The 50,011-nt window shown below is 68.6% G+C and carries 35 protein-coding genes and 1 pseudogene; 23 read left to right on the top strand and 13 right to left on the bottom strand.

From position 1 onward, the window contains the following. On the bottom strand, nt 1–663 hold a 663-nt coding region (locus A5694_RS15365), incomplete at its 3' end, for a septum formation family protein (RefSeq protein ID WP_165605201.1). A 73-nt stretch (nt 664–736) separates the two neighbouring features. Between A5694_RS15365 and serS the strand changes: the two genes are divergently transcribed. Further along, entirely contained in the window at nt 737–1,990 is a 1,254-nt protein-coding gene (gene serS / locus A5694_RS15360) for a serine--tRNA ligase (protein ID WP_064922687.1), read from the top strand. A gap of 9 nt (nt 1,991–1,999) precedes the next feature. On the opposite strand, the gene A5694_RS15355 is transcribed toward serS, so the two are convergent. Beyond that, nucleotides 2,000–2,557, bottom strand: a complete 558-nt coding sequence (locus tag A5694_RS15355) for a TetR/AcrR family transcriptional regulator (protein ID WP_064922685.1) — start codon at nt 2,555–2,557, stop codon at nt 2,000–2,002. A gap of 240 nt (nt 2,558–2,797) precedes the next feature. Between A5694_RS15355 and A5694_RS15350 the strand changes: the two genes are divergently transcribed. After that, the gene (locus A5694_RS15350) at nt 2,798–3,223 is read left to right on the top strand and encodes an MmpS family transport accessory protein (RefSeq protein ID WP_064922683.1); all 426 of its coding nucleotides are present in this window, start codon (nt 2,798–2,800) and stop codon (nt 3,221–3,223) included. After that, nucleotides 3,220–6,117, top strand: a complete 2,898-nt coding sequence (locus A5694_RS15345; RefSeq protein ID WP_064922681.1) for an RND family transporter — start codon at nt 3,220–3,222, stop codon at nt 6,115–6,117. The genes A5694_RS15350 and A5694_RS15345 overlap by 4 nt, the downstream gene beginning before the upstream one ends. Before the next feature lie 7 nt (nt 6,118–6,124). On the opposite strand, the gene A5694_RS15340 is transcribed toward A5694_RS15345, so the two are convergent. Together A5694_RS15340 and A5694_RS15335 are read right to left on the bottom strand one after the other, a co-directional pair. Then, nucleotides 6,125–6,685, bottom strand: coding sequence for a TetR/AcrR family transcriptional regulator (locus A5694_RS15340; protein WP_064922680.1), 561 nt, complete (start codon nt 6,683–6,685; stop codon nt 6,125–6,127). Nucleotides 6,686–6,741: 56 nt separating this feature from the next. Beyond that, nucleotides 6,742–7,236 (bottom strand): DUF2834 domain-containing protein, encoded by a 495-nt coding sequence (locus A5694_RS15335; RefSeq protein WP_064922677.1) that lies wholly within the window; start codon nt 7,234–7,236, stop codon nt 6,742–6,744. A gap of 83 nt (nt 7,237–7,319) precedes the next feature. On the opposite strand from A5694_RS15335, the gene A5694_RS15330 reads away from it, so the two are divergent. Together A5694_RS15330 and A5694_RS15325 are read left to right on the top strand one after the other, a co-directional pair. Continuing rightward, complete coding sequence (locus A5694_RS15330; RefSeq protein ID WP_064922675.1) at nt 7,320–7,961, top strand: TetR/AcrR family transcriptional regulator; 642 nt, start codon at nt 7,320–7,322, stop codon at nt 7,959–7,961. Nucleotides 7,962–8,028: 67 nt separating this feature from the next. Then, nucleotides 8,029–9,603: a phytoene desaturase family protein gene (locus A5694_RS15325; protein WP_064922674.1), complete on the top strand. Its 1,575-nt coding sequence runs from the start codon at nt 8,029–8,031 to the stop codon at nt 9,601–9,603. A gap of 1 nt (nt 9,604) precedes the next feature. On the opposite strand, the gene A5694_RS15320 is transcribed toward A5694_RS15325, so the two are convergent. The 4 genes from A5694_RS15320 to A5694_RS15305 all read right to left on the bottom strand — a co-directional run bounded on the left by A5694_RS15320 (nt 9,605) and on the right by A5694_RS15305 (nt 14,075). After that, on the bottom strand, nt 9,605–10,069 hold the full coding sequence (locus tag A5694_RS15320) for a hypothetical protein (RefSeq protein ID WP_064922673.1): 465 nt from the start codon (nt 10,067–10,069) through the stop codon (nt 9,605–9,607). Nucleotides 10,070–10,130: 61 nt separating this feature from the next. Continuing rightward, nucleotides 10,131–12,110, bottom strand: coding sequence for an alpha/beta hydrolase (locus tag A5694_RS15315; RefSeq protein ID WP_064922672.1), 1,980 nt, complete (start codon nt 12,108–12,110; stop codon nt 10,131–10,133). A 70-nt stretch (nt 12,111–12,180) separates the two neighbouring features. Beyond that, a complete protein-coding gene (locus A5694_RS15310) occupies nt 12,181–12,507 on the bottom strand; it encodes a hypothetical protein (RefSeq protein ID WP_064922671.1) in 327 nt (108 codons plus the stop codon). Beyond that, nucleotides 12,504–14,075, bottom strand: a complete 1,572-nt coding sequence (locus A5694_RS15305) for an MBL fold metallo-hydrolase (protein WP_064922670.1) — start codon at nt 14,073–14,075, stop codon at nt 12,504–12,506. Before A5694_RS15305 ends, A5694_RS15310 begins: the two co-directional genes overlap by 4 nt. 81 nt (nt 14,076–14,156) lie before the next feature. Here A5694_RS15305 and A5694_RS15300 point away from each other — a divergent pair, with 81 nt between their 5' ends. The 4 genes from A5694_RS15300 to A5694_RS15285 are packed head-to-tail and all read left to right on the top strand — an operon-like array spanning nt 14,157 to nt 17,343. Continuing rightward, a complete protein-coding gene (locus A5694_RS15300) occupies nt 14,157–14,945 on the top strand; it encodes a lysophospholipid acyltransferase family protein (protein ID WP_064922669.1) in 789 nt (262 codons plus the stop codon). 6 nt (nt 14,946–14,951) lie between these two features. Then, nucleotides 14,952–15,725, top strand: a complete 774-nt coding sequence (locus A5694_RS15295) for a lysophospholipid acyltransferase family protein (protein ID WP_064922668.1) — start codon at nt 14,952–14,954, stop codon at nt 15,723–15,725. A gap of 2 nt (nt 15,726–15,727) precedes the next feature. Beyond that, on the top strand, nt 15,728–16,522 hold the full coding sequence (locus A5694_RS15290; RefSeq protein ID WP_064922667.1) for a lysophospholipid acyltransferase family protein: 795 nt from the start codon (nt 15,728–15,730) through the stop codon (nt 16,520–16,522). Continuing rightward, complete coding sequence (locus A5694_RS15285) at nt 16,522–17,343, top strand: Cof-type HAD-IIB family hydrolase (RefSeq protein WP_064922666.1); 822 nt, start codon at nt 16,522–16,524, stop codon at nt 17,341–17,343. The genes A5694_RS15290 and A5694_RS15285 overlap by 1 nt, the downstream gene beginning before the upstream one ends. A gap of 60 nt (nt 17,344–17,403) precedes the next feature. Here the strand turns inward: A5694_RS15285 and A5694_RS15280 are convergent, their stop codons facing one another. Both A5694_RS15280 and A5694_RS15275 read right to left on the bottom strand, forming a co-directional pair. Further along, nucleotides 17,404–19,095 (bottom strand): N-acetylmuramoyl-L-alanine amidase, encoded by a 1,692-nt coding sequence (locus A5694_RS15280; protein ID WP_064922665.1) that lies wholly within the window; start codon nt 19,093–19,095, stop codon nt 17,404–17,406. 153 nt (nt 19,096–19,248) lie between these two features. Beyond that, entirely contained in the window at nt 19,249–20,121 is an 873-nt protein-coding gene (locus tag A5694_RS15275) for a hypothetical protein (RefSeq protein WP_064922664.1), read from the bottom strand. A gap of 338 nt (nt 20,122–20,459) precedes the next feature. Between A5694_RS15275 and glf the strand changes: the two genes are divergently transcribed. The 13 genes from glf to A5694_RS15210 all read left to right on the top strand — a co-directional run bounded on the left by glf (nt 20,460) and on the right by A5694_RS15210 (nt 42,855). Then, nucleotides 20,460–21,662 carry a UDP-galactopyranose mutase gene (glf, locus tag A5694_RS15270; protein ID WP_064922663.1) on the top strand — a complete coding sequence of 401 codons (1,203 nt, stop codon included), beginning with the start codon at nt 20,460–20,462 and terminating at the stop codon, nt 21,660–21,662. Beyond that, nucleotides 21,659–23,542: a glycosyltransferase gene (locus tag A5694_RS15265; RefSeq protein ID WP_064922662.1), complete on the top strand. Its 1,884-nt coding sequence runs from the start codon at nt 21,659–21,661 to the stop codon at nt 23,540–23,542. Before glf ends, A5694_RS15265 begins: the two co-directional genes overlap by 4 nt. Continuing rightward, nucleotides 23,535–24,071, top strand: coding sequence for a phosphatase PAP2 family protein (locus A5694_RS15260; RefSeq protein WP_064922661.1), 537 nt, complete (start codon nt 23,535–23,537; stop codon nt 24,069–24,071). The genes A5694_RS15265 and A5694_RS15260 overlap by 8 nt, the downstream gene beginning before the upstream one ends. Continuing rightward, a complete protein-coding gene (locus tag A5694_RS15255) occupies nt 24,064–24,975 on the top strand; it encodes a decaprenyl-phosphate phosphoribosyltransferase (protein ID WP_064922660.1) in 912 nt (303 codons plus the stop codon). The genes A5694_RS15260 and A5694_RS15255 overlap by 8 nt, the downstream gene beginning before the upstream one ends. After that, a complete protein-coding gene (gene zomB, locus A5694_RS15250) occupies nt 24,953–26,962 on the top strand; it encodes a flagellar motor control protein ZomB (RefSeq protein ID WP_064922659.1) in 2,010 nt (669 codons plus the stop codon). Before A5694_RS15255 ends, zomB begins: the two co-directional genes overlap by 23 nt. A gap of 300 nt (nt 26,963–27,262) precedes the next feature. Continuing rightward, the gene (locus tag A5694_RS15245; RefSeq protein WP_064922658.1) at nt 27,263–28,246 is read left to right on the top strand and encodes an esterase family protein; all 984 of its coding nucleotides are present in this window, start codon (nt 27,263–27,265) and stop codon (nt 28,244–28,246) included. Nucleotides 28,247–28,410: 164 nt separating this feature from the next. Then, a complete protein-coding gene (locus tag A5694_RS15240; protein ID WP_064922689.1) occupies nt 28,411–29,304 on the top strand; it encodes an esterase family protein in 894 nt (297 codons plus the stop codon). Nucleotides 29,305–29,497: 193 nt separating this feature from the next. Next, a complete protein-coding gene (locus A5694_RS15235; RefSeq protein WP_419179727.1) occupies nt 29,498–30,487 on the top strand; it encodes a cutinase family protein in 990 nt (329 codons plus the stop codon). A 314-nt stretch (nt 30,488–30,801) separates the two neighbouring features. Continuing rightward, the gene (gene fadD32 / locus A5694_RS15230; protein ID WP_064922656.1) at nt 30,802–32,715 is read left to right on the top strand and encodes a long-chain-fatty-acid--AMP ligase FadD32; all 1,914 of its coding nucleotides are present in this window, start codon (nt 30,802–30,804) and stop codon (nt 32,713–32,715) included. A 5-nt stretch (nt 32,716–32,720) separates the two neighbouring features. Further along, nucleotides 32,721–38,069 (top strand): polyketide synthase Pks13, encoded by a 5,349-nt coding sequence (gene pks13, locus A5694_RS15225; RefSeq protein WP_064922655.1) that lies wholly within the window; start codon nt 32,721–32,723, stop codon nt 38,067–38,069. Then, nucleotides 38,066–39,619 (top strand): acyl-CoA carboxylase subunit beta, encoded by a 1,554-nt coding sequence (locus A5694_RS15220; RefSeq protein WP_064922654.1) that lies wholly within the window; start codon nt 38,066–38,068, stop codon nt 39,617–39,619. Before pks13 ends, A5694_RS15220 begins: the two co-directional genes overlap by 4 nt. Before the next feature lie 210 nt (nt 39,620–39,829). Beyond that, complete coding sequence (locus A5694_RS15215) at nt 39,830–41,071, top strand: PE-PPE domain-containing protein (RefSeq protein ID WP_064922653.1); 1,242 nt, start codon at nt 39,830–39,832, stop codon at nt 41,069–41,071. Between the two features lie 245 nt (nt 41,072–41,316). Continuing rightward, complete coding sequence (locus A5694_RS15210; RefSeq protein ID WP_064922652.1) at nt 41,317–42,855, top strand: MFS transporter; 1,539 nt, start codon at nt 41,317–41,319, stop codon at nt 42,853–42,855. Here A5694_RS15210 and A5694_RS15205 read toward each other — a convergent pair. Beyond that, nucleotides 42,845–43,060 (bottom strand): annotated as a pseudogene (locus tag A5694_RS15205) (TetR/AcrR family transcriptional regulator); the annotation flags it as partial. The gene A5694_RS15210 and the pseudogene A5694_RS15205 sit on opposite strands and share 11 nt — an antisense overlap. On the opposite strand from A5694_RS15205, the gene A5694_RS15200 reads away from it, so the two are divergent. Continuing rightward, the gene (locus A5694_RS15200) at nt 42,969–43,313 is read left to right on the top strand and encodes a cytochrome C oxidase subunit IV family protein (RefSeq protein ID WP_428844279.1); all 345 of its coding nucleotides are present in this window, start codon (nt 42,969–42,971) and stop codon (nt 43,311–43,313) included. The pseudogene A5694_RS15205 and the gene A5694_RS15200 sit on opposite strands and share 92 nt — an antisense overlap. A gap of 101 nt (nt 43,314–43,414) precedes the next feature. On the opposite strand, the gene A5694_RS15195 is transcribed toward A5694_RS15200, so the two are convergent. Both A5694_RS15195 and A5694_RS15190 read right to left on the bottom strand, forming a co-directional pair. Next, nucleotides 43,415–46,573: an arabinosyltransferase domain-containing protein gene (locus A5694_RS15195; protein WP_064922651.1), complete on the bottom strand. Its 3,159-nt coding sequence runs from the start codon at nt 46,571–46,573 to the stop codon at nt 43,415–43,417. Continuing rightward, nucleotides 46,570–49,836, bottom strand: coding sequence for an arabinosyltransferase domain-containing protein (locus tag A5694_RS15190; RefSeq protein ID WP_064922650.1), 3,267 nt, complete (start codon nt 49,834–49,836; stop codon nt 46,570–46,572). Before A5694_RS15190 ends, A5694_RS15195 begins: the two co-directional genes overlap by 4 nt. Between the last annotated feature and the right edge of the window lie 175 nt (nt 49,837–50,011).

The following is a 50,011-nucleotide window of genomic DNA, read 5'->3' as shown; positions in this document are numbered from 1 at the left end:
CTGGTCGATATCGGCGACTTTGCCGGTGAAGGCAATCTGCTGGCCGCCCACGCCGGGCAGCTGCAGACCGCACAGCATCCGGCGCTCGCCGTGCTGGCGCCAGGCTCGCTCGCCGGCCCACAGCATGCTGGCGACGAACTTGCTGTGCGGGTCGAACTTGACCCCGAGGTAGCGGCGCACCGACGACTCGCACTGTTCCTGGGTGATTTGCTCGATGCGGGCGGTCGTCGGCGGCGGGGCGTCGGGGCCGTACTCGGCGCCGGGGAACATCTTCATGTCCACCGGCCCGGCGACCTCGAACTTGTGCTCGTCGGCGCAGCTGACCACCGTCGCGCCGTCCAGATCGTTCTCCGGCCAGTTCAGGCAGTCGCCGGCGACCGCGCGGTCGATCGCCTCGTTGCCCTTGCCGATCCCCAGGCCCAGCCCGGGACCGGCGCCCTTGCCGCCCGGGCCGGCGGCCGGCTCGGTGTTCAGGTGTCCCAGCAGCCCGCCGTGCCCGTCGCCGAGCACCGGAACCACCGTGACCAGCCCGGCGATGAGCAGCCCGCCCAGGGCGGTCAGCAGCAGGGTGCGGCGGGTGGCGGCCGCCTGCAGCGTGCGCAGCCAAGACACCCGCTGGGCGGGTGGATTTTCCTGGTCGGCTGCCTCTGACATCGGATCCATTCTGACAGGCAGCCACTGATGCGTGACAAATGATGCGAAAGTGATGCCACCGGCAGGGTTGTAGGGTTGCGCCGTGATCGACCTGAACCTGCTGCGTGAAGACCCCGACCGTGTCCGCCGCTCCCAGGTGGGTCGCGGCGAGGACCCGGGCCTGGTGGATGCCCTGCTGGCCGCCGACACCGCCCGGCGCGCCGCGATCGCGGCGGCCGACAACCTGCGCGCCGAACAGAAGGCGGCCAGCCGGTCCGTCGGCGCCGCGTCGCCCGAGGAGCGCCCCGTGCTGCTGGCGCGGGCCAAGGAACTGGCCGAGCAGGTCAAGGCCGCCGAAGCCGCCCAGGCCGACGCCGAGGCGACGTTTGCCCGCGCGCACATGGCCATCCCGAACGTCGTCCTCGACGGGGTGCCGGCCGGCGGGGTGGACGACTACACGGTGCTCGATGTGGTCGGTGAGCCGCCGGCGATGGCGAACCCGCGCGACCACCTGGAGCTCGGGGAGTCGCTGGGCCTGATCGACATGGGCCGGGGCGCCAAGGTCTCCGGCTCGCGGTTCTACTTCCTGACCGGCCGCGGTGCGCTGCTGCAGCTCGGGTTGCTGCAACTGGCGCTGCGGGTGGCGGTCGACAACGGGTTCACACCGATGATCACCCCCGCGTTGGTACGGCCGGAGATCATGTCCGGCACCGGGTTCCTCGGTGCGCACGCCGAGGAGGTGTACCGGCTCGAAGCCGACGACCTCTATCTGGTCGGCACCTCCGAGGTGCCGCTGGCCGGCTACCACTCCGACGAGATCCTGGATCTGTCGGGCGGGCCGCTGCGCTACGCCGGGTGGTCGTCGTGTTTCCGCCGGGAGGCCGGCAGCTACGGCAAGGACACCCGCGGCATCATCCGGGTGCACCAGTTCGACAAGGTGGAGGGCTTCGTCTACTGCCGGCCCGCCGAGGCCGAGGCCGAGCACGAACGGCTGCTCGGCTGGCAGCGCGACATGCTGGCCCGCATCGAGGTGCCCTACCGGGTGATCGACGTCGCCGCCGGCGATCTGGGTTCGTCGGCGGCGCGCAAATTCGACTGCGAGGCCTGGGTGCCGTCGCAGGGCACCTATCGGGAGCTGACCTCGACATCGAACTGCACCACCTTCCAGGCGCGCCGGCTGGCCACCCGCTACCGCGACGAGAACGGCAAGCCGCAGACCGCCGCGACGCTCAACGGCACGCTGGCCACCACCCGCTGGCTGGTGGCGATCCTGGAGAACCACCAGCAGTCCGACGGCAGCGTGACCGTGCCGCAGGCGCTGGTGCCGTATGTCGGCGCCGAGGTGCTCGAACCCTAGGCTCCGGCGTCAGGCCGCGAACAGCCGGCGCGAGCAGTCCAGCAGCATCCGGTGCAGCTCCTCGTTGGGGATGTCGGCGACGGCGGGATCGGCTGCCGCGCCGAAGATCCCCGACACCAGCACCGCGACCGCCGTGCGCGCAGTCGGGTCGGGCTCCGGGCCGGCCAGGATGGCCTGCAGCCGGCGGACGGCGTCCCGGAACTCCGCGACCGCCTCGATCACCACGGCGACGGCGGGATCGGCGTAGACCAGTGCGGTGGTACGACGGTGCCGGACGGCCAGCTCGATCATGCCGCTGATGGTGGCCTCCCGCCGGACCTGCGGCGACGGGATCACTTCGGCGATCTTGACCACTCGGGCGATGTCCTCGAACGCCGGACGGAACACCGCGGCGACGATGTCGTCCTTGCAATGGAATTGGTAGTACACCGCCGACTTGTTGACGCCCAGTCGGTCGGCGATCATCTGCAACGACGTGCCGCTCACCCCGTGTTGCGTGAACAGCTCCTGTGCTGCCTCCAGCACCCGGTCCCGCGCGAATCCACGCGGTGCCACCGCCCTTGCCACCGCCTACCTCCCGGCCCTTCAGGCCTCACGCGCGCTGAGCCACAGTGAGCTACACCGCAGAGTTGAACTGACTAATCGCTTGATTCTACTTTACTAGTCGTATAACTTCGCCTTTTGTCACGCGCAACCACAACCGCGGGGGAAGGGAGCGTCGCCGATGCCGGACGCCTGGGTGCACAACCTTGCTGAGCCGTCGCAGCTGCCGGGAGTGCCCGGCCCCAGCGTCGCGGAACTCCGGTGATGACAGCGCTCAAACGCGGGTGGCTGCCGCTGCTGATCATCGTGGTGGTGCTGCTCGGCACGGCGACCGTGCTGCGGCTACGGACCTACTTCGGCGGCGAGAACTCCAACCTGGTCAGCACCAAGGTCGACGACACCAAGCCCTATGACCCCAAAGTCGTCACCTACGAGGTCTTCGGTGAGCCCGGCGCCACCGCCGATATCAGCTACCTCGACCTCGACAGCAGGCCGCAGCGCGTCGACGCCGCACCGCTGCCCTGGACGCTGACCTTGAGCACCACGTTGTCGGCGGTGTCGCCCAACCTCTACGCCCAGGGCAAGGGCTCCATGCTCGGGTGTCGCATCAGCATCGACAACGAGCTCAAAGACGAACGAACCGCCACCGGCGTCAGCGCCCTGACCTTTTGTCTGGTGAAATCCGCATGAGCACGCACAGCTCCACCGGCGCCGAGCGCGGCACCATCGCCAAATGGATTCGGCGCCTGGCGATCCCGATCATGCTGGGCTGGATCGCGATCATCGTTCTGGCGAACACGACCGTTCCCCAGCTGGAGAAGGTCGCCGAGATGCGCGCCGTGCAGATGACCCCGGACGAGGCGCCGTCGATGATCGCGGTCAAACGCCAGGGCCAGCTGTTCGAAGAGTTCAGCTCCAACAGCTCGGTGATGCTGGTGCTCGAGGGCGAGCAGCCGCTGGGCGCCGACGCTCACCACTACTACGACGCGATCATCGCCAAACTCAAGACCGACACCACCCACGTCGAACACATCCAGGACTTCTGGGGCGATCGGCTGACCGCCGCGGGAGCCCAGAGCCCCGACGGCAAGTGCGCCTACGTGCAGATCTACACCGCCGGCAACCAGGGCGAGGCGCTGGCCAACGAATCGGTCAAGGCGGTCCAGGACGCCGTCGACAGCGTCACCGCCCCGCCCGGCGTCAAGGCCTACGTGACCGGCGGCGCGGCGCTGGCCGCCGATCAAGACAAGGCCGGCACCCGCAGCATGCACGTCATCGAATCGCTGACGTTCGTCGTCATCATCACGATGATGCTGCTGGTCTACCGATCGATCACCACCGTGCTGCTGGCGCTGGCGATGGTGGTGACCGGCCTGATGTCCGCCCGCAGCATCGTTGCCCTGCTCGGCTATCACAACCTGATCGGGCTCTCGCCGTTCGCGACCAGCCTGCTGGTGACCCTGGCGATCGCCGCCGCGACCGACTACGCCATCTTCTTGATCGGCAGATACCAGGAGGCGCGCAGCGCCGGCGAGGACCGGGAAAGCGCCTACTACACCATGTTTCGCAGCACCGCTCATGTGGTGCTCGGTTCGGGGATGACGATCGCGGGCGCCACGCTGTGCCTGCACTTCACCCGATTGCCCTACTTCCAGTCCCTGGGTATTCCACTGGGTATCGGGATGACGGTCGTCGTCATCACCTCGCTGACGATGGGGGCGGCGGTCATCTCGGTGGCCGGGCGGTTCGGCAGCCTGCTGGAACCCAAGCGGGCCAACCGGGGCCGGGGCTGGCGCAAAATCGGTGCGGCGGTAAGCCGTTGGCCTGGACCGATCCTGATCGCCGCCACCGCGACCGCTATGATCGGCATCCTTGCCCTGCCCGGCTACCGGCCCGGCTACAACGACCGCGCCTACATGCCGGCCGACCTGCCCGCCAACCAGGGCTTCTTGGCCTCCGACCGGCATTTCCCCTCTGCGCGGATGAACCCCGAGATGCTGATGATCGAAACCGACCACGACGTGCGCAACTCGGCGGACTTCCTGGTCATCGAGCGAATCGCCAAGCGGGTCACCGCAGTACCCGGCATCTCCCGGGTCATGTCCATCACCCGGCCGCAGGGCATCCCGATGGAGCACTCCACCTTCGGCTACCTGCTCGGCATGCAGGCGGTCAGCCAGGAAATGACCCGCAAATTCAACGACGACCGCACCGCGGAGATGCTGGCCCAGGCCGAGGAGATGCAGGTCAACATCGACACGATGACGAAGATGATCGAGCTCATGGAGGATATGAACGCCACCATGGGCCGCATGGTCGGCAAGATGCACCTGATGGTCTCCGACATCGAGGACCTGCGCGACAAGATCGCCAATTTCGACGACTTCTTCCGGCCGATGCGTAGCTACTTCTACTGGGAGCCGCACTGTTACGACATCCCGATCTGCCATGCGCTGCGGTCGGTCTTCGACGCCATGGACGGTGTCGACACGATGACCGACAGCTTCAAGCAGATCGTTCCGGACATGGACGCGATGGCCGCGCAACTGCCGCAGATGCTCACCTTGATGCCGCCGATGATCCAGATGATGAAGAACACCAAGGCCATGATGCTGACCACCTATGCCACCCAGAGCGGGCTGGCCAAGCAGGCTCAGGAAGCCCAGGGGGATCCCGCGGCGATGGGCGAGGCCTTCGACAAGGCCCGCAACGACGACTCCTTCTACCTGCCGCCGGAGATCTTCGACAACGCCGAATTCCAGCGCGGCATGAAGATGTTCATCTCCCCGAACGGGCACGGGGTGCGGTTCGTCATCACCCACGAGGGCGATCCGCTGAGCGCCGACGGCATCGAGCACATCGACGCGATCAAGCTCGCGGCCAAGGAGGCCATCAAGACCACCCCCTGGGAGGGTTCCAAGATCTACGTCGGCGGTACTGCGGCGATGTTCAAGGACATGCAGGAGGGCTCCAACTTCGACCTGATGATCGCCGGCGTCGCGGCGCTGTGCCTGATCTTCATCATCATGCTGCTGATCACCCGCGCCGTGGTGGCCGCGCTGGTGATCGTGGGCACCGTGGTGGTGTCACTTGGCAGCGCCTTTGGCCTCTCGGTGTTGTTGTGGCAGAACATCATCGGCCTGCCGGTGCACTGGATGGTGCTGGCCATGGCGGTGATCATCTTGCTGGCCGTGGGCGCCGATTACAACCTGCTACTGGTGTCGCGGCTGCGCGAGGAGATCCACGCCGGACTGCATACCGGCATGATCCGCGCCATGGGCGGCAGCGGGTCGGTGGTGACCGCGGCGGGACTGGTGTTCGCCTTCACCATGATGACGATGGCGGTCAGCGAACTGCGGGTGATCGGCCAGGTCGGCACCACCATCGGTTTGGGACTGCTGCTCGACACCCTGATCATCCGGTCGTTCATGACGCCGTCGATCGCGACCCTGCTCGGCAAATGGTTCTGGTGGCCGCAGGTGCCGCGCCTGCGGCCGGAGCCGGCGCCGTGGCCCGCGCCGCTGCAGCGGAATCCGGGCGAGGCTCTGGTCGGATCCGGTGGCGGATCCCACCGACGGTGGTGAGGGCCGCTCAGGTCAGCGGCTCCATCACCCGGCGCGCAGTGTCGAGCAGGATGCGATGCAGGTCTTCATCGGCGATGTCGTCGAGTTCGGGATCGGCCGCGGCGGTGAAGGTTCCCGCCATCAGGGCGGTGGTGATGACGCGGGCCGTCGCATCCGGCTCGGACCCCTGCAGGATCGCTGCGGCCTCCTGGCCGGCGGCCATGAAATCCTCCCGGGACCGCACGGCGTGCTCCACGGCGCGGTCATAGAACAAGAAGGTGAGCCGGCGGTATCGCACGGCGAGCTCGACCACTCCGCTGACCGCCACATCGCGCTTGCCCTGCTGGGTGGGCATCGCCTCAGCGATCTTGATGACCCGCACGATGTCGTCGAACATCGGTTCCACCAGGGCGATGACGATGTCGTCCCGGGACCGGAATTGGTAGTACACGGCCGGTTTGCTCACGCCCAACCGGTCGGCGATCATCTGCATGGACGTGCCGCCCACGCTGTGCTCCATGAACAGGGCCAATGCCGCCTGCAGCACCCGATCGCGCGCAGACCCGCGCGGCGCCACCGGCTTGGCCACGACATCCCTCCCGTCGTCGCGGCCAGCCTATCGGTGATCGCGAGGCCGGCGCAGCGCTACCTGCCGGCGGCCTCCATGAGCGACGGTGTCGCGGCGTGGCGGCGCTGGCGTTCCATGGTCGCGAAGTAGAACGCGTAGGCGAACGCGCAGCTGGTGAACAAGCTCGACACGAAATACAGCCAGGGACGCCGCAGCCCACGCCGGTAGCCGTCGATGATGGTGAACAGCGGCAGCAGAATGACATTGATGATGGTGTAGTCCTGGCTCGCCGAGCCGGCCGCCGGATTGGTGAACATCAGCCGGATGTACTGCGTCCAGCTGCCCGGCCCCCAGATCGGGTTGTGGTTGGGGCTCTGCGCGTACTCGTTCACGAAGCGGATGTTGAAGTACCAGCCCAGCAAGATCGAGGCGATGCCGATCACGTAGTAGACGACTTCCAGCGGCGAGAACGCCCCGCCGCCAGCGGGTTTCGCGAAGACCGTGCGGTTGGAGGCCACGATCCAGCCGACGGTCGCCAGGCCCAGCACTGCATGCACGAGGAGCGAGATCATGCGGTCAGTGTCACCATGACCCGGCAGTTTTGTCAATATTGTCATTACAGCGCGACGGTTGGTGCTGCGGTACGTTTAGCCGCATGCCCCGAGCGCCGCAGACCGCGCGCAGTGAACGCACCCGCGAGGCGTTGCGCCAGGCAGCGCTGGTCCGATTTCTGGCCCAGGGTGTCGAGGACACCTCGGCCGAGCAGATCGCCGCGGACGCCGGCGTCTCGCTGCGCACCTTCTATCGGCATTTCACCTCCAAGCACGACTTGCTGTTCGTCGACTACGACGCCGGGCTGCAGTGGTTCCGCAGCGCGCTGGCCGCCCGACCGCGGTCCGAGCCGACGATCGAGGCGGTGCAGGCCGCGATCTTCGCCTTTCCCTATGACGTTGAGGCGGTAACGCGCATCGCCGCGCTGCGCGCCGAAGAGCTCGACCCGGACCGGATCGTGCGTCATATCCGGCAAGTTGAAGCCGACTTCGCCGACGCGGTGGCCGAGCGGCTGCGAGTGGCCGGAGCCGGCGCCGGCGGTTCAGCGAGGCTCGACCCAGGAGAGGTGAAGCTGGGACCGCCGTACGAAACTGCCGACGACCGGCTGCGCATCGCGGTGACCGCCCGCTGCATCGCGGCCGCGGTGTTCGCTGCGATGGAGGTCTGGATGCTGGGCGAGGACCGTTCGCTGGCCGACTTGGCCCGGATGTGCCGAACCGCACTGAATTCACTACAGAACCTCTAGTTACGTCAATATTGACAAAACTGGCGTCGCCGTGTCAGCCTCGGCTCAACGGAAGGCGAGTGCAAGGGTGAGTTCCAAGACCGATTACGACGTGATCGTCATAGGTGCCGGGCACAACGGGTTGGCCGCGGCCCTGATCCTGCAGCGCGCCGGGCTGCGCACGCTGTGCCTGGAGGCCGGGCGCTATGCCGGCGGGATGGCCTCGACGGTGGAGTTGTTCGACGGCTACCGCTTCGAGATCGCCGGTTCGGTGCAGTTCCCGACGTCGGCCGCGGTCAGCGCGGAACTGGGCCTGGACGCCCTGGACAGCATCGATCTCGAGGTCATGTCGGTGGCGCTGCGCGGTGTCGGCGACGCGCCGCTGATCCAGTACACCGACCCGATGAAGCTGTTCACCCACCTCAGTGAGGTGCACGGTGCCGAAGCCGTCAACGGCATGGCGGGCCTGCTGGCGTGGAGCCAAGCCCCCACCCGCGCGCTGGGCCGGTTCGAAGCTGGCCGCCCGCCGAAGACGCTCGACGAAATGTATGCCTGTGCCGCAAACGAATTCGAGCGTTCGGCCATCGACGAGATGCTGTTCGGATCGGTCACCGATGTGCTGGACCGCTACCTGCCCGACCGGGAGAAGCACGCGGCGCTGCGCGGCTCGTTCACCGTGCTGGCCGTCAACACCCTCTACCGCGGGCCGGCCACCCCCGGTAGCGCTGCCGCCCTGGCCTACGGTCTCGGTGTTCCCGACGAGAACACCGTGCTGATGAAGAAACTGCGCGGTGGGATCGGGGCGCTCACCGGGCACCTGCACGAGACGTTCACCGGGCTCGGTGGTGAACTGCGGCTGCGCACCAAGGTGTCCGAGATCCTCGTCGACCCGGCCGGACCCGAGGTGGCGGGGGTGCGCACCGACGCCGGTGACACCGTGACCGCACCGGTGGTGGTGTCCGCCATCGCCCCCGATGTCACCGTGACGTCGCTGATCGATGCCGGCGTCCTAGCCGAGGACGTTCGGGCCCGATACGCCCGCACCGACCATCGCGGCTCCTACCTGCAGATGCATTTCGCGCTCGAGGAGGCCCCCGAGTTCGCCGCCCCCTACGAGGCGCTCAACGACCCCGCGATGCAGGCCTCGCTGGGCATCTTCTGCACGCCCGAGGAGGTGCAGCAGCAGTGGGAGGACGCCCGGCGCGGGATCGTGCCGGCCGATCCGACCGTCGTGCTGCAGATCCCGTCGCTGCACGACCCGGAACTGGCCCCGGCCGGAAAGCACGCCGCGTCGGCGTTCGCGCTGTGGTTCCCGATCGAGGGCGACGGCAACTACGGTGCGATGAAAGTCGAGATGGGTCAGCGGGTGATCGACAAGATCACCCGGCTGGCACCGAATTTCGAGCGCAGCATCACCCGCCATACCACCTTCACCCCGCGCCATATGGGCACCATGTTCGGAGCGCCGGGCGGGGACTACTGCCACGGCCTGCTCAACCCCGACCAGATCGGGCCCAACCGTCCCGGGGCCCGCGGCTTCGTCGGGCAGCCATTGCCGGTCGAGGGGCTGTATCTGGGCAGTGCGGGCTGTCACGGCGGGCCCGGGATCACGTTCATCCCCGGCTACAACGCCGCCCATGCGGTGCTGGCCGACCGCAGCTAGCTCAGCCGGTCAGCTCACCGGCGATGTCCTGGCGGCTGAGCCCGCCGCGGCTTCGCTGATCGGTGAGGTTTCGGCACTCGCCGTAGATCTTGAGGCTGCCGAAGCGCGGGTGATCGGGCTCCGGTGCCATGATCGCCATCATCTGGCCCCGGTGCAGTACCCGGCCGTAGGGCATCTTGCCCGCCGGCGGGCCGTCCTCCCACCCGAGCCCCGTCATCGTCGCCGCGACCTGACCGATATAGGTCTGTTCGTCGGCATCGGTGGGAAACGTGAAAATCACTGTGGCGACACCACGGTAGGGCGCCTCGTTCTGGTCGTTGCAGGACTCGAACCGAAACGACGCGGTGAAATCGTGGAGGCCGGCGGCTCGCACGATCTGCTTGGCCGGCTCGACAACCTGGGCCCTGCTCTGTTCGTCGGTCAGTTCCGGTCCTTCGAGTTCGCTTCGCCGGTCAGGGGCAGACATCGCGCACCCTCCTATCGCCAGTGCGGTTGCAAGCAGCGCCACGACCCGGCGCCACGTGCGGTTAGCGGTATTGGTGGTCATCGGTGATCGTTCCTGGTGCACGTTTGCCTTCCGGGTCGACCAGTGCTGGGGTTCCGGGGATGCGGGTGTCCACGTGCGGCAGGTTGACATCACCGACGAACGGGACGTGAACCTGCTCCGGCAGGCCGAGGTGGGCCTGGCGGCGGCCGTCGGCGATCAGGCCGTTGTCGGCCAGGGACGGTGCCTTGCCGGCGGCGATGTCGGTCATCGCGCGCAAGGATTCGCTGCCCATGTCGTAATAGCGGGAATGATCGCCGAAGGCCAGCCCCTGGTGGCCGACCGCCTCGGCCTGGAATCGCACCGATCCGTAGGAATCTCCGGCCGGGTCGGTGCCCAGCCCGGCCATGTCGCCCAGCGGGTGGTGCATCGTGTGGTTGATGAAGTCCGCCGCCAGCCCGGACTGCCCCAGCCAGGAGACCGGGTCACTGGACGCGGCTCCGACGTAGACGTGGCCGCCGTTGAGATGAAAGTCGGCGGCGCTCTTGGCCACATCCGTTCCGGGGCAGCCGATCAGCACCGCGTCGCCGGCCTGCATCCCGCTGTTGGCGAACGCGTCGGCCACCGTCGTCGCACCGTAGGAGTGGCCGATCACCGTCACGTGCGACGACAACCCGGCGTCATGCGTCGCCGAGAGTCCGTTGACGTCAGCCGCCAGCATGGCGCCGCCGTCGCGCGCCAGCCAGGGTGTTGCGATCCGCAGGTCCTCGGGGCTGTCCGGGGCGTCGTAGCCCATCCAGGCCATCACCGAGGTCGACTCGGCGGGGTTGGCCAACCGCATCTGGTCGTAGAGGTTGGTCGCGTCGCTGCTTTCCAGCCAGCCCTGCTGCACGCTGTTGCCGGTGCCGGGCACCACCACGGCGGTGTTGTCGGCATGGTCGGGGTTGCCGAGTGCGACCGCCGCCCGACCCTGCCCGTTGAACGCCAGCGGGTCGTAAGCCCACAGCATGGCCTGGCGCGTGGTGGTGCCGTCGGGGTTCACATCGCCCGCGAGGTGCCGTAAGCCCTTCTCGGTCTGCACCGCGTTGGCGTACCGGGTGGCGTCACTGGCCGGCAGTCCGTACGCGGCAGGATTCTTCAGGATGTCGTCGACGGAGACGCCCCGCAGGTTGGCCAGGTCGCGTACCCGGTTGAGGTCGTCGTGCATCACCGCGAGGTTGACTTCGTTGCGGGCGTCGGCAGGGATGCCGTTGAGGTTGCCCAAGCCCGGGTCGTGTTGGGCGAGATACGCCGCTCGCTGCTGCGGCGTCAGCGCGTTCCACCAGTTCGTGACCGCCTGCGGGTCGGTTCCGGCCGGGGGGATCGGCATCAGCGGATCGCCCAGCGGGGAGCTGGGCTGGTCGAGGTTCTTGACCAGCCCCGGGTCATAGCCCTCGGCGCGCAGCCGGGCTTCGGTGGCGCGCAGCGTGGCCAGGTAGGCGTCACGGATGACGGTGATCCGGCGCAGCGTCTCAGTGGTGTCGTCGATCGCCGCCTGCTGAAGACCGGCGATCTCGTCGTGCACCTGCTTGCGCTGTGCGGCAGTCAGATTCGGGTCCTGGTCCACCTCCAACAGGTGCGTCAGGTTGCGGTCGATGCCCTCGAGCACCTCTTCCAGTTCGGAGCTGCACGCCGCCGACGCCTGCTGCGCTTCGGCCAGCGCCGCGGCGATGCTCTCCAGATCCGCGGCGATCTTCGGCAGCTGTTCGGCCTGCACGCCCAGCGAGGTGGTGACCAGCTGCACCTGGGCGGAATCGTTGATCGGATGGTCGCCGTTCTCCCGGTTCCAGGCGCCCTCGAACCGCTTGCGCGCTTGCTCGAAGGTGGTATCTGCCTCCGCGGCGGACCGGCCGGCATTGTGAAACGCCTGGGCCAGGCTGTCGATCTGGGCGGGCCGGCCGTGCTGCAGGGCGGCGTTGATCGCCCACGGATCACCACCGGCTTCGGCGACCAGCAGCGGGATGCTGATCGACTCCAGCTGCATCGATCACCCCTTAGCTTTCGGCGGCGATCAACGCTACCACCGCCTCGACCAGGAGCAATTCACTTCCGGTTCAGCGGGCCAGCAGCTCGTCGAGCAGGTCCCGGAATGCCTTCGGGTCGGCCGGCGTGAACGCCGGCCGGGGCCATGACTGGCCGTGTATCTCCAGGGTGATCAACGTGGATCGCAACGGCCGCTTGACATCCAGCGGCAGCCAGCGCCGCAGATCCGAGCTGCCCCAGATCCGGAACCGGTGAGCTATGCCCAGCGGCTCGGCTTTGTAACCGCGGACCGCGCTCAGCGGGATCACCTTGGCAGTCCCGGAGGGAAAGTGGTAGCGCCGCAAGGTGATCGCCTTGTGGTCTAGGGCGACCAGTCCGTCATCGTAGGAACTGCTCACAGCTTCTCGCTGCGCAGCTCGTGGCCCCTGGCGGTCAGGCAGCGGCCGGTGTTCAGGTCCCACTGCCAGCCGTGCTGATTGCAGGTAAGCGTGTCGCCGTCGACCACCCCGAACTTCGACAGGTCGGCCTTCATGTGCGGGCAGCGCCGCTGAATCTGCCAGCCGGACAAGGTGATCGTCGCTGAGTCATCATGGCTCTCACCGAACCAGCCGTCGGCGTAGACGATCCGATCCTCGGTGAGGCACTTGAAGAATGTGTAGAGGTATTCGTTGTAGCCGCCGACCCGCCATGCTCTGAAGCGGGTGGACAAGAAGATGGTGTTGACCCAGTCGGGTTCGCCGTCGCGCAGCACGGTGCGCACCAGCTCGGGCGGGATACCGAAGCCGTAGCGAAACTTCTCGCCCGGAACTGGTTGGCGCACCATGCGTTTGGGGAAGTCCAGCACGACGGTTTCGGTGTGGGCTCCGCTTTGATCCGACCCGTCCAGCACCAGCTCGACCGGATAGCCGATGCCGTCGCAGATCTCGTCGCTTTGGGCCATGATTGGTTCGAACAGCGCACGCAGCTGTCCCAGCATCGCCGGGCCGGCCGCCGGCGCCCAAGACGCCTTCTCGGCGGCCAGCACCGGTGCCATCCGATCGGCGTAGTCGGCGATGTAGTCCGCCTTGCCGGAGGTGAAGATCGCCTCGACCTCGTCGTCGGGCAGCGGGTGGGTCAGCGCATCCAGTCGCGCCCCGGTGAACTCGGCGCTGCTGCCGGGGATCATCAGCAGTCCGCCGTCGTGGCCGTTGCGGCGCAGCTGATCTAGGAACACCATCTCGTCGGGGAAGATGTTGGCCGGATCGCCGTGGTCATCGTTGAGGTAACGCAGCTCGGGGTCCAGAAAACACGGTGGGCCGGCCGACGGCACCACCCAGGTCGCACCGACGTGCGCGATGTATTGGCGGGCGCGGTCCATCTGCCGTTGCCGCTTCTGGGTGCCGAACGCCTCCTTGGCCCGGGCCGGCATGTCGTAGACCATCGGGTACCAGATCGCCCCGGAGTACTGCAGCAGGTGCACATCGACGGTGTCGAACGCCTGGAGCACGTCCAGGTCGATCGGACGCGAGTCGTTCATGTTGAACACGGTGGTCACCCCGTCGGAAACCACCAGCCCGGAGTCGCCGATCGGGCCGTCAGCCGGGGCGCGCAGCGCGATGATCATCACATCCAGCTCGCCCTTGGGGCCGCGCACCGTGTGGCGCACCGAGTCGGCGGTCTCGAAGAACCGGTGGAAGCCCAGCTCCTCCAGTGCCCCGCGCAGGTCGGGCACCGGATAGTCCGGCAGCAGCACCACCGCGTCCTTGTTGACATGGGCCGCCAGGTGCCGCGGATCGAAGTGATCGCGGTGCAGGTGCGAGATGTAGAGGTAGTCGCAGTCGCCCAGGGCGTCCCAGTCCAGGGCCGAGTTGTCCGGGAACGGAAACCACGACGCGAAGTAGGCGGGGTTCACCCACGGGTCGCACAGGATGCTGCCCGCGGCGGTCTCGATCCGGAAGCCGGCGTGTCCGACGCTGGTGACCCGCACTTGTACCTTCCCGACGCTGTAGGCGATTCCACCCGAGCTTAACGGCGGCGCGGCCGGTGACATCGCTTAGGCTGGACGACTGTGGAGCCGTGGTACGGAAGTGTCGCTACCGTTGCGCGCACGTTGTGGCGCTTCCAGGGGGTGAAGATCACCGTCACCGGCGCGGAGAACGTGCCCCCCAGCGGCGGTGCGGTGGTCGCGATCAACCACACCGGCTACCTCGATTTCGCGTTCGCCGGGTTGGCCGCCTACGACAACCACCCGCGGCGCCGGGTGCGGTTCATGGCCAAGAAGGAGACCTTCGACAACCGGTTCACCGGCCCGATCATGCGCGGCTGCCGGCACATCGCGGTGGACCGCAGCCAGGGAGCCGACGCCTACGCCGCTGCGGTGGAGTATCTGCGGGCGGGTGAACTGGTCGGGGTCTACCCGGAGGCGACCATCAGCCGCAGCTTCGAGCTCAAGGAGTTCAAGTCCGGCGCCGCCCGGATGGCCATCGAGGCGCAGGTGCCGATCATTCCGCACATCGTGTGGGGCGCCCAGCGGATCTGGACCAAGGACCACCCCAGGCGGCTGGGGCGCTCCAAAGTGCCGATCTCGGTGGTGGTCGGTGAGCCGATACCGCCGACGCTGCCCGTCGACGACCTGCGCGCGCTGCTGCAGACCCGCATGCAGCACCTGCTCGAGCAGGCGCAAGATGCCTATCCCGAACATCCAGCCGATGCGTTCTGGGTGCCGCACCGCCTCGGTGGCGGTGCGCCCACCCCGGCCGAGGCGCTGCGGCTCGACGCCGAAGAGGCCGCCCGCAAGGCCGAGGAACGAGCGGCCCGGCACCAGCAGCCGCCGAGCGCGACGGGTGCTGCGGAGTAAGCCTGCATGCAGCCGGTTTTTCGTGCGCTGGAGCTGGCAGCGGTGACCGCGGTGAAGGTCACCGGCGCCCGCATCGATTTCGGCGGGCTGGAGCACATCCCAGCCGAGGGCGGCGCGGTGATCGCAATCAATCACACCGGCTACGTCGACTTCTTGCCGGCGGCGCTGGCGGTCTATCGCCGGGGCCGGCGGATGCGATTCATGATCAAAGCCGAGATGCAGCAGGTCCGGGTGGTGAACTTTCTGATCAACCACACCGGCACCATCCCGGTGGATCGCGGCGCCGGATCCGATGCCTACCGGCATGCGGTGGCCGCGCTGCGCTCTGGGGAGGTGGTCGGCGTCTACCCCGAGGCCACCATCAGCCGCAGCTTCGAGCTCAAGGAATTCAAGTCCGGCGCCGCCCGGATGGCCATCGAGGCGCAGGTGCCGATCGTCCCACTGATCGTCTGGGGCGCCCACCGGCTGTGGACCAAAGACCACCCGAGGGCCCGGTTGATCGGCAGCAGGATGCCGATCACCGTGCTGGCGGGCCCGCCGCTGACGCCGGCCGGCGACGCCGCGACGCTCAGCGCCGCGCTGCGTGCGCAGATGGCGCCGATGCTGGCCGCGGTCCAGCAGGAATATCCGCACCCGGCAGGCCAGTACTGGGTGCCGCGACGCATGGGCGGCGCCGCACCCACCCCGGAGGAGGCCAGGGTTCTCGACGAACGGGAACTGGCCCAGCGGGCGCGTAGGGGCGCGGGTGGCCGGCCGGACCCCTCGAGCATGGAGCAGTGAGCATGGCTGAACCCCTCTTCCGCACTTTGGAGATCGTGATCCCGGCGCTGGCGAAGGCCAACGGGCCCCACCCGACCTTCGAGGGCCTGGAGAACATCCCCGAACGCGGCGGGGCGGTGCTGACCCTCAACCACACCAGCTACCTGGACTGGTATCCGGCCTCGATCGCGGCGCTGCGGCGGCACCGCCGGCTGCGGTTCATGATCAAGGCCGAGATGACCGAGGTGCCGGTGATCAACTACGTGATCAAGCACATCAAGCTGATCCCGGTCGACCGCTCCGCCGGGGCCGGTGCCTACGACGTGGCTGTCCAGCGGCTGCGCGAGGGCGAGCTGGTCGGCCTGCACCCCGAGGCCACCATCAGCCGCAGCTTCGAACTGCGCGAGTTCAAGACCGGCGCCGCCCGGATGGCCCACGCCGCCGGTGTCCCGATCATCCCGGTCATCGTCTGGGGTATTCAGCGGGTATGGACCAAAGATCACCCCAAGCAGCTGTGGCGCAACCACGTTCCGGTGCTGGTGAAGATCGGCCGGCCGATAGACGTCTCCGACGACATCGTGGCGGCCACCGCCGAGCTGCGTGACACCATGGCCGCAATGCTCGAACAGGCGCAACTGGAGTACCCGCACCCGGCCGGCGCCTACTGGGTGCCGCGCCGGCTCGGCGGCAGCGCCCCCACCATGGCCGAAGCCCTGGCGATGCGCGAAGCCGAGCTCGCCGAACGCGATCGCAAACGGCTGGAGCAGGGCAACGGTGGCCGGCTTCGGCGCGCGCTGGCCGGTCTGAGTCGGCATTGATGCACGATCTCCCCGCGCTGATTGCCAGCGACGTCGACGGCACCCTGCTCGACGACACCGAGAACATCACCGCCCGCACCCGGGCGGCGGTGCACGCCGCCATTGAAGCTGGATCCGGCTTCGTCCTGGCGACCGGGCGCCCACCACGCTGGATCCCGCCGGTCGTCGACGCGCTCGGGTTCGCCCCGTTGGCGGTGTGCGCCAACGGCGCGGTCATCTATGACCCCGACACCGACCGGGTGATCTCGGCGCGCACGTTGTCGGCCGACAGCCTGGTCAAGCTGGCCGAGGTCGTCGGCCGCATCATCCCCGGCGCCGGCCTGGCGGTGGAACGCATCGGCGAGCGCGCACACGACGCGGCGACGCCGCAATTCGTCAGTTCACCGGGCTACGAACACGCCTGGCTCAATCCGGACAACACTGAGGTTTCGAAAGAGGACCTGCTGTCGCAGCCGGCGATCAAGCTGCTGATCCGCAAGGCGGGGGCGGCCAGCGCCGACATGGCGGCCCAGTTGGCGCCGCATATCGGCAGCGCCGCGGAGCTGACCTACTCCACCAACAACGGCCTGGTCGAGGTGGTGCCGGCCGGTATCACCAAGGCCACCGGCATCGAGGAGCTGATCGCGCCGCTGGGCATCGGCGTCGAGCAGGTGGTGGCCTTCGGCGACATGCCCAACGACCTGCCGATGTTGCTGGCGGCGGGGCACGGCGTGGCGATGGGCAATGCGCATCCGGAGGTGCTGGCCGCCGCCGCCGAGATCACCGCGCCCAACACCGATGACGGACTGGCGCGGGTGCTGGAACGCATTTTTGCGCGTTGACTCTGCGCTGAGGGCGGGGTCTTCTCGCGCTTTTCCGCCCTGGCCGCAGAGTCAACGGGGCTAGCCGACCGGGAACGGATCGACCACCCGGGAGAAGCGCTCCAACTGCACCGGCGGGCCCTCCGGCGGCGGTGGCGGCAGCTCTTCGGCGTTGCCGTCGATGACCCGGATGACGCTGCCGCTGGCCCGGTGGTAGTTCAGCGTGCCGTGCTGGAAGTTCTGGCCGATCCACTCCGGTTCGGGGATCTCGCCGCTGGTGGGCAGCCCCAGCATGCCGCGCTCGTAGCCCAGCGATGCCCAGGCGTCGTAGATCGCCCCGGTGACCGGCTGGGCGCCGGTCTCCGGTGACCAGTACACCGCGCCGTGCTCGAAGGTGGCGTACTTGGTGGAACCCGCGCCGATCGCCTCCGGCGAGGTGACGGCGCCGAGCAGGCCGTCGGCGCCGCCCAGCTCCAGCCAGCGGGCGTGGATGGCGCCGCCCTGCATCGTCCTGGCGAGGTCCTCAGGACCGGGCGGGTCGCCGAAGCGGGCCGCGATCTCGCGGATCTCGTTGAGAGCGACGTAGCCCTGTTCGCCGGGGCACTCGGTCGCGTCGAGGTCGCGGTGGCCGATGATCGCCGGCAGTGTCAGCGCCGAGCCGCGGGGAAAGTGGGTGGACGAGCCGCCGCCGGAGGTCAGCTGCGCGGTGCCCCGCGGGTCGGTGCGGTCCAACCCGAGTCGCCAGCCCAGCAACCGGCCGACGGTCTCGAGCTGAATCGGTGGGGGAGGGGCGTCGTCGAAGGTGCCGATCATTGACACCCCCCAGGTGTTCTTGTTGAACCCGCCGGCATGGCTGCCCACGATGCCCTTGGTGACGCCGCCGGCTCGGCCCTCGAACACCTGGCCGTACTTGTCCACCAGCGCGTTGTAGCCGATGTCGCACCAGCCCAGGGTTCGGGTGTGGTAGGCGTAGATGGCCCGGATGATCGCCGCGGAGTCCTCGGGGGAGTAGTCGTTGGAGCCCGCGGTGTGATGCACCACCGCCGCCTGGACCGGGCCGCTCTCCACCGGCTTGCCGCACCGGCCGCGCGCACCGGCACCCCACTGGCTGCGCGGGATGATGTTGGGCGGCTGTCCCGGTGCCAGCACCGCGCTCGGCGGCGACCACTGGGCATCGACCGGGGCTTTCGGTGGGGTGATCAACACCGCGGAGATGTTCTGCGCGAACGGCTGTTCGGCGGTGGCCGGGATGTAGCCGAGATCGGGCTTGGGCTGTGCGGCACCGGATTTGGGCTTCGGCGTTGCCGGGGCCGCCGGTTCGGGGTGTGCTTTCGCAGCGCGGGCCGGCCGGGTGACCGCGATCTGCACCGCGGTGGTGCGGCCGACGAATACCGGCTCGGTGCCCTGCGGGCCCGGGGCGGGCGCGTGATCGACCGCCGGGCCATGGTCGGCGGCCTCATGGGCGGTGGCGTACCAGGGCCCCCACGACCCGTCGGCGCGTTGGGCGCGAATCTTTGCCGTGGTGCCGCTCAAGTCGGCACCGGTGAGCGCGACCATGGTGAACGGCTCGTCCTGGGTGAGCTCACGGACGGTGGTCCCCGGTTCCAGATCGGGCAGCGGTTGGTGGTTCAGCTTGGTGGCGGCGGCGCTCGGCGTCTTTGAGATGACAGCCGGCTGAGATCCCGGTCCATCGGCCACCGCCCACGGCAGGATCAGCACGGTCGCGACGGTGGCGGTCAGCTTGATCGTCGGCGGCGGACGACGGGTTGGCACGTGCTGATGTTACGTATGTGCCTTGTGTTGTTAGTGATGCGACACGCGGCCTTGTCGAGCGGCCCCATTGTTAACGGCACCGCAGAGTCTCACGGGTGCCCGGCTGGGCGGGCTGACTCTGCGGTGCCGTTAGGGAAACAGGTCTCCTTGGGATCAGGGGGCCGGCAGCGGGGCGGGTGCGGCCGCGGCGGCCGGCGCGGCACCTTGCGCGGCCTGCGCGATGGACGGGATCACCACACCCTTGAGCAGATCGATGGCCTGTCCGGCACCCAGCTGGTTGGCCGCACTCATCAGGTCGCTGACGACGCCGCCGCTCCCACTGCTCTCCGGCATGCCCAGCGAGGGGTCGCCGAGGATCGGGTAGGTGCCGTCGAGACCCGGGTCCAGGCCCACCGGAGAGGTGAGCGGCATGTCGCCGGCACCCAGCAGGCCGGTGTCCGGGCTGGTCAGACCGGGGCTGGTGAGCCCGGGGCTGGTCAGCGACGAGTCGGACAGCGACGGTGTGGTCAGACCCGGTGAGGTCAGCCCGGGCGTGCCCAGCGACGGCGTGGTCAGCCCCGGCGAGGTCAGGCCGGAGGTGGTCACCCCGGGGGTGCCCACCGGCGGCGTCGACAGTGACGGGGTGGTCAGCGACGGGTCGGTCAGCCCCGGCGAGGTCAGCCCGGGCGTCAGGCCGGGCGAGGTCAGCCCCGGCGTCAGGCCGGGCGAGGTCAGGCCCGGCGACGCCGGGTACATCCCCGGCGAGGCGGGGTACATCCCCGGCGAGGTCAACGAACCCGTCCCGCCCCCGAAGCCGGGCACCGGCGGAAGGTTCACTCCGAACTGGGACAGGCCCTGCGACAGGGCCGAGATCAGCTCATTGGGCAGGTCGGCCACCGATGCGGCCGCAACGAAGTCGTGGTGCTGCGGTGCGTTGGCGCGGGCCGCCAGCTCGGATACAGCGACAACTGCAAACGGACTCGCGACCGCCAGGGCGGCGACTGCGCTCATGGTGGTCGAGAGCCTGCGTCGACGGCGGTTCGGCACGGAAGTCTCCTCAATATGTTTTGCCCTCGGCCCGGGGAGCCGCACGGGCGTTTACTGCCTACCCGGTCGACGGTACGCGTGTGACTCTTGTGAATAGAGTGACGAGATCGAATCGTGAGGAAACTGCGACCAGCGCTTTCCCGCAGTGCGGAGGCCCCGGCTGCGCGCCGAGATCGCCCTGGTGCAGGCGATCGGGGCGTTTTGCCTGCGTGAGCGCAATCTCGCGGTCCGGGCGGCGCGGCACGCGGCGGCCCGGCCGGCGGCGGGGCCGACCGGACGGGGCAGGCGGCGGGGCGCCGACGCTGCTCGCGGCCGCTGTTCAGATACCCTTGGCGCCGATGACCGCTCGTTTTGACCTCTTCGTTGTGGGTTCTGGATTCTTCGGCCTGACCATCGCCGAGCGCGCAGCCACGCAGCTCGGCAAGCGTGTCCTCGTCGTCGAGAAGCGCCACCACATCGGCGGCAACGCCTACTCCGAGGCCGAGCCCCAGACCGGCATCGAGGTCCACAAATACGGCGCCCACCTGTTCCATACCTCTAATAAGCGGGTCTGGGACTACGTGCGGCAGTTCACCGACTTCACCGGCTACCAGCACCGGGTCTTCGCCATGCACAACGGGCAGGCCTACCAGTTCCCGATGGGACTGGGCCTGGTGTCGCAGTTCTTCGGCCGCTACTTCACCCCGGACGAGGCCCGGGCGCTGATCGCCGAGCAGGCCGCCGAGGTCGACACCAAGGAGGCGAAGAACTTCGAGGAAAAGGCGATCAGCCTGATCGGCCGCCCGCTCTACGAAGCATTCGTCAAGCACTACACCGCCAAGCAGTGGGAGACCGACCCCACCGAGCTGCCCGCGGCCAACATCACCCGGCTGCCGGTGCGCTACACCTTCGACAACCGCTACTTCAACGACACCTACGAGGGGCTGCCGGTCGACGGCTACACCGCGTGGCTGGAGAACATGGCGGCGCACGACAACATCGAGGTCCGCCTGGAGACCGACTGGTTCGACGTCCGCGACGAGCTTCGGGTGGCCAGTCCGGACGCGCCGGTGGTCTACACCGGACCGCTGGACCGTTACTTCGACTACGCCGAAGGCCGGCTCGGCTGGCGCACCCTGGACTTCGAGGTCGAGGTGCTGCCGACCGGGGATTTCCAGGGCACCCCGGTGATGAACTACAACGACGCCGACGTGCCCTACACCCGCATCCACGAATTCCGGCACTTCCACCCGGAACGGTCCTATCCGACCGACAAGACGGTGATCATGCGCGAATACGGTCGATTCGCGCGTGACGATGACGAGCCGTACTACCCCATCAACACCCCCGACGACCGTGCCATGGTCGAGGCCTACCGCCGGCTGGCCAAGGCCGAGATGGAGTCGGCGAAGGTGCTCTTCGGCGGGCGGCTGGGCACCTATCAATATCTGGACATGCACATGGCCATCGCCAGTGCGCTGAGCATGTACGACAACATCCTGGCGCCGCACCTCGCCGACGGTGTTGCGCTGCACGAGAACAACAGGGAAAACAACCGATGACCAAGGCCACGAGTTCGCGTGCGGTGAGCCGACTTTCGCGAATCATCCTGCCACGCCACGGTGAGCCGCTGGACGTCCGCAAGCTCTACATCGAGGAGTCGGAGACCAACAGCCGCCGGGCGCATCCGCTCACCCGCACAAGCCTGGAGATCGGCGAGGAGTCGGAGGTGTCGTTCGCGACGTACTTCAACGCCTTCCCGGCCTCCTACTGGCGCCGCTGGTCGACGGTGGAGTCGGTGGTGCTGCGCCTGGAGCTCACCGGGTCCGGTCGCGTGGATGTCTACCGCTCCAAGGCGACCGGTGCGCGGATCGCGGTGGACGGCAAGCCCTTTGACGGCAGTGGCACCCCGGCGATCATCGAGTTCGAGGTCGGCCTGCAGCCCTTCGAGGACGGCGGCTGGATCTGGTTCGACATCACCACCGACACCGCGGTCACACTGATCGGCGGTGGCTGGTACGCGCCGACCGAAGCGCCCGGGCGCGCTGACGTCGCCGTCGGGATCCCCACGTTCAACCGGCCCGAGGACTGCGTCAACGCGCTGACCGCGCTCACCTCCGACACGTGCGTCGACGAGGTGATCAGCGCGGTGATCGTCCCGGACCAGGGCACCCGCAAAGTGCGTGACCATCCGGGCTTTCCCGCGGCGGCCGCCGCCCTGGGCGACCGGCTGTCGGTCCACGACCAGCCCAACCTCGGCGGCTCCGGCGGCTATAGCCGGGTGATGTATGAGGCGCTGAAAAACACCGGCTGCGAACAGATCCTGTTCATGGACGACGACATCCGCATCGAACCGGACTCGATCCTGCGGGCACTCGCCCTGAGCCGGTTCGCCAAGACACCCACTCTGGTCGGTGGGCACATGCTCAACCTGCAGGAGCCGTCGCACCTGCACGTCATGGGCGAGGTCGTCGACCCCGACGTGTTCATGTGGACCAACGCCCCGCACACCGAGTACGACCACAACTTCGCCGAAAAGTCGCTGGCCGAAAGCCCCGAGCTGCACCGGCGCATCGACGTCGACTTCAACGGCTGGTGGATGTGCATGATCCCGCGCGCCGTCGCCGAGGAGGTTGGCCAGCCGGTGCCGTCGTTCATCAAGTGGGACGACGCCGAGTACGGGCTGCGGGCCGGCAAGCACGGCTACCCCACGGTCACCCTGCCGGGCGCGGCGATCTGGCACATGGCCTGGAGCGACAAGGACGACGCGATCGACTGGCAGGCCTACTTCCACCTGCGCAACCGGTTGATGGTGGCTGCGCTGCACTGGGACGGCAAGATCTCCGGTCTGATCCGCAGCCACCTCAAGGCGACGTTGAAACACCTTGCCTGCCTGGAGTATTCGACGGTCGCCGTGCAGAACAAGGCGCTGGACGACTTCATGGCCGGCCCCGAGCACATCTTCTCGATCCTGGAGTCGGCGCTGCCGGACGTCCACGCGTTGCGCAAGAACTATCCCGACGCGGTGGTGCTGCCGGCGGCCAGCCAGCTGCCCGCCCCGTCGCAGCGCCGCAGGCCGATGCACCCGCCGGTGCAGCCGCTGTCGATCGGTTACCGGCTGGCCCGCGGCATCGCTCACAATCTCAAGGCCACCGCGGCCGAGCACCATCAGCGCCCGCAGCTCAACGTGCCCACTCAGGACGCCCGGTGGTTTCTGCTGTGCACCCAGGACGGCGTCACCGTCACCACCGCCGACGGACGTGGCGTGGTCTACCGTCAGCGCGACCGGGAGAAGATGTTCGCCCTGCTGCGCGAGTCGCTGCGCCGCCAGTACCAGCTGGGCCGCCGCTTCGACGACCTGCGCCGGGCCTACCGCCGGGCCCTGCCGCAGCTGGCCAGCAAACAGCAATGGGAGACGGTCCTGTTGGAGAGCCATGACTGAACCGGCGGTCGGCCCGCCGCACGGTGAGGACGCCGTGCTGGTCGCCGTGCAGTCCGCGCTCACCGGCCGCAGCGGCGTGCTACCGACGGCGCGGACGTTGTCGCACTTCGGGGAGCACAGCCTGGGCTGGCTGGCGGTGTCGGCGCTCGGTGCGCTGGCGCAGCCGCGTCGGCGCCGGGCCTGGCTGGCCGCCGGCGCGGGGGCCTTCGCCGCGCACGCAGCCGCGGTGGTGATCAAGCGGCTGGTGCGCCGCGAACGGCCGCACCACCCGGCGATCGCGGTCAATGTCGCCACGCCCAGCCGGCTGAGCTTCCCCTCCGCGCACGCCACCTCCACCACCGCCGCGGCGGTGCTGGTGGGACGGGCGGCCGGCCTGCGCGGGTGGGCGCTGCCGGCGGTGCTGGTGCCGCCGATGGCGTTGTCGCGCATGGTGCTGGGGGTGCACTACCCCAGCGATGTCGCCACCGGCGTGCTGGTGGGAGCCGCGGTCGCCGCAGCCGTGCAACGGATGGAGTCGCGCTATGAGTGAGGACACCCGGGTGGCGGGCCCGCCGGCCAACCTGGTCACCGGAGCCATCAAGGCGATGCGGCCCCGCCAGTGGGTGAAGAACGTGCTGGTGGTGGCGGCGCCCCTGGGCGCGCTGGGCCGCGGTGTGCACTACGACTACGCCGACCTGGCGTTCAAGGTATTGATCGCCTTCGTGGTGTTCTCGCTGGCGGCCTCGGCGATCTACCTGGTCAACGACGCACGCGATGTGGAAGCCGACCGGGCGCACCCCACCAAGCGGTTCCGGCCGATCGCGGCCGGAGTGGTCCCCGAGCCGCTGGCCTACGGCCTGGCGATCGTGCTGGGCGTGGCCTCGCTGGCCGTGTCTTGGTGGCTCAGCCCCAATCTGGCGCTGGTGATGGCGATCTACCTCGCCATGCAACTGGCCTACTGCTTCGGGCTCAAACACCAAGCGGTGCTGGATATCTGCATCGTGTCGTCGGCGTATCTGCTGCGGGCCATCGCCGGGGGCGCAGCCACCAGCATCTACCTGTCGCAGTGGTTTTTGTTGGTGATGGCATTCGGGTCACTGTTCATGGTGGCCGGTAAACGCTACGCCGAACTGCAGCTCGCCGAGCAGACCGGCGCCAAGATCCGCAAATCGTTGGAGAGCTACACCGGCACCTACCTGCGTTTCGTGTGGACGGCCTCGGCCACCGCGATGTTGGTCTGCTACAGCCTGTTCGCCTTCGAGCGCGACAGCGGGTCGGGTTCCTGGTACGCGGTGTCGATCATCCCGATCACCATCGCGATCCTGCGGTATGCGGTCGACGTCGACGGTGGCATGGCCGGTGAGCCCGAGGACATCCTGCGGCGCGACCGGGTGCTGCAGTTGATGGCGTTGGCCTGGATCGGAACCATCGGTGCTGCCGTCGCTTTCGGTTAGCCGGTCGGCGCTCGGCGGATCGCCGGACCCCCGGGTCCGGCCGCTGGGCTGGCCGGCGGTCGCCTACAGCACGTCGGTGCGGCTGAGTTCGTGGGCCGGGGTGGCCATCGTGTTGCTGCTGTTCGGCATCGGCGCGTGGCGGCGGCGCTGGATCTCCGATGACGGACTGATCGTGCTGCGCACCGTGCGAAACCTGTTGGCCGGCAACGGGCCGGTCTTCAACGCCGGCGAACGGGTGGAGGCCAACACCTCCACGGCATGGACCTACCTGATGTATGTCGGCAGCTGGCTGGGCGGGCCGGTGCGCATGGAGTACGTAGCTCTGACGTTCGCGCTGGCGCTCAGCCTGGCCGGGGTGGCGCTGCTGATGTTCGGCGCCACCCGGCTGTACGCGCCGGGGCTGCAGGGCCGCCGCGCGCTGCTGCTGCCGGCCGGGGCACTGGTCTACATCGCGGTGCCGCCCGCCCGGGACTTCGCCACCTCCGGGCTGGAGAGCGGGCTGGTGCTGGCTTACCTGGGGCTGTTGTGGTGGATGCTGGTCTGCTGGTCGCAGGCGCTGCGGATGCCCCGATCCCGAGCCCGCGGAACGCGATTCACCGCCGCGCTGGCGTTCGTGGCGGGCTGCAGCGTGCTGGTGCGCCCCGAGCTGGCGCTGATCGGCGGCGGCGTGCTGATCATGCTGCTGATCGCGGCGCGGGACTGGCGACCCCGGGCGCTGATCCTGGTGGCCGGCGGCGCACTGCCGGTGGCCTACCAGATCTTCCGGATGGGCTACTACGCGCTGCTGGTGCCGGGCACCGCGCTGGCCAAGGACGCCGCCGGCGACAAGTGGTCGCAAGGGATGATCTACCTGGCGAACTTCAACGCGCCCTACGCATTGTGGGTGCCCGCAGTGCTGTTGACGGCGCTGGGTGCGGCGCTGTGGGTGGGCGCCGCAGTGCGCTACCGTCCCCGCCGCCCGGTGCCCCGCGGCGTCGGCACCTGGGCCCGGCTGGTGCAGAGCCCGGGTGCGGTGGTCTGCTTCTTCGTACTCAGCGGTGTGCTGCAGGGCGCCTACTGGATTCGCCAGGGCGGCGACTTCATGCACGGCCGGGTGCTGCTGGCACCGCTGTTCTGCCTGCTGGCCCCGGTGGCCGTCATCCCGGTCCAGCTGCCCGACGGGGCGCGCTTTCACCGGGAGGCCGGTTACCCGCTCAGCGGCGCGGTGGGCCTGCTGTGGCTGGCCGTGGCCGGCTGGGCGTTGTGGGCGGCCAACTCCCCGGGAATGGGCTACGACGCGACCCGGGTCACCTACTCCGGCATCGTCGACGAGCGCCGGTTCTACTCGCAGGCCACCGGCCACGCCCACCCGCTGACCGCCGCCGACTACCTCGGTTACCCGCGGATGCGCGCGGTGCTGACCACGATCGCGGCCACCCCCGACGGCGCGCTGCTGCTGCCCTCGGGCAACTATGACCAGTGGGACGTCGTCCCGGTCATCCTGCCGCCGCCACCGGGGATCGGCGTCCCCGAGCATCCCGATGACGGCGGACCGCACACCGTCTTCTTCACCAACCTGGGCATGCTGGGCATGAACACCGGCCTCGACGTCCGGCTGCTCGACCAGATCGGATTGGCCAATCCGATTGCGGCGCATACCGAACGGCTCGAACACGGCCGGATCGGCCACGACAAGGACCTGTTCCGGGACTGGGTGGTGGCCGACGGCCCGTGGGCCAAGTGGTATCCGCTGATCCCGGGCTACCTGGATCAGGACTGGATCGCCCAGGCAGAGGCCGCCCTGCGCTGCCCCGATACCGCGGCGGTGCTGGGATCGGTGCGCGCGCCGATGGGCCCACGCCGGTTCCTGTCCAACGTGCTGCATTCGGCGAGCTACACCCGGTACCGGATCGACCGGGTGCCGCGCGACGAACTGATCCGATGCGGCCTGGCCGTGCCCGAACCGACCCGCCCGCCCTATACCGGGATGCCGCCCGACGTCCCGTGACGGCGCCCAACCGCCAGCGAACGTCCACGGCCGAAAATGTGATCGACGTCATGTTCTGCCCGTCGCAGCTACCGGCCGCGTCCGGTCTCACCGGCTGCAATGGCCTCCCGAGCGCAGCGCGCCGGGCACGGAAAAGACCGGTTCGGGCCGATTCACCGGTCGCGTGCCAGAACCGTAAGAGATCCGTGGCCGCTTTCTGTGGTTGACTACACCGGCACTGCCGCACTCGCGCGCGCAGATTTGGTCCGACTCGGGCCACCCACTCAGAGCACGGCAACAAGACGAATGAGGATGTCCAGAATGAAGCTGCTTGACAGGTTGATGGTCGGCGCCGCCGGCGCGGCCCTGCTGGCGGGGTTGGTCGGTGTCGTCGGCGACACCGCGGAGGCAAACGCCTTCTCCCGGCCGGGACTGCCGGTCGAGTACCTGCAGGTGCCTTCGTCGTCCATGGGCCGCGACATCAAGGTCCAGTTCCAGAGCGGTGGCCAGGGCTCCCCGGGCCTGTACCTGCTCGACGGCATGCGGGCGCAGGACGACTTCAACGGCTGGGACATCAACACCCCGGCGTTCGAGTGGTACCTGAACTCCGGCATCTCGGTGATCATGCCGGTCGGCGGCCAGTCCAGCTTCTACAGCGACTGGTACAAGCCGGCTTGCGGCAAGGTCGGCTGCCAGACCTACAAGTGGGAGACCTTCCTCACCAGTGAGCTCCCGGCCTACCTCGCCTCGGAGTACGGCGTGAGCCAGACCCGCAACGCCGCCGTCGGCCTGTCGATGGCTGGTTCGTCGGCGCTGACGCTGGCCATCTACCACCCCAACCAGTTCACCTACGCCGGCTCGCTGTCGGGCTACCTCAACCCGTCCACCGGCAAGGGCTGGATCGGCCTGTCGATGGGCGACGCGGGCGGCTACAAGAAGAACGACATGTGGGGCGACGACAACGACCCGGCATGGCTGCGCAACGACCCGACGGTCAACGTCGACAAGCTGGTGGCCAACAACACCCGGCTGTGGGTGTTCTGCGGCAACGGCAAGGCCAACGAGCTCGGCGGCGACAACATCCCGGCCGTCTTCCTGGAGCAGAACTTCATGATCGGCGCGAACAAGAAGTTCCAGGAGCTCTACCTGGCAGCCGGTGGCAACAACGCGATCTTCAACTTCCCGGAGTACGGCACGCACAGCTGGGAGTACTGGGGTCAGCAGCTGCAGGCCATGAAGCCGGACCTGCAGAGCCACCTGGGCGCTTCGCCGAACAGCGGCGAGAGCAGCAGCTCGGGCGAGTAGTCCCGCACCGAAACGCACCGCCGACGGCGGCGACCCCGATGGGTCGCCGCCGTCGGTAGTTTCCGGCCTGGCTGCGAGCCCCGTGTGATTGACTACCTTGCGTGGTCGGGGCGCGCGACCCGCGGGTGGATCATCACGAAGCTGTGCCGACGAGCGAGGTGGATATGAGCGGACTGTCGAAGTTGCTGCGGACGCTGTGGGTGGCCGTGCTGACTCTGGGCATGTGGGGCGGTGGCGTGATCGTCGGCGCGACCGCGCATGCCGCACAGTTCGAGAACCTGATGGTGCCGTCGCCGTCGATGGGCCGCGACATCCCGGTGGCCTTCCTCAACCAGGGACCCCACGCGGTGTATCTGCTCGATGCCTTCGACGCCCACCCCGAGGTGAGCAACTGGGTGACCGCCGGCAACGCGATGAACACCTTGGCCGGCAAGGGCATTTCGGTGGTCGCACCCGCCGGTGGGGCCTACAGCATGTACACCAACTGGGAGCAAGACGGCAGCAAGCAGTGGGACACCTTCTTGTCCACGGAGCTGCCGGATTGGCTCGCGGCCAACCGGGGGCTGGCGCCGGGAGGCCACGCCGTGGTCGGCGCGGCCCAGGGCGGCTACGGAGCGCTGGCGCTGGCCACCTTCCACCCCGACCGGTTCGGCTTCGCCGGATCGATGTCGGGCTTCCTCGGCCCGTCCAACACCACCGAGAGCGGGGTGATCAGCGCCGGCTTGGAGAACTTCGGCGGCGTCGACCCCTACGGCATGTGGGGGGCACCCCAGCTGGGCCGCTGGAAGTGGCACGACCCGACCGTGCACGCCACGCTGCTGGCGCAGAACAACACCCGGGTCTGGATCTACAGCCCGCTGGGGGGTGCCTCCAACCCGGCCGCGATGATCGGCGACCCGGCCGAGGCGGCCGGCAGCGGCCGGTTCTTCAACATGCAGTACCGCCAGGTGCGTGGCAAAAACGGGCATTTCGACTTCTCGGCCGGTGACAACGGCTGGGGGTCGTGGGCCTCGCAGCTGGGCGCGATGTCCGGCGACATCGTCGGCGCGATCCGCTGATTCTGCCTTGAGTCTGCGCTCACGGCGCAAAAGTGCGAGTCGCGCACGCCCTGGACGCTGAGTCAATGGCCGTCACGGGCCAACGCGACCGGTCTGTACCGTGAGAGGCGCTATGGCCAACAAGAAGCCCGCGAAATCACCGCGCAAATCCCCTCGCAAATCCGCGCCGAAATCGCTCCGCAACCGTCGCCGCATGCTGGCGTGGGTGGCGGCCGGTGCGATGGCGCTGGCGGTGGCGCTCGTCGCGGTGGTGCTGGTGATCTGGATTCGTCACCCGGGTTCGCCGCCGATCGCCGAGCCGCCGTCGGAGGGGGTGCCGCCGAGCGGCTCGGTGCCGCCGCGGGTCAAGAAGCCGCGCCCGGCTTATCAGGACGCCAGCTGCCCGGACGTGCAGTTGGTGTCGGTGCCCGGCACCTGGGAGACCTCGCCCACCGACGACCCGCTGAACCCCACCCAGTTCCCTCGGGCGCTGCTCCTGACCGTCACCCGCCCGATCGCCGAGCAGTTCGACGCGTCCCGGGTGCAGACCTACACGGTTCCCTACACCGCGCAGTTCCACAATCCGCTGTCGGCCGATAAGCAGATGAGCTACAACGACAGTCGCGCCGAGGGCACCCGGGCGACCATCAAGGCGATCACCGAGATGAACGAGCGCTGCCCGCTGACCAGCTACGTGCTGATCGGCTTCTCGCAGGGTGCGGTGATCGCCGGTGATGTCGCCAGCGACATCGGCAACGGACGCGGCCCGGTCGACGAGGACCTGGTGCTGGGCGTGACGCTGATCGCCGACGGCCGCCGCCAGGAAGGCCCGGGCAGTGGGATCAACGTGCCGCCGACCCCGCCGGGTCAGGGCGCCGAGGTGACGTTGCACGAACTGCCGATCCTGTCCGGCATGGGGCTGACCATGACCGGTGCCCGCGAAGGCGGTTTCGGTGACCTCGACCAGCGCACCTACGAGATCTGCGCCCGCGGGGACTTGATCTGTGCCGCACCGCAAGAGGCGTTCAGCATCGGCAAGCTGCCCGCCACCCTGGAGACGCTGGCGGGCGGGGCCGGCCAGCCGGTGCATGCGCTGTACGGCACCACCGACGTCTGGAGCTCCGACGGTGAGTCCGCGACCGAGTGGACGCTGAACTGGGCGCGTGGCCTCGTGGACAACGCGCCGCATCCGCCACACGGCTGAAGCTGGAACCGTCGCGTGACCCCCGGCGGTTCAGCGAGGCTCGACGAAGGAGAGGCGAAGCTGGAACCGTCGCGTGACCCAGCGATGGCCGTCACACGCGGTACCGTTTGATTTGGCACGGGCGGCACCGACCTCTAACATTAAGAAGAATTTAAGAGCGTGCGGCTCGTGGCCGCGGGGCCGGCAGCGCGGGTCGAGGGGATCGGGATCCCGCTACGATCTGTGAGGTCCCGGGCCCGCGTGACGGACCACACCACGTGGCCGGCCGCGCCCGGCAGCCGATGAGAACGTATGTTCGCGACAGGAGATTTTGCATGGCCCCGGCACCAGCACAGGCCGCCTACCACAACCCGTTCATCAAAGACGGCAAGATCCGGTTCCCCGACAACGCCAACCTGGTGCGGACCGTCGAGCGCTGGGCTGCGCTGCGCGGGGAGAAACTGGCCTACCGGTTCCTGGACTACTCCACCGAGCGGGACGGCCTGGCCCGCGACATCTCCTGGGCGGACTTCGGTGCCCGCAACCGCGCGGTGGCGGCCCGGTTGCAGCAGGTCACCGAGCCCGGCGACCGAGTGGCGATCCTGTGCTCGCAGAACCTGGACTACCTGGTGTCGTTCTTCGGGATCATGTACTCCGGCCGGATCGCGGTGCCGCTGTTCGACCCGGGCGAACCCGGTCACGTGGGCCGGCTGCACGCGGTGCTCGATGACTGCACCCCATCGGCGGTGCTGACCACCAGCGACTCCGCCGAGGGGGTGCGCAAGTTCTTCCGCAGCCGCCCGGCCAACGCCCGCCCGCGCGTCATCGCCGTCGACGCGGTGCCCAACGAGGTGGGCTCGACCTGGGTGATGCCCGAACCCGACCGGGACACGATCGCCTACCTGCAGTACACCTCCGGCTCCACCCGCACCCCGACCGGGGTGAAGATCACCCATCTGAACTTGCCCACCAACGTCGTGCAGTTGCTGGACGCTCTCAAGGGGCGCGAGGGTGACCGCGGCGTCACCTGGCTGCCGTTCTTCCACGACATGGGCTTGGTCACGATCCTGCTGTCGTGTGTGTTGGGTCAGCAGTTCACCTTCATGACCCCGGCCGCGTTCGTCCGCCGGCCCTACCGGTGGATCAAGGAGATGTCGCGCAAGGAGGGCGAGACCGGCGAGTGCTTCTCGGTGGCCCCGAACTTCGCCTTCGAGCACGCCGCGGCCCGCGGCCTGCCCAAGGAGGGCGACCCGCCGCTGGACCTGTCCAACGTTCGGGCGATCCTCAACGGCAGCGAGCCGGTGTCGGCGGCCTCGGTGCGCAAGTTCAATGAAGCGTTCGCGCCGTTCGGTTTCCGTCCGGAGGCGATCAAGCCGTCCTACGGGCTGGCCGAGGCCACCCTGTTCGTGTCAACCACCCCGCCCGACGAGGGCCCGCGGATCATCTACGTCGACCGCGAGCAGCTCAACAACGGCAACCGGTTCATCGAGGTGCCCGCCGACGCGCCCAACGCGGTCGCGCAGGCCTCGGCCGGCCGGGTGAGCGTCGACCAATGGGCGGTGATCGTCGACTACGAGACCGGTGCCGAGCTGCCCGACGGCCAGATCGGTGAGATCTGGTTGCAGGGCAACAACATGGGTTCGGGCTACTGGAACCGGGACAACGAGACCACCGACACCTTCCGCAACGTGCTGAAGTCGCGGACCAGCCCGTCGCGCGCCGAGGGCTCCGACGAGGACGGCTTCTGGGTGCGCACCGGCGACTACGGCGCCTACTACAAGGACGACCTCTACATCACCGGCCGGGTCAAGGACCTGGTGATCGTCGACGGCCGCAACCACTATCCGCAGGACCTGGAGTACTCCGCGCAGGAGGCCAGCCGGGCGCTGCGGGCCGGCTACATCGCGGCGTTCTCGGTGCCGGCCAACCAGCTGCCGCAGTCGGCGTTCGACAACCCGCACTCCGGGCTGAAGTTCGACCCGGAGGACACCTCAGAGCAGTTGGTGATCGTCGCCGAGCGCGCCCCGGGCGCCCACAAGCTGGAGTACCAGCCCATCGCCGACGACATCCGGGCGGCCATCGCGGTGCGCCACGGCGTAACCGTGCGTGACGTACTGCTGGTGTCGGCGGGCACCGTGCCGCGCACCTCGAGCGGCAAGATCGGCCGGCGCGCCTGCCGGGCCGCCTACCTCGACGGCAGCCTGCGCGGCGGCACCACCGCACCGAACTCCTTCCCCGACCAGGCTTAAGTCCGATGAGTGAGGCACCGCAGATGACCGGCGATGACGCAATCCTGCGCGGCACCAGCCGCACCGACCTGACCGTCGCCGACATGCGGGCCTGGCTGCGCAACTGGGTGGCCAATGCCACCGCGCAGTCGCCGGAGAAGATCAACGAGACCGCCCCGCTGATCGAGCTGGGGTTGTCCTCGCGTGACGCGGTGGCGATGGCCTCTGACATCGAGGACTACACCGGTGTGACGCTGTCGGCCACGGTGGCGTTCCGGCACCCGACGATCGAGGCGCTGGCCACGGTGATCATCGAGGGCGAGCCGGTGGTCGTTGACCACTCCGGCGACGAGGACTGGTCGCGGGAGGACGATGTCGCCGACATCGCCGTGGTCGGTCTGGCCACCCGCTTCCCGGGCGACATGAACACCCCGGAGGAGACCTGGGCCAAGCTGCTGGCGGGCTTCGACGCGATCACCGACCTGCCGGAGGGCCGTTGGAGCGAGTTCCTGGAGGAGCCGCGGATCGCCGAGCGGGTCGGCAAGGCCCGCACCCGCGGCGGCTACCTGTCCGACATCAAGGGTTTCGACGCCGAGTTCTTCGCGCTGTCGAAGATGGAAGCCGACAACATCGACCCGCAGCAGCGGATGGCGCTCGAATTGACCTGGGAGGCACTGGAACACGCCCGCATCCCAGCCTCGGCGCTGCGCGGCGAAGCGGTCGGGGTCTACATGGGCTCGTCCAACGCCGACTACCAGAACCTGGCACTGTCCGACCCGAGCATCACCCACCCGTACGCCATCACCGGCAACTCCAGCTCGATCATCGCCAACCGGGTGTCCTACTTCTATGACTTCCGCGGGCCGTCGGTGACCGTCGACACCGCCTGCTCGTCGTCGCTGGTGGCGGTGCACCAGGGCGTGCAGGCGCTGCGCAACGGCGAGGCCGACGTGGTGGTGGCCGGCGGTGTCAATGCGCTGGTCACTCCGCTGGTGACGGTCGGTTTCGACGAGGTGGGCGGGGTGCTGGCCGCCGACGGGCGGATCAAGTCGTTCTCGTCGGACGCCGACGGCTACTCGCGCGCCGAGGGTGGCGGTGTGCTGGTGCTCAAGCGGGTCGACGACGCGCGCCGCGACGGCGACCAGATCCTCGCGGTGATCGCCGGGTCGGCGGTCAACCACGACGGCCGCTCCAACGGACTGCTGGCGCCCAACCCGGACGCGCAGGAGGCCGTGCTGCGCAAGGCTTACAAGAACGCCGGCATCGACCCACGCACCGTCGACTACATCGAGGCGCACGGTACCGGCACCATCCTGGGTGACCCGATCGAGGCTGAGGCGCTGGGCCGGGTGGTGGGACGGGGCCGCGCCGCGGACAAGCCGGCATTGCTGGGCGCGGTGAAATCCAATGTGGGGCACCTGGAATCGGCGGCTGGGGCGGCCAGCTTGGCCAAGATCGTGCTTGCGTTGCAGCACGACAAGATCCCGCCGTCGATCAATTACGCCGGCCCCAACCCCTATATCGACTTCAACGCCACCCGCCTCAAGGTCGCCGATACCGTCACCGACTGGCCGCGCTACGGCGGCTACGCGGTGGCCGGGGTTTCCGGCTTCGGCTTCGGCGGGGCGAACGCCCACCTGGTGGTGCGCGAGGTCCTGCCGCGTGACGTGATCGAAAAGGAGCCGGAGCCGAAAGAGCCTGCCGCCGAAGAGGTTGCCGATCCGGTGCTCGAGCACGAGGCGCCCCGCTTCGATGAGTACGGCGAGTTCATCCACGACGAGCCGGCCGCGACCGGCGACGAGGAATACGAGCTGCCCGGCCTGACCGAGGAGGCGGTGCGGCTCAAGGAGGCCGCGCTGGCCGAGCTGGCCGCCCGCGAGCCCGCCAAACCGCTGATTCCCTTGGCGATCTCGGCCTTCCTGACGTCCCGCAAGAAAGCCGCCGCCGCCGAGTTGGCCGACTGGATCGACAGCGAGGAAGGGCGCGCCACCCCGCTGGAGTCGATCGGCCGGGCGCTGTCCCGGCGCAACCACGGCCGGTCTCGCGCCGTGGTGCTGGCCCACGATCACGATGAGGCCGTCGCCGGTCTGCGGGCGGTCGCCGAGGGCAAGTCGAAGCCCAACATCTACTCCGCCGACGGCCCGGTGACCAACGGGCCGGTGTGGGTGCTCGCCGGATTCGGTGCGCAGCACCGCAAGATGGGCAAGGAGCTCTACCTGCGCGATCCGATTTTCGCCGAGTGGATCGGACGCGTCGACGCGCTGATTCAGGACGAGCGCGGCATTTCGATTCTGGAGATGATCCTCGACGACGCGGTGGACTACACCGGCGACACCGTCGAGTACCCGATCGAAGCGGTCCAGCTGGTGATCTTCGCGATCCAGATCGCGCTCGGTGAGCTGCTTCGCGCGCACGGCGCCACGCCGGCGGCGATGATCGGCCAATCGCTGGGCGAGCCGGGCGCGGCCTACTTCGCCGGCGGGCTGTCGCTGCGCGACACCGTCCGGATCATCGTGCCGCGCGCCCGGCTGATGGGCGAGGGCGAGGCGATGCTGTTCGGCGAGTACATCCGGCTGATGGCGCTGGTGGAGTACTCCGCCGAGGAGATCAGAGGCGTGTTCGCCGACTTCCCCGACCTGGAGGTCTGCGTCTACGCCGCGCCCACCCAGACCGTGATCGGCGGACCGCCCGAGCAGGTCGACGCGATCATCGCCCGCGCCGAGGCCGAGGGCCGCTTCGCCCGCAAGTTCCAGACCAAGGGCGCCAGCCACACCGCGCAGATGGACCCGCTGCTCGGCGAATTCACCGCGGATCTGCAGGGCATCGAGCCGATGCCGCTGACCTGCGGCTACTTCTCCACCGTGCATGAGGGCAGCTACATCCGTCCCGGCGCCGAGCCGATCCATGACGTGGACTACTGGAAGAAGGGGCTGCGCCACTCGGTGTACTTCACCCATGGGGTGCGCAACGCCGTCGACAACGGCTACACCACCTTCCTGGAGCTGGCGCCCAACCCGGTGGCACTGATGCAGGTGGGGCTGACCACCGCCGACGCGGGGCTGCCGGACGCGCAGCTGATCGCCACGCTGGCCCGCAAGGCCGATGAAGTCGACTCCATGACGATGGCGATGGCCCAGCTCTACGTCCACGGCCACGACCTGGACATGCGCACGCTGTTCCCGCGGCGCGCCGACGGGCCGGTCAGCCCGGCGGAGTTCGCCAACATCCCGCCGACGCGGTTCAAGCGCAAGCCGCACTGGCTCGACGCCCACTTCTCCGGCGACGCCACCGGCGTCATGCCCGGTTCGCACATCTGCACCCCGGACGGCCGGCACGTCTTCGAATACGCCGCGCGTGGTCCGGAGGTGGACCTGGCTGCGCTGGTGAAATCGGCTGCGGCGGCGGTGCTTCCGGACGCCACGCTGGTGGCCTCCGAGCAGCGTGCGGTGCCGGCCGAGGGGTCCCGGTTGGTGACGACGCTGACCCGGCACCCGGGTGGGGCGGCCGTGCAGGTGCACTCCCGCATCGGCGAATCGTTCACGCTGGTCTACGACGCCCTGGTTTCGCGTGGCGGTGCGGCTGGGGTTTTGCCGGTGGCAGTAGGTGCCGGCACCGCGGTGACAACCGAAACCGTTGCGGCGCCGGTCGGTCCGGAGGCCGAGGATACTGACGATGCGGCGATCCTGCACGACAACCTGACCCAGGGCGCGAACCTGGGGGCCGGTTTCGCCAAGTGGTCACCGGATTCGGGTGAGACCATCGCCGACCGGTTGGGCGCGATCGTCGGCGGCGCAATGGGTTACGAGCCCGAAGACTTGCCCTGGGAGGTGCCGCTGATCGAGCTGGGCCTGGATTCGCTGATGGCGGTGCGGATCAAGAACCGGGTCGAATACGACTTCGACATGCCGCCGATCCAGCTGACCGCGGTCCGCGACGCCAATCTCTACAACGTCGCGGAGATGATCAAGTACGCGGTCGAGCACCGCGACGAGGTCCAGGCGCTGCACGAACACCAGAAGACCATGACGCCTGAGGAGATCGCCGCTGAGCAGGCCGCGTTGATCTCGGGCGCCACCCAGGCCACCGTCGCTGCGCCCGCGCCGGATCCGCAGGCCGAGCCGGAAACCCAAGCGGCACCCCCGGTTTCGGATATCCCGATCCCGCCGCCGCCGACGAACCCGGCCGGTCCCGCGGTGCCGCCCCCGCCCACCGACCCGTCCGGCCCATCTGGCCCGTCCAAGGCGACAGCTGCCGCTGCGGCCGCCAAGGTGCTCACCCAGGAGGCGGTGACCGAGGCGCTCGGTGCCGACGTGCCGCCGCGGGACGCCGCCGAGCGGGTCACGTTCGCGACCTGGGCGATCGTCACCGGCAAGTCGCCCGGTGGCATCTTCAACGAGCTGCCCGCACTCGACGACGCAGTGGCCGAGCAGGTCGCCGCGCGGCTGTCCGAGCGGGCCGAGGGCACCATCACCGTCGACGACGTCAAGTCGGCCACCACCATCGAGGGCTTGGCGACCGTCGTGCGTGACCACCTCGAAGAGGGTGTGGTGGACGGTTTCGTCCGCACGCTGCGGGCCAAACCCGAAGGCTCGGACCAGGTTCCGCTGTTCGTCTTCCACCCGGCGGGCGGCTCCACCGTGGTCTACGAACCGCTGATGAAGCGCCTGCCCGCCGACCTGCCGGTCTACGGCATCGAGCGGGTGGAGGGTTCCATCGAGGAGCGCGCCGCCGAGTACCTGCCCAAGCTGCTGGAACTGGGCGGCAATGGGCCGTTCCTGCTGGCCGGCTGGTCGCTGGGTGGGGCGCTGGCCTACGCGTGTGCGATCGGGCTCAAGCGGGCCGGTGCTGACGTGCGCTACGTCGGGCTGATCGACCTGGTGCTGCCGGGCGAGCCGATCGACCAGAGCAAAGAGGGCATGCGCGCGCGCTGGGACCGCTACGCCCGGTTCGCCGAGCGCACCTTCAACGTCGAGGTTCCCGAGATCCCCTACGAGGAGCTGGAGAAGCTCGACGACGAGGGCCAGGTCAAGTTCGTCCTCGACGTCGTCGCGCAGAGCGGTGTGCAGATCCCGGGCGGGATCATCGAACACCAGCGCACGTCGTACCTGGATAACCGGGCGCTGGACACCATCGAGATCCAGCCCTACGACGGGCACGTCACCCTCTACATGGCCGACCGCTACCACGATGACGCCATCGTTTTCGAGCCCGCGTACGCGACCCGCAAGCCCGACGGCGGCTGGGGCGAATACATCTCCGATCTCGAGATCGTGCCGATCGGGGGCGAGCACATCCAAGCCATCGACGAGCCGTACATTGCCAAAGTGGGTGCACACATGAGTGAAGCCATCAACCGCATTCAGGGAGAGCAGTGAGCAACAAGACCACCGCCGAACTGCTGGCCGAGCTCCGCGAGAAACTGGAGCTGGCAAAGGAACCCGGCGGTGAGAAGGCCGTCGCCAAGCGGGAGAAGAAGGGCATCCCGAGCGCCCGCGCCCGCATCAACGCGCTGGTGGACCCGGGCAGCTTCATGGAGATCGGGGCGCTGTGCAAGACCCCCGGCGACCCGAACGCGCTCTACGGCGACGGCGTGGTCACCGGCCACGGCCGAATCAACGGCCGTCCGGTCTGCGTGTTCAGCCACGACCAGACCGTGTTCCAGGGTTCGGTCGGGGAGATGTTCGGCCGCAAGGTGGCTGCGCTGATGGAGTGGGCCGCCAAGACCGGCTGCCCGATGATCGGCATCAACGACTCGGCCGGTGCCCGCATCCAGGACGCGGTGACCTCGCTGGCCTGGTACGCCGAGCTGGGGCGTCGTCACGAACTGCTGCGCGGCCTGGTACCGGAGATCTCCATCATCCTGGGCAAATGTGCTGGGGGAGCGGTATATTCGCCGATCCAGACCGACCTGGTGGTAGCGGTGCGCGACCAGGGCTACATGTTCGTCACCGGCCCGGACGTCATCAAGGACGTCACCGGCGAGGACGTCACCCTCGACGAGCTCGGCGGCGCTGACGCGCAGGCCCGGTACGGCAATATCCACCAGGTGGTCGAGAGTGAGGCCGCGGCCTTCCAATACGTCCGCGACTATCTGTCGTTCCTGCCAGCCAACACCTTTGACGATCCACCGATCATCAACCCGGGCCTGGAGCCGGAGATCACCCCGCACGACTTGGAACTGGACTCGATCGTTCCCGACTCCGACAACACCGCCTACGACATGCACGAGATCTTGCTGCGGATCTTCGACGACGGTGACATCTTCGAGGTCGGTCAGCAACGCGGGCAGGCGATGATCACCGCGTTCGCCCGTGTCGACGGGCACCCGGTCGGGGTGATTGCCAACCAGCCGATGTACATGTCCGGTGCCATCGACAACGAGGCGTCGGACAAGTCGGCAGGCTTCATCCGGTTCTGTGACTCCTACAACCTGCCGCTGGTCTTCGTCGTCGACACTCCCGGGTTCCTGCCGGGTGTGGAGCAGGAGAAGGGCGGGATCATCAAGCGCGGCGGCCGGTTCCTCAACGCGGTGGTGGAGGCCGACGTGCCGAAGGTGACCATCACCATCCGGAAGTCCTATGGTGGGGCGTATGCGGTGATGGGCTCCAAGCAGCTCTCCGCCGACCTCAACTTCGCCTGGCCGACCGCCCGGATCACCGTGATCGGGGCCGAAGGCGCGGCTCAGCTTCTGGTGAAGCGCTTCCCGGATCCGACCGCGCCCGAGGTGCAGAAGATCAAGGCGGACTTCATCGCCGGCTACAACGAGAACATGGCGATTCCGTGGGTGGCCGCCGAGCGGGGCTACATCGACGGCGTAATCCAGCCGCACGAGACCCGGCTGCTGCTGCGCAAGTCGCTGCGATTGCTCGTCGACAAGCAGAACACCCGGAAGGTGCAGCGCAAGCACGGGCTGCTCCCGATTTAGAGCCGGCGCGGATGCTCGCGCCGGTCGCGCCTTAAGTTAACGCTCAGTTTAGCATAGTCTGCCGTTTTGACGGTCTGAAAAAACGCCTGGTCAGTGGCCGAATCGCCGCCCGGCGAAGCTAAATTTGACATAACAGAGTGTGATTGAAATCATCCATTCCGACAGCGGCCCGTGTCCGCGCGGACGTGAGACCTCAACGAGGAAGTCTGGATGTTTGATGCGCCGCGAGCTGCCTTAGGCACCGTCGCGCTGGCCGCCGGTCTCATCGGAATACCGGTGTCGGTGCCGGCGGCCGTGGCGCCTGCCGGCATTGCGCTGACCGCCACCGATTCACTCGCCGGGTCGAACATCGCGCTGATCATGGGCCCCAGCATGATCCCGACGCCGAGCCAGCAGTACGCCGACACCGTCGATGCGCTCTTTCTGCAGCCCCGCGGCTTCGCCGGCGAACTCGAGGTGCTGACCACACCCGCGTCGCCCTACAACCTGGACAAGTCGCTGGCCGAGGGAGCCCAGATCCTGGTCGACCGGGTGCAGGGGCTGCTCGCCGACGGGCAGGCCGACGCCGAGCATCCGGTGACGGTCTTCGGCTACTCCCAAAGCGCTGCCCTGACGACGCTGGCGATGCAGCAGCTCAATGACGCCGGCGTGCCGAGTTCAGCCGTGCATTTCGTGCTGATCGGCGATTCGGCGTATCCCAACGGCGGCATGCTGGTGGGCTTCGCCAATATGCCGGGCATCTTCGACTCCTTGGAGCAGGGCGGGGTCACGTTAGGTCATCCGACGCCAAATGACCTGTACCCCACCGACATCTACACCCTGGAGTACGACGGCTACGCCGACTTCCCGCGCTATCCGATGAACTTGCTGTCCAGCATGAACGCCATCATGGGCCTGGCCACCCAGCACATCGCGTACCTCGGCCTGACGCCCGAGCAGCTCGCGGAGGCGACGCTGCTGGAGTCCAGCCCCGACAGCCTGATCAACTCCTACATGATCCCCAGCGAGTATCTGCCGCTGCTGTGGCCGCTGTTGTTCGTGCCGGTGATCGGTCAGCCGCTCTATGACCTGATGGAACCCACCATGCGGATCCTGGTGAATCTGGGCTACGGCAACATCGATCACGGCTGGAATGACGGCCCGCCCGACGTGCCGACGCCGGTGTCGGTGGACGGGCCGGACATGGACTGGGCGGAGGTCTCCGACGCGCTTGCCAAGGCGGCGCAGACCGGCTGGGATGCCTTCGTCGCCGACGTGATGGACCCGGCGACCTACGACATCTTTGCCATCCCGGCGCTGGTCGACAACCCCGCGCTGGCAGGCCTGCTGGACGCGGGATTCGCTGCGGGCCTCGCGGGCTCGGACGACACGTCGGTGGCAGACCTGCTCGCCGGGTTGACCAACATGATGTGGTCCTCGCTCGTGGGCGGTCTTTTCGCGGTCCCGTCCTAGGGCACCGCCGCGCGAGACGCGCCCAATACCCGGTCTCGGGCAGGTAAGTGTTGCGTAACGCTTCAGCAACATGCGCAACTTCCGCCTCAAACCAATTATCGTTTCCCCCAGGCGATCCCATGCAGGGCCGAACGCCGAGGTTCCAGATGAACGGGCCGCAACGTGGTTCCCCGCTGCGCGGATCGCCCAGAGGAACTCTGGTGGTGTGATGAGGGGGACGGCGTGTGTCTTAGCGACGGGCAGCGATGAGCCTACTGTTGCCGGCGCCGCGGCCGCCGGCGCCGGCCGGGGCAAAGCGCCGCAGCGTCGCTGATGAACGTAACCGGGTGCTGCGCAAGGCGATTATGGCGTCCGCGGTCGGCAACGCCACCGAGTGGTATGACTACGGCGTCTACGCCGTCGTGGCGACCTACCTCACCGGCGCGTTCTTTCCGGGCGCGCTCGGCAACCTCGGCACCATGCTCGGTTTCGCGGTCTCCTTCGTGTTGCGTCCGCTGGGCGGCATGATCTGGGGCCCGATCGGGGACCGGTTCGGGCGAAAGACTGTGCTGGTCGCCACCATTGCGCTGATCGCGGTGGCGACCACACTGATCGGCGTGTTGCCCACCTACGCCACCGCCGGCTGGTGGGCGCCCGGACTGCTGATCGCACTGCGCGTGGTGCAGGGGTTCTCCACCGGCGGCGAATACGGCGGCGCCGCAACCTTTATGGCCGAAAGCGCACCCGACGCCAAACGCGGAACCTACGGTAGCTTCCTGGAGTTCGGGGCGGTCGGCGGGTTCGTCGTCGGCAGCGCGGTCGTGCTTGCTCTGGAAGCGATGCTCAGCCACGAGCAGATGGTGGCCTGGGGCTGGCGGATCCCGTTCCTGCTCGCCCTGCCGCTGGGAGTGGTGGGCCTGGCGTTGCGCAGCCGCATGGAAGAGACGCCGGTCTTCGCCGAGTGCGTCGCCTGCGACGAGATCACCGGTTCGGCGTGGGATCGCCTGGTGGATCTGCTGACCAACTACACCCGGCCGATCGCCGTGACATTCGCGTTGCTCGTCGTGCTCAACATCATCGACTACACCCTGGTCACCTACCAGCCGACCTACCTGCACGCCTCGGCCGGACTCGACGAGCGCAGCCGAACCACGGTGGTGCTGATCGGCGAACTGGCGATGATGGCCTGCATCCCGTTTGCCGGCGCCTGGTCGGACCGGATCGGGCGCAAGCCACTGTGGCGCGGCTCGCTGCTCGGGTTCGCTGTGCTGGCCGTGCCGATGTACTGGCTGATGGGGCAGGGATTCGCCTGGGCGCTAGTGGGTTTCACCGTCCTGAGTGTGCTTTTCGCGGCGCCGCTGGCGACGGTGGCCGCGACCTTCCCGGCGCTGTTCCCCACCCAGGTGCGCTATGCCGGCTTCGCGATCGCCGACAACGCGGCGGTGGCGGTGTTCGGCGGCACCGCACCCGTCGTTGCCGACACCGTCATCGAGCGCACCGGGTGGCAGTTGTTCCCGGCCGCCTACCTGGTATTCGCCGCCTTGATCGGCTTGGTGGCGCTGCGGTTCCTGCCGGAGACAGTCGGATACTCCCTGCGCGGCACCGGAATTCCCGGTGAGCAGGGCGTCCTCGAGCGGGAGCTGTCCGCCCTGACCGCGGAGCGGCCGGCCTGGGTGAACCGAAACGCGCTGATCGGTGGGGTATGGGCCGTAGACAAGTACCTCCGGCCACAGCAGCGCACGCCCGCCGGCTATCGCGGTGTCCCGCAACTCGCCGGTGTCAGCGGGCCCCGGATCAGGGTCTGATCACCCGCATGCCATAGAGGTAGGTGGTCAGGTATTCCTCGATCACCGGGGCCCGGACCTCCTTGGCCTCGGGGATCGTGATGAGCAAGGCGTACAGCCCGACCAGAAACGAGATGCCGTTGTGCATGACGTCGACCTCGGCCGGGATCTCGCCGCGGTCGCGGGCCCGCTCCAGTTCCTCGATGACCGCCACGATCACCGGGTGCGTGGGCCGCGATGAGGTGAGCATGACGGTCTTCGGCTACCGCCAACATCGGCATGAGACCGAGCGGTCGTTGACCCGGGTCTGGCTCGTGCTGGTGGCGATCACCATCGGATCCTGGACGCTGGCGCCGGCGCATATCACGCATATCGCGCAGGCCAGCGTGCCGGTCACCGCGCTGGTGCTGGCGCTGACATTCGTCAAGTCGCGCATGATCATCGGCCACTTCATGGAAGTCCATACCGCGCCGCCCTGACTCAGACGTGCCACCGACGGCTGGCTGGCCGCGTTGATCGCGACGATCTTCGTGATCTACCTGTTCTGAGCCGCCAGGGGTCGCGAGCCCAGGGCGCGGGGTCAGGCCTTGATGCGGATCTCCCCGGGTGACCACCAGCCGCTGCGGGTCGCACTGCCCAGCTCCAGCTCCGCGGGCGAGGCCGGCGTGACCTCGTCGAACTTGCGCAGCGAGCCCCAGTCCCGGCCCCAGTCATGGTTGAGGTAGGTGGCCATCACGTGCGCCCGCAGCAGCATGTCGGAGATGCCCAGCAGCCCGCCGTTGACCCCGTCCTGCCAGGTGTCGGTGTCCTGCTTCTTGGCGTTGTAGTCCGGGGTGATCCGGTACTTGGGCACCTCGGTGACACCGTTGGCGTGCAGCATCGGGTGCTGACACGGGAACGCCAGGCCCACCGCCCAGTCCAGCAGCACCGGCTGGTCGGAGCCGATGTACTCCTGAATGGTCTTGACCTCGGGCAGCCGCGGCGGCGTGAACGCGATCCAGTCCCGCGGGTTCAGCGACTTGTCAGAAGCCACAATGCGAACCGCGACGGCGTCGGCGGGGATCTGCGCTCGCGGATAGCGCAGGTTGCGCCACATCCGCGGCCATTCGCCGAACAGGTCGTAAGGCACCAGGCGCCCGCCGGGCACGACGGCGCCGTCGGGACCGGGCAGCCCGTACTCCAACTGCACCTGCTGGCCGGTGGTGTAGCCCTTCAGCACGCTGTTGCCGGCGATCGTGCCCGCCGCGGTCACCGCCAGCAGCGGGTGGGCATCGTCGGCCGGGGGCAGCGCATACCAGGCGGAGGTCAGCTTGGATTCCTGCTGGCCGTCGGTGCTGTAGCTGCCGGCCAGCGGAATCCGGGCCGGGTCCAGCCCGTAAGGGAGAGGGACCCTGGAACCATTAATGCCAGGCGTCGTCAGCTTCTTCGGGGCATCCCAGTCGTAGTCGGTGCCCGGCTGGGTGATCGACATCCGCAGCGACTCGGCCACGATCTTCTCTGGCACCCCGTTGGCGCTGAACCCGACCGGATCGCTGCCGCCCAGCGGCCCGAGCTCGCCGTACATACCCGGCAGCGGCGTCAGCGCGCCGTCGTTGGGGTCCGGTTCGACCAGCACGTTGTCGGCCTGCCCGCAGCCGCCGACGAAGGCGCGCACGTTGGCCAGACCGTTGGAGTAGCTCGGGTATTCGCGGATGATGCCGGCCACCATCGAGGCCACGAACACACACACCATGAACCCGGCCGCGACCGGAACCGGTGCGGCGGTCAGCGCCCGCGCCACCCGGCCCTCGCCGCGGTCCCGGGGCGCGAAGTGCAGCCACGCCGCCCACCCGGCGGTGATGGCGAACAATGCGAAGAAGATTGTGCTGACGGTGATTCCACCGATCCGCGGCATGTCGGCGTTGAACGGCACCCCGTAGCTCGAGACGTACCACCAGCCGTTGGTGGTGGCGAAGCACAGGGCCAGCAGGAACAGCACCGCTGCCGCGAACGCCATCCGGTTGCGCGACCAGCGCACCACCTGCCGGGATACCAGCACGGTGGTCAGCGCGGCCATCGCCCCGGCCACCGCGGCGAACAGCCCGAAGTGGTGCACCCATTTGGTGGGGGCGAACATCAGCGAGAACATCGTCGCCAAGATGACCCCCATCAGCCGCCACACCGGGCCGCTGGCCACCCCGGCGATCCGCTTGCGGCGCAACATGATGAACATCGCGGTGAACAGGCACAGCGCGCAGATCAGGAACCCGAACCGCCGCGACAGAGAGCCGTCGACGGTGGGCAGAATCAGGTAGTAGTAGCGCAGGTTCTCGGTGTACCAGGCCTGACTCGGGCCGATCGCGGTGCGAACCCTGGTGGCTTCCAACACCGCCCGGATCGTCTGGTCGGCGAAGACCACGGTCAGAATCACCGCGCCAGCCGCCAGCAGCGGCGCCACCAGTGGCCACGTGCCGTGAACACGGTGGCGGCCCACCAGAATCCGCAATAGTGGCCGGCCACCGGCCAGCAGGGCGGCCACCGCGATCAGCCCGGTCGGCTGGATGCCCAGGGTGAAGGCCGCGCAGATGATCGCCAACGCGGCCGGGGTGAGCCGGCTGGAGATGATCGCCCGCTCCACCAGCACGTAGGTGATCAACGAGCCGACCGCGATGATGCCCTCGGGCCGCAGGCCGTTGTTGAACGGCATCCACGCCGCCAGCAGCACCATCCCGGCCGCCCACAGTGCGGGCTTACTGGCCGCCACCGCCGGACCGAACCGCGGCAGCACCTCGCGGGACAGCAGCAGCCAGCACACCAGCCCGGCGACCAGATCCGGCAACCGGATCCAGATGCTGGCATCGGAGACGTGCGTCATCAACGCCAGCAGGTTGTAGTACCAGCCAAAGGGGTCCTCGGGGCTGCCGAACCAGCGGAAGTAGTTGCTCATGTAGCCGGCGTGGTCGGCCACCCGGGCCATACCGAGGATGTAGCCGTCGTCGGAGGAGTTCGCGCCGATCACGTACCAGACCACGAACCCGAGCACCACCGCGACGTCGGCAGTGGAGAAGAACCGCCAGCGGGCCGGGATCAGCCGGTGCATCCGCCGCCCGTCGAGCCGGTCGAGGCGCCACAGCGCCAGCACCGCGACCACCGTGGCGAGGATCGCCGCGTAGATCGCCGCGCGCTTGAGCGCCGTCGGCTTGGTGGAGAACCGGGTGTCGATGTCGGCGGTCAGCTCCAGGCCGGCCGGTGCGGGACCGGCCAGATCGGTGAACACCCCGACGATCTGCGGGCGCAGGTTGGGGTCTGGCCAGCCGTAGCGCTGGGTGATCCCGCCGATGGTGGCGAACGTTCCGGCGTGCGAGGAGGTGACCTCGATGTCGGTACATCCGGGGCCTTCCACCTTGGCCCGCGGCGCGGTGGCCAGCACCACGTTGCGGTCGGTGACGTCGACCCGCTTCTCGGTGACGCTGATGAACAGCCCGTTGAGCGCGGCGTCCTTGCCCTTGGCCGGGGCGGTGGACAGCAGCGTCCCGCCCTCCGCGGGCAGCTCGCGCACCAGTGCGCACGGCGCCTTCACCGACATGCTGATCGGGGTCTGCGAAATCAGCGGCGCGGTAACGCTGTTCAGCTGCCCATGCTGCGGCCAGTTCAGCGTCGCGGTGGTCTGCACCACCGGCAGCAGCGGGGTGGCCACCGACAGCAGGAAGCCGACCAGGCCGGCGATGATCGCTACCAGGCGCGTGGTGCGAATACTCATGGCAGTGCTCGAATCGGTCCGGGCCGGCTCCAGCCGGTGACGGTCATGGTGCCCTGCTCGACGTGTGCATCAGGCGCGGTCTTGGCCGGGATCAACCGGTGGTAGGCCTCCACCGCCCCCCAGTCGCGATACCAGTCGTCGCGCAGATAGGTCGGGACGGTGGTCGTCCACAGCATCGCCTGGGTGATCATGAACGGCCCGCCGTCCTCGGCCGACTGCCACAGGTTCGACGACGCCGCGGTCTGCTTGTGATCCGGCATGATCCGGTACTCCGGGAGTTCGGCGACGCCCAGGTGTTCGGTGAACGGCCGCTGGCAGGGGAAGTTCGCCGCTACGGCGATGTCCATCAGCACCGGGGTCTGCGAGCCCATCAACTCGCCGATGGTCTTGACCACCGGCACCCGCGGCGGGGTGAAGGCGATCCACTGCTCGGTGGACAGGTTCGGGTCGTTGGCGACGATGCGGACCACGTCGGTGCCCGGCGGCGCCCAGGCCAGCGGGAAACGCAGGTTGCGCCAGGAGTTCTGCGGCCCGATGTCGATCGGCTCCACCTCGCCCTGTGCCTTCACGGTGCCGTCGGGCGCGCTGATACCCCACTCCAGCTTGAGCGGCTGGCCGTAGTCGAGCTTGCCGTCCTCGCCGTGCGACCAGATGGCCCCGGCGGCGCTGACCACGACAATCGGCGCCCGGTCTTTCGACGGTTCCGGCAGCCGGTACCAGACCGAGGTGGCGTGCGCGGCCACCTGCTCCTGGTAGGACCCGAGCACCGGGGTGACCGCCGGGTCCAGGCCGAACGGCAGCGCCACCCGGGAGCCGTTCACCCCGGCCGGGGCGTCGTCGGGCAGCCGGCCGCCGGCGGTGCCCGCCGCGTCGCTCTGGTTGGCGCTGGGCTTGTTCGGTGAGGCGTCGGCGTTGGGCACGCCGGGTTTGGCGATCACCGCCAGTGAAGTCAGGTCGTCGTCGACGGCGTTAGGGGTGAACCCGTACGGGTCGGCGCCGCCGAGCGGGCCGAGCTCACCGTAGGTCTGGCCCGGGACAGGTTGCAGCAGACCGGCATTGGTGTCCGGTTCGGCCAGCACGTCGTCGGCCATGCCGCACGAGGACAGGCCCGACGTCAGGGCTTCGGCATTGGCCCGGGCGGTAGTGTAGGCCGGGTAGCGGCCAGCCGCGGCCTTGGCCATCGAACCGACCATCAGCAGCACCATCAGGCTCGCGACGACCAACAGCGGTGTCGAGGCCAGGATCCGGTTGCGCCGGTTCGGTGTGACCTCGGTGTGCCCGGCGTAGTCCAACCGGAAGTGCTGCCAGCCGGCCAGCAGCCCGGTGGCGATCGAAGCCGCCAGGAACATCGACGTCACCGGCCGGCTGGCGATCACCGGCGGGATGTCGAACCACGGCACCCCGTAGCCGCCGACGTAGAACCAGCCGTTGACCCCGGAGGTCGCCCAGGCCACCAGGAAAAGCAGCGCCGTGACGTAGAGCGTCATGTTGCGTCGGCTGTGCAGGCCGACCCGGGCGAAGGTGAACGCGGTGACCGCGGCCAGCGCCCCGGCCAGCCCGGCGAACGCGCCGAACTGCACCGCCCACTTGGTCGGGGTGAACGTCAACAGCAGCAGGCCCACCGCCGTCGACCCGATCAGCCGCCAGGCCGGCCCGCTGGCCACCCCGGTGATCCGGCCGCGCCGCAGCAGCACCACCAGCATGGCGAACATGCAGAACAGCAGCACCAGCACGGCGAAGCGGCGGGTCAGTGAGGCGTCGACGTTCTCCTCGACGGTCAGGAAGTAGTAGCGCAGGAACTCCTGGTACCACGCGATGGTCGGCCCGACGACGTATTTGATCCGGGCCGACTCGGCGACGGCGGCCAGGGTCTGCGACCGGCACACCACCACGGCGATCACCGAGGCCGCCGCGGCCAGCGCCGCCAACGGAGCGGCCAGCCCGTCGGTGCCCCGGCGCGTGCGGATCACCGCTTCGATCTTTCGGGAGCCGGTCAGCAGCGGGGCCAGCGCGATCAGCCCGTGCGGGGCCAGGGTGACGGTGAAGACGGCCACCACGACCGCGCAGGCCGTCGGCACCAGCCGGCGGGTGGCGATGGTGCGCTCGACCAGCATCCAGACCACCAGGGTGCCCAGCGCGATCAGCGGCTCCGGGCGCAGGCCGTTGTTGAACGGCAGCCAGGCCGCGGCGAACATCATCGCGGCGGTGAACACCGCGACCCGGTTGCCGGACAGCCGGCCCAGCCGGGGCAGGATCGCCCGGCTGATGATCAGCCAGCAGGCCATCCCGGCGGCGGTCGCCGGCAGGCGCATCCACACCCCGGCGGTGCTGATCTGGCTCAACTGGCCCAGGAGTGCGGGATACCAGTCGAACGGGGCCTCGCTGGCGCCGAAGAACCGGTAGTAATTGGCGACGTAGCCGGCGTGCGCGACGTTGCGGGCCATCGTCAGGTTGTAGCCGTCATCGCTGGAGATGGCGCCGATGACGTGCCACAGCGCCAGGGTGGCCAGCACACCGATGTCGGCCAGCCAGGTGATGGGATTGGCCTTGAGCCAATGCCGCCAGCTGCGCGGGGCCCGGTGGGTGTGCCGGCGGTCCAGCACCGCCAGGGCCAGGATCGACGCCAGCACCGCGATCAGGCCGAGCGCCATCACGGCGGTCTTGAGCATGGTGGGGTTGGTGATGAACCGGGTGTCGACGGCGATGTGGGCGCTCAAGCCGGGCTGCGGGCCGACTTTCAGCTCCGTGAAGAGGCCCCCGATCTGCGGCTTGTTCTCCGGCGGCAGGGTGCCGGCCGCGCCGGGGATGCCGACGAACTCCGCGCCGACCTCGCCGGCGTTGGCCCACAGGTGCAGTTGGGCGCAGTCGGCGAGCTTGTCGCGGGGGGCGGCCGCGGCCACGTGGTCGCGGTAGGCGGCGAACACGGCGGTCTTGTTGGCCCGCACGAACAGACCGTGTGCGGTGGCGTCGACGCCGCCGGCCGGCACGGTGGACAGCACCAGGCCGCCCTTGTCCGGCAGGGTGGCGATGGCCGAGCAGGGGATGGTGATGTCGAGGCCTTTAGGGGCGCCGGACACCAGGGGAGCGGTGACGTCGGTGATATGGCCGTCGGCGTCGACGCCCTGCGGCCAGGCGATGGTGGCGGTGGTCTGCTTGACCGGGAGCAGTGGGGTGATGCCGCACAGCAATATGCCGGTGATGCCTGCGACCACCGCGATCAGCCGGGCGATCCGATAATTGGGCCGGTCGTGGGGGGAGGACACGAGCCTCGATGTTATGCGACGGGAGCCGCGAAGCCGGGACCCCGCCCCGCGGGGAGGCCGTCCTCGTTGCCCTGCCGCCAGCCGGCAGATATGTGATTGTTGCCCGCCTTTGAGCGACAACTCGCGTTATGTCAGCCCGTGGCCGGGGCCCTGTCCCGCGGCCTGAGCCCGCAGC

The sequence above is a fragment of the Mycolicibacter sinensis genome (assembly GCF_001667945.1).
GTDB classification, from domain to species: domain Bacteria; phylum Actinomycetota; class Actinomycetes; order Mycobacteriales; family Mycobacteriaceae; genus Mycobacterium; species Mycobacterium sinense_B.
The sequence above is the reverse complement of the archived record's forward strand: the minus strand, read 5'-3'. Positions and strand labels throughout refer to the sequence as shown.

What these genes read in the sequence shown, in the direction of transcription:
- A5694_RS15350 (WP_064922683.1), top strand. Translation starts at nt 2,798, where the DNA reads ATGACAGCGCTCAAACGCGGGTGGCTGCCGCTGCTGATCATCGTGGTG.
- A5694_RS15345 (WP_064922681.1), top strand. Translation starts at nt 3,220, where the DNA reads ATGAGCACGCACAGCTCCACCGGCGCCGAGCGCGGCACCATCGCCAAA.
- A5694_RS15335 (WP_064922677.1), bottom strand. Translation starts at nt 7,236, where the DNA reads ATGATCTCGCTCCTCGTGCATGCAGTGCTGGGCCTGGCGACCGTCGGC.
- A5694_RS15330 (WP_064922675.1), top strand. Translation starts at nt 7,320, where the DNA reads ATGCCCCGAGCGCCGCAGACCGCGCGCAGTGAACGCACCCGCGAGGCG.
- A5694_RS15320 (WP_064922673.1), bottom strand. Translation starts at nt 10,069, where the DNA reads ATGTCTGCCCCTGACCGGCGAAGCGAACTCGAAGGACCGGAACTGACC.
- A5694_RS15315 (WP_064922672.1), bottom strand. Translation starts at nt 12,110, where the DNA reads ATGCAGCTGGAGTCGATCAGCATCCCGCTGCTGGTCGCCGAAGCCGGT.
- A5694_RS15295 (WP_064922668.1), top strand. Translation starts at nt 14,952, where the DNA reads ATGCAGCCGGTTTTTCGTGCGCTGGAGCTGGCAGCGGTGACCGCGGTG.
- A5694_RS15290 (WP_064922667.1), top strand. Translation starts at nt 15,728, where the DNA reads ATGGCTGAACCCCTCTTCCGCACTTTGGAGATCGTGATCCCGGCGCTG.
- A5694_RS15285 (WP_064922666.1), top strand. Translation starts at nt 16,522, where the DNA reads ATGCACGATCTCCCCGCGCTGATTGCCAGCGACGTCGACGGCACCCTG.
- glf (WP_064922663.1), top strand. Translation starts at nt 20,460, where the DNA reads ATGACCGCTCGTTTTGACCTCTTCGTTGTGGGTTCTGGATTCTTCGGC.
- A5694_RS15265 (WP_064922662.1), top strand. Translation starts at nt 21,659, where the DNA reads ATGACCAAGGCCACGAGTTCGCGTGCGGTGAGCCGACTTTCGCGAATC.
- A5694_RS15260 (WP_064922661.1), top strand. Translation starts at nt 23,535, where the DNA reads ATGACTGAACCGGCGGTCGGCCCGCCGCACGGTGAGGACGCCGTGCTG.
- A5694_RS15255 (WP_064922660.1), top strand. Translation starts at nt 24,064, where the DNA reads ATGAGTGAGGACACCCGGGTGGCGGGCCCGCCGGCCAACCTGGTCACC.
- A5694_RS15245 (WP_064922658.1), top strand. Translation starts at nt 27,263, where the DNA reads ATGAAGCTGCTTGACAGGTTGATGGTCGGCGCCGCCGGCGCGGCCCTG.
- A5694_RS15240 (WP_064922689.1), top strand. Translation starts at nt 28,411, where the DNA reads ATGAGCGGACTGTCGAAGTTGCTGCGGACGCTGTGGGTGGCCGTGCTG.
- A5694_RS15235 (WP_419179727.1), top strand. Translation starts at nt 29,498, where the DNA reads ATGCTGGCGTGGGTGGCGGCCGGTGCGATGGCGCTGGCGGTGGCGCTC.
- fadD32 (WP_064922656.1), top strand. Translation starts at nt 30,802, where the DNA reads ATGGCCCCGGCACCAGCACAGGCCGCCTACCACAACCCGTTCATCAAA.
- pks13 (WP_064922655.1), top strand. Translation starts at nt 32,721, where the DNA reads ATGAGTGAGGCACCGCAGATGACCGGCGATGACGCAATCCTGCGCGGC.
- A5694_RS15215 (WP_064922653.1), top strand. Translation starts at nt 39,830, where the DNA reads ATGTTTGATGCGCCGCGAGCTGCCTTAGGCACCGTCGCGCTGGCCGCC.
- A5694_RS15210 (WP_064922652.1), top strand. Translation starts at nt 41,317, where the DNA reads ATGAGCCTACTGTTGCCGGCGCCGCGGCCGCCGGCGCCGGCCGGGGCA.
- A5694_RS15200 (WP_428844279.1), top strand. Translation starts at nt 42,969, where the DNA reads ATGCCGTTGTGCATGACGTCGACCTCGGCCGGGATCTCGCCGCGGTCG.
- A5694_RS15195 (WP_064922651.1), bottom strand. Translation starts at nt 46,573, where the DNA reads ATGAGTATTCGCACCACGCGCCTGGTAGCGATCATCGCCGGCCTGGTC.